Annotated in this window: 38 protein-coding genes and 1 pseudogene; 35 read left to right on the forward strand and 4 right to left on the reverse strand. The window is 39.1% G+C overall.

Going from position 1 to position 45,295, the window contains the following annotated elements; all coding sequences use genetic code 11:
• Positions 1 to 529: 529 nt before the first annotated feature.
• The gene (locus tag ACFSRY_RS10140; protein ID WP_377506395.1) at positions 530 to 1,759 is read right to left on the reverse strand and encodes an HD domain-containing protein; all 1,230 of its coding nucleotides are present in this window, start codon (positions 1,757 to 1,759) and stop codon (positions 530 to 532) included.
• Between the two features lie 288 nt (positions 1,760 to 2,047).
• On the opposite strand from ACFSRY_RS10140, the gene porX reads away from it, so the two are divergent.
• The 35 genes and pseudogenes from porX (at position 2,048) to ACFSRY_RS10315 (ending at position 41,810) form a co-directional block, all read left to right on the forward strand.
• Positions 2,048 to 3,610: a T9SS response regulator signal transducer PorX gene (porX, locus tag ACFSRY_RS10145; RefSeq protein ID WP_377506398.1), complete on the forward strand. Its 1,563-nt coding sequence runs from the start codon at positions 2,048 to 2,050 to the stop codon at positions 3,608 to 3,610.
• Positions 3,603 to 4,049 (forward strand): tRNA (adenosine(37)-N6)-threonylcarbamoyltransferase complex ATPase subunit type 1 TsaE, encoded by a 447-nt coding sequence (gene tsaE, locus ACFSRY_RS10150; protein WP_377506401.1) that lies wholly within the window; start codon positions 3,603 to 3,605, stop codon positions 4,047 to 4,049. The genes porX and tsaE overlap by 8 nt, the downstream gene beginning before the upstream one ends.
• A gap of 1 nt (position 4,050) precedes the next feature.
• Positions 4,051 to 5,277 (forward strand): alanine dehydrogenase, encoded by a 1,227-nt coding sequence (locus ACFSRY_RS10155; protein WP_377506405.1) that lies wholly within the window; start codon positions 4,051 to 4,053, stop codon positions 5,275 to 5,277.
• 647 nt (positions 5,278 to 5,924) lie between these two features.
• The gene (locus ACFSRY_RS10160; RefSeq protein WP_377506408.1) at positions 5,925 to 6,716 is read left to right on the forward strand and encodes a polysaccharide biosynthesis/export family protein; all 792 of its coding nucleotides are present in this window, start codon (positions 5,925 to 5,927) and stop codon (positions 6,714 to 6,716) included.
• A 26-nt stretch (positions 6,717 to 6,742) separates the two neighbouring features.
• On the forward strand, positions 6,743 to 9,076 hold the full coding sequence (locus tag ACFSRY_RS10165) for a GumC family protein (RefSeq protein WP_377506411.1): 2,334 nt from the start codon (positions 6,743 to 6,745) through the stop codon (positions 9,074 to 9,076).
• 90 nt (positions 9,077 to 9,166) lie between these two features.
• On the forward strand, positions 9,167 to 10,453 hold the full coding sequence (gene tviB / locus ACFSRY_RS10170) for a Vi polysaccharide biosynthesis UDP-N-acetylglucosamine C-6 dehydrogenase TviB (protein WP_377506414.1): 1,287 nt from the start codon (positions 9,167 to 9,169) through the stop codon (positions 10,451 to 10,453).
• Between the two features lie 108 nt (positions 10,454 to 10,561).
• Positions 10,562 to 11,554, forward strand: a complete 993-nt coding sequence (locus tag ACFSRY_RS10175; protein WP_377506417.1) for an SDR family oxidoreductase — start codon at positions 10,562 to 10,564, stop codon at positions 11,552 to 11,554.
• 44 nt (positions 11,555 to 11,598) lie between these two features.
• Positions 11,599 to 12,080, forward strand: a pseudogene (locus ACFSRY_RS10180) (GDP-mannose 4,6-dehydratase).
• A 54-nt stretch (positions 12,081 to 12,134) separates the two neighbouring features.
• Positions 12,135 to 13,016: a glucose-1-phosphate thymidylyltransferase RfbA gene (rfbA, locus tag ACFSRY_RS10185; RefSeq protein WP_377506420.1), complete on the forward strand. Its 882-nt coding sequence runs from the start codon at positions 12,135 to 12,137 to the stop codon at positions 13,014 to 13,016.
• A 59-nt stretch (positions 13,017 to 13,075) separates the two neighbouring features.
• Positions 13,076 to 13,996, forward strand: coding sequence for an NAD-dependent epimerase/dehydratase family protein (locus ACFSRY_RS10190; protein WP_377506423.1), 921 nt, complete (start codon positions 13,076 to 13,078; stop codon positions 13,994 to 13,996).
• A gap of 50 nt (positions 13,997 to 14,046) precedes the next feature.
• Positions 14,047 to 15,234, forward strand: a complete 1,188-nt coding sequence (locus ACFSRY_RS10195) for a UDP-N-acetylglucosamine 4,6-dehydratase (RefSeq protein WP_377506426.1) — start codon at positions 14,047 to 14,049, stop codon at positions 15,232 to 15,234.
• Positions 15,234 to 16,376: a LegC family aminotransferase gene (locus ACFSRY_RS10200; RefSeq protein WP_377506429.1), complete on the forward strand. Its 1,143-nt coding sequence runs from the start codon at positions 15,234 to 15,236 to the stop codon at positions 16,374 to 16,376. Before ACFSRY_RS10195 ends, ACFSRY_RS10200 begins: the two co-directional genes overlap by 1 nt.
• A gap of 37 nt (positions 16,377 to 16,413) precedes the next feature.
• Positions 16,414 to 16,929 carry a GNAT family N-acetyltransferase gene (locus ACFSRY_RS10205; RefSeq protein WP_377506432.1) on the forward strand — a complete coding sequence of 172 codons (516 nt, stop codon included), beginning with the start codon at positions 16,414 to 16,416 and terminating at the stop codon, positions 16,927 to 16,929.
• Entirely contained in the window at positions 16,922 to 18,001 is a 1,080-nt protein-coding gene (locus ACFSRY_RS10210; protein ID WP_377506435.1) for a GNAT family N-acetyltransferase, read from the forward strand. The genes ACFSRY_RS10205 and ACFSRY_RS10210 overlap by 8 nt, the downstream gene beginning before the upstream one ends.
• Positions 18,001 to 19,008 carry an N-acetylneuraminate synthase gene (gene neuB / locus ACFSRY_RS10215; protein ID WP_377506438.1) on the forward strand — a complete coding sequence of 336 codons (1,008 nt, stop codon included), beginning with the start codon at positions 18,001 to 18,003 and terminating at the stop codon, positions 19,006 to 19,008. The genes ACFSRY_RS10210 and neuB overlap by 1 nt, the downstream gene beginning before the upstream one ends.
• A 58-nt stretch (positions 19,009 to 19,066) precedes the next feature.
• Positions 19,067 to 20,191, forward strand: a complete 1,125-nt coding sequence (neuC, locus tag ACFSRY_RS10220; RefSeq protein ID WP_377506441.1) for a UDP-N-acetylglucosamine 2-epimerase — start codon at positions 19,067 to 19,069, stop codon at positions 20,189 to 20,191.
• A 37-nt stretch (positions 20,192 to 20,228) separates the two neighbouring features.
• Entirely contained in the window at positions 20,229 to 21,275 is a 1,047-nt protein-coding gene (locus ACFSRY_RS10225) for a nucleotidyltransferase family protein (RefSeq protein ID WP_377506444.1), read from the forward strand.
• Between the two features lie 20 nt (positions 21,276 to 21,295).
• Positions 21,296 to 22,027 (forward strand): acylneuraminate cytidylyltransferase family protein, encoded by a 732-nt coding sequence (locus ACFSRY_RS10230; protein ID WP_377506447.1) that lies wholly within the window; start codon positions 21,296 to 21,298, stop codon positions 22,025 to 22,027.
• Positions 22,024 to 22,938, forward strand: a complete 915-nt coding sequence (locus tag ACFSRY_RS10235) for a Gfo/Idh/MocA family protein (protein WP_377506450.1) — start codon at positions 22,024 to 22,026, stop codon at positions 22,936 to 22,938. Before ACFSRY_RS10230 ends, ACFSRY_RS10235 begins: the two co-directional genes overlap by 4 nt.
• Entirely contained in the window at positions 22,923 to 23,669 is a 747-nt protein-coding gene (locus ACFSRY_RS10240) for an SDR family oxidoreductase (RefSeq protein ID WP_377506453.1), read from the forward strand. The genes ACFSRY_RS10235 and ACFSRY_RS10240 overlap by 16 nt, the downstream gene beginning before the upstream one ends.
• A gap of 264 nt (positions 23,670 to 23,933) precedes the next feature.
• Positions 23,934 to 25,400 carry a capsular polysaccharide export protein, LipB/KpsS family gene (locus ACFSRY_RS10245; protein ID WP_377506456.1) on the forward strand — a complete coding sequence of 489 codons (1,467 nt, stop codon included), beginning with the start codon at positions 23,934 to 23,936 and terminating at the stop codon, positions 25,398 to 25,400.
• 99 nt (positions 25,401 to 25,499) lie between these two features.
• Positions 25,500 to 26,189 (forward strand): acylneuraminate cytidylyltransferase family protein, encoded by a 690-nt coding sequence (locus ACFSRY_RS10250; protein WP_377506459.1) that lies wholly within the window; start codon positions 25,500 to 25,502, stop codon positions 26,187 to 26,189.
• 173 nt (positions 26,190 to 26,362) lie between these two features.
• Positions 26,363 to 28,171: an ABC transporter ATP-binding protein gene (locus ACFSRY_RS10255; RefSeq protein ID WP_377506462.1), complete on the forward strand. Its 1,809-nt coding sequence runs from the start codon at positions 26,363 to 26,365 to the stop codon at positions 28,169 to 28,171.
• On the forward strand, positions 28,171 to 29,256 hold the full coding sequence (locus ACFSRY_RS10260; protein WP_377506465.1) for a glycosyltransferase: 1,086 nt from the start codon (positions 28,171 to 28,173) through the stop codon (positions 29,254 to 29,256). Before ACFSRY_RS10255 ends, ACFSRY_RS10260 begins: the two co-directional genes overlap by 1 nt.
• Positions 29,232 to 30,809, forward strand: coding sequence for an aldolase catalytic domain-containing protein (locus ACFSRY_RS10265; protein ID WP_377506468.1), 1,578 nt, complete (start codon positions 29,232 to 29,234; stop codon positions 30,807 to 30,809). The genes ACFSRY_RS10260 and ACFSRY_RS10265 overlap by 25 nt, the downstream gene beginning before the upstream one ends.
• Complete coding sequence (locus ACFSRY_RS10270; RefSeq protein ID WP_377506471.1) at positions 30,806 to 31,522, forward strand: HpcH/HpaI aldolase family protein; 717 nt, start codon at positions 30,806 to 30,808, stop codon at positions 31,520 to 31,522. Before ACFSRY_RS10265 ends, ACFSRY_RS10270 begins: the two co-directional genes overlap by 4 nt.
• A 3-nt stretch (positions 31,523 to 31,525) precedes the next feature.
• Positions 31,526 to 32,185, forward strand: coding sequence for an acylneuraminate cytidylyltransferase family protein (locus tag ACFSRY_RS10275; RefSeq protein WP_377506474.1), 660 nt, complete (start codon positions 31,526 to 31,528; stop codon positions 32,183 to 32,185).
• 5 nt (positions 32,186 to 32,190) lie between these two features.
• Entirely contained in the window at positions 32,191 to 32,820 is a 630-nt protein-coding gene (locus tag ACFSRY_RS10280) for an HAD family hydrolase (protein ID WP_377506477.1), read from the forward strand.
• Between the two features lie 2 nt (positions 32,821 to 32,822).
• Positions 32,823 to 33,572, forward strand: coding sequence for a glycosyltransferase family 29 protein (locus ACFSRY_RS10285; protein ID WP_377506480.1), 750 nt, complete (start codon positions 32,823 to 32,825; stop codon positions 33,570 to 33,572).
• Complete coding sequence (locus ACFSRY_RS10290) at positions 33,562 to 34,794, forward strand: glycosyltransferase (protein ID WP_377506483.1); 1,233 nt, start codon at positions 33,562 to 33,564, stop codon at positions 34,792 to 34,794. Before ACFSRY_RS10285 ends, ACFSRY_RS10290 begins: the two co-directional genes overlap by 11 nt.
• A gap of 1 nt (position 34,795) precedes the next feature.
• A complete protein-coding gene (locus ACFSRY_RS10295) occupies positions 34,796 to 35,917 on the forward strand; it encodes a glycosyltransferase family 4 protein (protein WP_377506486.1) in 1,122 nt (373 codons plus the stop codon).
• Between the two features lie 21 nt (positions 35,918 to 35,938).
• Positions 35,939 to 37,081, forward strand: coding sequence for a glycosyltransferase (locus ACFSRY_RS10300; protein WP_377506489.1), 1,143 nt, complete (start codon positions 35,939 to 35,941; stop codon positions 37,079 to 37,081).
• Positions 37,082 to 37,131: 50 nt separating this feature from the next.
• A complete protein-coding gene (locus ACFSRY_RS10305; protein ID WP_377506492.1) occupies positions 37,132 to 38,346 on the forward strand; it encodes a hypothetical protein in 1,215 nt (404 codons plus the stop codon).
• Between the two features lie 68 nt (positions 38,347 to 38,414).
• A complete protein-coding gene (asnB, locus tag ACFSRY_RS10310; protein ID WP_377506495.1) occupies positions 38,415 to 40,313 on the forward strand; it encodes an asparagine synthase (glutamine-hydrolyzing) in 1,899 nt (632 codons plus the stop codon).
• A 333-nt stretch (positions 40,314 to 40,646) separates the two neighbouring features.
• On the forward strand, positions 40,647 to 41,810 hold the full coding sequence (locus ACFSRY_RS10315; RefSeq protein WP_377506498.1) for a glycosyltransferase family 4 protein: 1,164 nt from the start codon (positions 40,647 to 40,649) through the stop codon (positions 41,808 to 41,810).
• A 525-nt stretch (positions 41,811 to 42,335) separates the two neighbouring features.
• On the opposite strand, the gene ACFSRY_RS10320 is transcribed toward ACFSRY_RS10315, so the two are convergent.
• The 3 genes from ACFSRY_RS10320 to ACFSRY_RS10330 all read right to left on the reverse strand — a co-directional run bounded on the left by ACFSRY_RS10320 (position 42,336) and on the right by ACFSRY_RS10330 (position 44,955).
• Complete coding sequence (locus ACFSRY_RS10320) at positions 42,336 to 43,487, reverse strand: DegT/DnrJ/EryC1/StrS family aminotransferase (RefSeq protein WP_377506501.1); 1,152 nt, start codon at positions 43,485 to 43,487, stop codon at positions 42,336 to 42,338.
• A 15-nt stretch (positions 43,488 to 43,502) separates the two neighbouring features.
• Positions 43,503 to 44,111, reverse strand: coding sequence for an acetyltransferase (locus ACFSRY_RS10325; RefSeq protein WP_377506504.1), 609 nt, complete (start codon positions 44,109 to 44,111; stop codon positions 43,503 to 43,505).
• Positions 44,112 to 44,298: 187 nt separating this feature from the next.
• On the reverse strand, positions 44,299 to 44,955 hold the full coding sequence (locus ACFSRY_RS10330) for a sugar transferase (RefSeq protein WP_377506507.1): 657 nt from the start codon (positions 44,953 to 44,955) through the stop codon (positions 44,299 to 44,301).
• Positions 44,956 to 45,295: the final 340 nt, after the last annotated feature.

Consider the following 45,295-nt stretch of genomic DNA (forward strand, 5'->3'; position numbering starts at 1 on the left):
TACAAAACCAGTAGCTCTTCCCCTAACTTCACTCATCATCTTATCCAAGGTTACCTCGACACGGGGGAGATACCTGTAAGTACTGTTCAGCCTTTTGGGAAGAAGCACTACCGGAAGGATGTCCCTAGATACCGCCATATCACCAGGTGTATGTTGTTCGATTCCAGTTACCTTCCGGCAGCAGGCTTTTTAAGTACGAATTGTATTCTAGTAGATCTTGGTAAAGATATGAGTTCGATAGAATAAGCCTATGCTATGTAAGGGAGTAATAACGCCTTCTTTTATAGCAATAGCTTTGGTCGGGTGCACCAACGACGATTTTCTGTTTAAGCGTTCAGCGAGTGGGGGTAGGGGCCCTCGATAAACAAAATTGTCTTGATTCTTTTGCTTACTTTTCTCATCAAGGAGAAAAGTAAGGCCCAGCCGGCGAGGCGAAAGCTTGTTAAAAGCAGTTAAACTTCATTAATCATGATGCATAGGTAAAGAGAGAATATCCCATTATAAATCTCCGACAGGGGTAATGATAAACTCAATGCGCCGCTTCTTTCGGATAACACACATAGTACTTCTCCACTTTATAGCTCAAAGCCCTGATGTTAGGCAGGTCAGAGGCCTCGGCTACGTCTATGACATAACCGGACTTAGTGAGCATGTCTATGGTTTGTCCCTCCACGTCGTAGGCGTTGTTGCCTATTTTCCCGGAGATCATCAGGTATTTTATGTTTTCTTCTGATACTTTAAACTTGTCCTGCACCAGCTCCTGAATGCCTAGTAGCAGTTCTTTATCAATAGGTTTGTTAGAAATTACAACCTTAAACAGCTTACGGTTCAGGATGCTGTTGGCTAAGAAAGAAAGTATTTTGTCGGAATGGGAAGCCCATTGTTTAATGCCACTCCATATATCATGGTCATCCAAGCTTACGAACCGCTCGAGAATGCTGCTGTCTTGCTGGAAGTTCTGCATCGTGAGGTCAGAAGCGAGGAAGAACTTGAGGCAGGGGCTAGCCGGTACGTCTGTGCCTTGTTGTAGTAGTTGGCGGGCACGCTGTACCACCCGCAGTACCATGTTTTCGGCACTGATCACTGTTTTGTGCAGGTAAACCTGCCAGTACATCAGGCGGCGGCTTACCAGGAAGTTCTCTATACTATAAACCCCCTTTTCCTCTACCACCAGCTTGTCGTTGGCTACGTCCAGCATTTTTATGATACGGTCTGCACCAATCTTGCCTTCGTATACACCAGTGTAGAAGCTGTCGCGGTTCAGGTAATCGAGGCGGTCCACGTCCAGCTGACTCGAAACTAACTGGTGGAAAAACTTACGCTCGTAATTTCCGGTAAATATATCTATGGCCAAACTCAATCTGCCGTCGAATTGTTCGTTAAGCAGGTGCATGATATGGAGCGACAGGTGCTCGTGGTGCACATTCTTAAAAATAGCAGTTTCGAGGGCGTGCGAGAAAGGGCCGTGGCCAATGTCGTGCAGTAAAATGGCAATAAGGGAGGCCTCGAATTCTTTATCAGAAATTTCGTTATTTTTACTTCTTAAAGTATTCAAGGCTGTATTCATCAGGTGCATCGCACCCAGTGCATGATGAAAACGCGTATGCAAGGCCCCTGGGTACACCATCTCTGTCAGACCCAGCTGTTTTATGCGGCGGAGGCGCTGAAAATAGGGATGATCGATGATATCGAAAATAAGATCAGTGGGAACGGTGATAAAACCGTAAACAGGGTCGTTGAATATTTTTTTCTTGTTCATTAGAACCAGAGATTTAGGTTTGATGGTTTTATTGTTGTACAGTTAATAATCTCCTATGGCGCGAGCGTCCTCGCTCGTGACGTACTATAGCGGGGCCTCCGGCCCTCTGTACGTAAGGAGAATGATTTCTGTACCTGAGTGAATGTCAAGTTCCTCCGGGAATGAAGACTTTACAGTAAAATAAGCCTGGCCAGAGGCCCAAACTATAACAGACACGAGCGAGGACGCTCGCGCCATATGATGCTAATATAAACCAGCAACTATAAGAACTACCAAACAGATAAAACTATGCAAAGATATAATATTTTATGGGCTGATGATGAGATCGATCTTCTCAAGCCACACATTCTTTTCCTGGAAGATCGCGGCTACGATATCACGCCTGTAAACAGTGGAACCGATGCGATTGAAGAGTTCAAGGAAAAGAGCTTCGATATTGTGTTCCTCGATGAGAACATGCCCGGTATCAGCGGTCTGGAGACCCTGAACGAGTTAAAGGCCATGCGTCCTTCGGTGCCGGTAATCATGATTACCAAGAGCGAGGAGGAGCATATCATGGAGGAGGCCATTGGTTCCAAGATATCAGACTACCTTATCAAGCCACTTAACCCAAACCAGATCCTGCTTTCCGTTAAAAAGATCCTGGAAAACAAGCGCCTGGTGTCCGAGAAGACAAACATGAGCTATCAGCGCGATTTCAGACAACTGGGAATGGCCTTTGGGGAGCGCCTGAGCCAGCAGGAGTGGGCGGATATTTACAAGAAGCTTGTTTTCTGGGAGTTGGAGATTGACGAGACGGAAAACAAAAGTATGGCCGACGTGATCAACATGCAGAAGGATGAGGCGAACTCAAACTTTGCCAAGTTTATCATGGACAACTACGAAGACTGGATCAATAAGGAAAGTGACGATGCCCCGTTGATGTCGCACCAGTTGTTTAAAGAGCGGGTGTTCCCGATCATGAAGGAGACGGAGCGCCCGGTGTATTTTGTGCTTATAGACAACCTGCGCTACGACCAGTGGAAGGTACTGGAGCCGCTTATCTCGGAGTATTTCACCGTGGATTCGGAGGAGATGTTCTATTCTATACTTCCTACCACCACGGCCTACGCCCGTAATGCCATCTTCTCGGGAATGCTGCCAACAGAAATTGCTAAGAAATACCCGAATATGTGGGTGTATGATGACGAGGACGAGGGAAAGAACCTGAATGAATCAGACTTCCTGGATATACAGTTTCAGCAGAATAAGGTACCCGACAAGCACAGTTACCATAAGATCACCAACGTGCAGGCAGGGCGCGACCTGCTGAACAAGTTCAGTAACCTGGATAATAACAAGCTGAACGTGATTGTGTATAACTTTGTGGATATGCTCTCGCATGCCCGTACCGATAGCAACATGGTGCGCGAACTGGCGCCGGATGAGTCCGCTTACCGCTCTATCACCAAATCCTGGTTCCTGCACTCACCGCTATATGATACTTTAAAAGCTATTGCTGATAAAAAAGGAAAGCTGATCATCACGACAGACCACGGCACTATCCGGGTAAAAAGGCCATTTAAGATCATCGGTGACAGAAATACGAACACCAACCTGCGCTACAAGCATGGTAAGAACCTGGGCTACACGGATAAAGATGTTTTTACGGTGCGTAAGCCGGAGCGATTTTACTTGCCAAAAGCCAATGTTTCTACTACGTTTGTATTTGCAATAGAGGATTACTTCTTTGCGTACCCTAACAACTATAATTACTACGTGAATTATTACAAAGACACTTTCCAGCATGGAGGCGTCTCGTTAGAGGAGGTTATCATACCGTTTATAACGCTTACACCTAAAAATGCATAGTACAGGAGTAGAAAGAGCACAAATTACGATGTCGTCGTTGGCTGACCTGCCGGCGGCGGCTTCTGTGCTTATAGAGGAGGCGGCGCAGGAGCCTATCATACTTTTCGAAGGACCGATGGGGGCTGGCAAAACCACGCTGATCAAAGAATTCTGTCGCCAGCTGGGTGTGAAGGACAATGTGAGCAGTCCTACTTTCTCGCTGGTGAACGAGTATGAAGGGGTAAACGGGAAACTAATTTACCATTTTGACTTTTATAGGATAAATACAGAGCGCGAGGCAGTGGATATCGGGGCGCTGGAGTACTTTGATTCAGGCAAGATATGCCTGATTGAATGGCCTTCTATGATCCCAAATTTACTGCCCGAGCACTATTTGCTTGTAACACTGCAGCCTGATGCCGAGGGCAGGGTGCGCACCATGACCGTAAACCAGGTATAGTATGGCCGAAAGATATGCTGTTGATTTAGGGAAACTGGCTACCAGTCCCGCTCTTTACCCGAAAGAGTCGATGATGGCCGTTGAAGAACGTCGCCGTAGCCTTTCTATCGGAATACCTAAAGAGTCCTCCTTTCAGGAGAACCGCATCGGGTTAACTCCTGATGCAGTAAAACAGCTCACGGATCACGGGCACCGCATCCGCATTGAAGCAGGAGCAGGTGGTCCGTCTAAATACTCCGATAACGAATATTCCGAGGCAGGCGCCAAGATCGTTTATTCCCCGGAAGAAGTATATGAGGCCGATATTATTCTAAAGATAGCCCCACCTACCTACGACGAAATAGACTACCTTCGTCCGGGCCAGACGCTTATCTCCGCTCTGCACTTTGGGAATTTAACAGCAGACTACATCAACGCCCTGCTCCGCAAGAAGATCAATGCCATGTCTTTTGAGCTTCTTCGTGATAAATCGGAAGCCAAACCGGTAGTAAGAGCCATGAGTGAGATAGCTGGTAGTACGGTAATGCTTATTGCAGCGGAATACCTGAGCAGTAGTGCGGATGGCAAAGGTGTTATTTTAGGTGGTATCACAGGGGTGCCACCAAGCAAAGTGGTGATACTTGGTGCGGGTACCGTGGCAGAATATGCCGCCAGGGCTGCCTTGGGGCTAGGTGCGGAAGTGAAGGTTTTTGATAATCACATCTACAAGCTCCGCCGCCTGAAGCACAACATCGGTTCCCAGATATTTACATCTACGCTTGATAAAGCCGTTTTATACCCCGAGATAAAGCAGTCGGATGTAGTGATTGGTGCGCTCGTCTCTGATGAAGGACAGGTGCCATGTATGGTAGAGGAAAGCGTAGTGGCGCAGATGAATCCCGGTTCCATCATCATCGACGTTTGCATCGACCAGGGCGGCTGCTTCGAAACCTCCGAAATGACCTCCCATTCACGGCCTATCTTTCGCAAGTATGATATTATTCACTACTGTGTGCCGAATATTCCTTCGCGTGTTCCTCGTACTGCTACACAGGCGCTAAGCAACATCTTTATGCCTATCTTCAATGAGTTTTCGAAGTATGGCGGGATAAATGAAGTTCTTTTTATGAATGAGCATTACCGTAGCGGGGTGTATATTTATAAGGGTAGCCTAACTAATTCGCATGTTGCCAGGAAATTTGGGATGCGGTATAAGGAGTTGGGGTTGATGATTGCTGTGAGGAATTAAGTTTATTTTCTTTCATCTCGACGAAAGGAGAGATCTTATTAGAACTCTTAAAGATCTGCTATTCTTCTTAGTTGCTGTTTCATCCTGCTATTCATACTAGCTGCAGCTGTATCCTCAGTCTTACTAGCCTTTCTGTTTCATCTTTTGCTTTGGTTCGCTCCAAGCCCGCGAGGGCTCGTCTTCCCGCATCGCGCTGTGTTCCCTTCCTTTGCTACCCTTCGGTCGCAATGCCTTACGGCACCGGAATCTCACAAGGCGCTCAACGGAAAGACTGGGATCAGTTCGATAGCTTCTGCCTTTGCTATAGGTCTGCTATGTAAAGAGAATAAGTCCCCCTTTGAAGTCGCAGATCCCGTACTTGATTCGGGAGTGGGTAGGGGGGATGATTACACCTGTGCCATGAAACTCCTGCTGCCACAGTGGCAATAGCAGGCTCCCCTCCTTGGCTAAGGAGGGGTAGGGGTGGTTGGACCCGGTGCTGCAATTCAAGTCCTTTCCCCTTCACTAAACCACCTGTTAATCTTGTGTTTTTTGACTCCCAAACTGATTTTCTTGTATTCAAACCATTTGTTCAGACATTTTTTGTAATTTTGAAAAATGGATGCGGCTAGCGATAGCTGTGTTTGATGATATCACCCTTGAATAGAATGAAAATAAAAATCGTATACCTGTTGGGTATAGTGCTTCTTTCCTCCTGTGCTTCTTTAAAGCCAAGAGATATTGTGTACTTCAGTAATTTGCCGCAACAGGAGCTGCTTACGGAGCAGATTGAAAATGCAAAAGAACCTGTTATCAAGCCAGGAGATTTGCTGACCATTACTGTAACAAGCCTGGATCAGAAATCAAATGTACTTTTCAACCAGGGTTTCATAATGACAGGTGAAGGCGGAGCTGGTATGATGAGACAGGGAACAGGAGACTCTAACGAAGGATATTTAGTAGATGAAGAAGGGAATATAGAATTTCCGGTTTTAGGGAGAATAAATCTTACTGGTTTAACTAAGGAACAGGCTATGGCGAAAATTAAGGCTGATTTGCATAGCTATGTGGAAAATCCTATCGTTAAAGTGCGGCAGGCTAACTTTCGCTTTACAGTTTTAGGTGAAGTAGGAAGCCCATCCATCATAACAGTGCCTACTGACAAAGACAATGTGACCATACTGGAAGCTATGGGTATGGTAGGAGACATGACGATCTACGGGAAAAGAGAAAACGTGCTGGTAATAAGGGAAGAGGATGGTGTGAGAACAATGGCCCGGCTGAATCTGAATAAAGTAGATGTTTTTAGTTCACCTTACTTCTATCTGAAGCAGAACGATGTGGTGTATGTGGAGCCTGATAAAGCGAAAATAGCCGGTACAAGCATTATTCGCCGTAACTGGGGCTTTGCTGTTGGGTTAGTGTCTACGGCCATTCTACTGGTTTCTCTATTTAAATAATATTTCACTCTCAGGAGATAGTATAAATGACAGAGTTAGAGTTTCAAGACTCCGAATCGGAATCAATTGATGTAAAAGGCCTGCTGCAAAAGTACCTGCGTTACTGGTATCTTTTTGTAGTTGGTGTTGTTTTAAGTTTAACTGTAGCTTACTTATATCTGCGTTATGCTACACCACTTTATAGTGTGAGCAGTACTCTCTTGGTGAAGGATGACCAGCAGGGAGCTAATATACTTTTCAGTGATTTAGCTATGCTACAAAACACAAAGAGCATGGAGAATGAGATCATTGTTTTAAAGTCAAGGACCTTAATGCAACGGGTTTTAAACGAACTATCTTTGAACACAAGTTACTTTGTTGATGGTCGTGTAAAAAGTATTGAACTATACGGACAAAACCTGCCAATCCAGATTATTACTAGGAAACTGGATTCTACAGCCTTAAGCAAGACTTTAACTTTTCATATCAAAGATGAAAACTCCTTTGAGTTGGATGATAATGTGGAGAGTGCAACATACCAGTTCGGTAAACAAATAAATAAGCCTTATGGTAGCTTTACTGTAGTTGCTACGCCTGGTGCCTCTGTTAGAGGAAAAACAATAACAGTTATATTTCAGGACAACAGAAAGCTGTCAGATTACTATAATAGCAAGTTAACTATAGCACCTTATAACAAGAGTGCTAGCGTATTGGTGTTAGCTTTGGTAGATCCGGTACCGGAAAAGGCAAAAGACATCATCAACAAATTGATAGAAGTCTACATGGAGGAAGGAGTAGAAGACAAAAAACAATTAGCCTCCAGTACTATTCAATTTGTCGATGAAAGACTTGAATATCTTACAGAAGAGTTGACAGCTGTTGAAAAAGATGTGGAGCAATATAAGAAGGAAAATCAACTTACGGATGTTACGGCAGCAGCTGGTTTAGCTGTTTCAAATGAGGATGCGTATAGAAAACAGTTAGCAGATCTTGCTATTCAAATAGATGTATTAGAGTCAATAGAAAACTACTTAAGTAAAAAAGGTGGCAAATATGAGTTGATTCCAACGAGTCTTAGTATAGCTGATCCTACCTTAGGAGGCCTTATTGAAAATTTTAACCAGCTGCAGTTAGAACGGCAGCGACTTTTACAAACAGCCAAACCTGAAAACCCACTAGTAAAAAATATTAACGAGCAGTTGGCCAACCTTCAGGAAAACATACTAGAAAATCTTCGCAGTGTGAGGAAGGGCTTGACCATATCCCAAAATAATTTGCTTGCAAGCGCTTCTCAATTCAAGTCAAAGATACAGCAGGTGCCTACACTTGAGCGCGAGATGCTTGAGATCAGCAGGCAGCAGGGCATAAAATCAGAGCTTTATTTGTACCTGTTACAAAAAAGAGAAGAAGCTGCAATTTCTTTGGCAGCTACTGTGTCTAATTCACGTGTCATAGATCCTGCCACAACTGGTGATGGACCTGTTGAGCCAAAGCCGCAAATGATCTACTTGATCGCTTTACTTGTAGGCCTGGCGGTCCCTTTTGCAGGTATAACCATTACAGATCTGCTAAATGATAAGGTACAGTTGGTAAAAGATGTAGAGAAGTTAACACCTACGCCTATACTTGGTGAATTAAACTATAGTGCCACTACAGAGACCATAGTTGTAAAGAAAGACAGCAGAACCCCTATTGCTGAGCAGTTCCGGCTTATTCGTTCTAACCTGCAGTTTGCCACTATTGGTAAAGAGAATAGGGTGATATTGGTTACATCCAGCATGACAGGTGAGGGAAAGACCTTCTTTAGTATTAACCTTGCCACCAGCCTAGCTCTTACAGGAAAGAAAGTAGTGGTAGTAGGTTTCGACCTTCGTAAGCCTAAGCTAACACAGGGGCTTAATCTTCCAAATGATATTGGTATTACGAATTACCTGATTTCTGATAATACAGCTGTAGAGGAAATACTAAAGGAAGTACCTGGAGCTTCTGGTATGTATGTGGTTGGTGTAGGTCCGATTCCTCCTAATCCGGGTGAGTTGATGGTGATGCCAAAAATTGGTGTGCTGATTGATCAGCTGAAAGAGACCTTTGATCATGTGGTCATCGATACGGCTCCAGTTGGCCAAGTGGCAGATGCTTTTGCCCTGGCACCTTACATTGATTCCAGTATTTACCTGGTACGTTATAATTATACCAGCAAATCTCAATTGGCTATTGTAGATGATATATACAGGAGTAGGAAATTAAAGCACCCGATGATCGTATTAAATGGAGCCCAAAAGAATAATACCTACGGCTATGGTTATGGCTATGGTTACGGCTATGGTGAAGATGAGAAGAAAAGCGGTTGGAGTAACTTGAAGAAGAAGGTAAGCGTATGATGCCTTTGGTTTAGGCTTAGTGATTTAATCTCTAAGTCTTCTGAAGCTCCTCTTAATTTAAAATATACAGAAATACTAGATTCAAAAGAAATGGGAAATGCTAAAATTGCCGTAATTGGACTAGGATATGTTGGGCTACCGCTTGCCGTGGAGTTTGCCAAGAAGTACAAGACCTTCGGATTTGATATAAATGCCCAGAGAATCGGTGAGCTCCAGGAAGGGAGGGACCTGACGCTGGAAGTGTCGGAAGACGACTTGAATGCGGTGCTGACAAATGACTGCAGCACTCCAGTTGGCTTGTACTGCACGAACCAACTGGAACGCATCGAAGGCTGTAACTTCTACATCATCACCGTGCCCACCCCTGTTGATAAATACAACCGCCCGGACCTCACACCGCTTTACAAGGCCAGCGAGACAGTTGGTAAGGTGCTGAAGCAGGGAGATATCGTGGTATACGAGTCTACGGTATATCCAGGCGTGACAGAGGAGGAGTGCGTGCCTGTGCTGGAGAGGGTTTCGGGGTTGAAATTCAACGTAGACTTCTTCGCCGGCTACTCACCGGAGCGGATCAATCCGGGCGACAAAGAACACACCGTTGCTAAGATACTGAAGATCACCTCCGGCTCCACACCAGAGGCGGCAGAGAGAGTGGACCAGCTGTACAAGTCGGTGATCATTGCCGGCACCCATAAAGCCACCACCATTAAAGTAGCGGAAGCTGCAAAGGTCATTGAGAATGCGCAGCGCGACATTAACATTGCCTTTGTGAACGAACTAGCCAAGATCTTCAACCGGCTGGGCATCGATACAGAGGAGGTGCTGCAGGCGGCTGGCACGAAGTGGAACTTCCTCAAGTTCAAGCCGGGCCTGGTGGGCGGGCACTGCATTGGCGTGGATCCTTATTACCTGGCGCAAAAGGCGCAGGAGGTGGGGTATCACCCGGAGATCATCCTGGCCGGACGCCGCCTGAATGACGGCATGGGGGAGTATGTGGCCCATGAGGTAGTGAAGCTCATGGTCAAGAAGGATATCCCGGTGAAAGGGGCAAACATCCTGGTGCTGGGCATCACCTTCAAAGAGAACTGCCCGGACGTGCGCAACACCAAAGTGGTGGATATTCTGCACACCCTGAAGGACTACAACACCAACATCACCATCTGCGACCCATGGGCGGAGCCGGCGGAGGTGAAACACGAGTACGGCTGGGACTCTGTGAAAGAGCTTGAGAGCGCGAAGGAGTATGACGCCGTTATCCTCGCCGTGTCTCATGATGAATTCAAGGAGCTTGACCTGAGCAGGCTTTGCAAAGAGAACGCGGTGATCTACGATGTGAAGGGTGTCCTTCCAAAAGAACTCGCCGACGCAAGGCTGTAACTACCAATTCAAACTCACCTCCTTGGTTAAGTCTAAGATTCCGGACGTGCTTCGGAAGAGGGATAGAAGAGGTTTTGCCCGCTCCTAAGCTACTCAACAAAATAAACTATGTACAATACCCCCTACCATACTGAAGACCTCAGCCAGTCTAGTTTCCTTATAACCGGAGGAGCCGGCTTTATTGGTTCTAATATCGTAGAATACCTGCTGAAGTATGGAGCAAAGAAGGTACGGATACTAGATGATTTCTCTACAGGGTCTCATGCGAATATAGATGAATTCAAAGCTAATCCAGCTTTTGAACTGCTAGAAGGAGACATTAGAGACCTGGAAACCTGCAGGAAAGCCTTAGAAGGTATAGACTTTGTTTCACATCAGGCAGCCTTAGGCTCTGTACCGCGTTCCATCAACGACCCCATCACCAGTAATGATGTTAACATCAGTGGCTTCCTGAACATGCTGATGGCTGCTCGTGATTCCGGTGTGAAGCGAATGGTGTATGCTGCCAGTTCAAGCACCTATGGAGATCATCTTGGGTTACCTAAAGTGGAAGATCAGATTGGAAAACCACTTTCTCCATATGCTATCACCAAGTATGTAAATGAGTTGTATGGGGATGTATTTTCTAAAACATACGGCTTCCATACAATTGGTCTGCGCTACTTTAACGTGTTCGGGCCAAAGCAAAATCCGAAAGGGCCATATGCTGCTGTTATTCCTTTGTTTATTGAGGCTGCTATAAAAGGAGAAGCACCTTATATTAATGGCGATGGGGAGACAAGCAGGGATTTTACCTTTGTTGAAAATGCAGTGCAGGCGAATGTTAAAGCATTGTTTGCTGGTGAAGTTGCAAAGCATGAAGTTGTAAACATTGCGTTTGCAGAAAGAACTACGCTTAACCAACTGTGGAATAGAATAACAGACATTGCGGGTATAGATCTAGCTCCTGAATATAAGGAAGAGCGAAAAGGTGATGTGAGGCATAGCTTAGCAGATATCAAGAAAGCTTATAGATTATTTGGTTATGCTCCGGCATATTCTGTATTGGATGGATTAGAGATTGCTTTCTATTGGTATAAGCAAAACATCAACAAAAATTAAATCTAAAGTAGGAAGACGAAATTGATTTGTTCAGCAACAGTCGGATGAATATATTAATTACTGGTGGAGCAGGTTTAACTGATTACCATGTGGTGCGTCTGTTTGTAGAAAAAAATCCACACTACCAGATCTTCAACTTAGATAAACTCAACTACGCGAGCAACCCGGAGGACCTAAAGGTTACAGTAGGTAAAAATTATTACACTTTTCTGAAAGAGGATATTGTAGATGCTGAATTCATTAATGGCATCTTCTATGAATTTCAGTTTAATGCTGTATTCACCTGAAAACTGATTCATACGTAGATGGTTCTATCGCTGAACCATTGGGTTTCGTACGAACGAATGTGATCGGAACAGTAAACCTGCTTGACTCTGCAAAGCAGCATTGGCAGGTGCAGATGAAAGATAAACTATTTTGCCACATTGCCTGGTGCCAAAGCATAGCTACGGCTTGCCAATCAAGATATACAATTGCTCCAACAACTACGGCCCAAATTGCTAGCCGGAAACGCAAAGTGACTTGAGCCTGTAATTTTAGAATAATATAAAAGCTATTACAACGGACAACATTCAGATAGATGAAAGGAATTATATTAGCAGGAGGGTCAGGAACACGATTATATCCTATAACGAAAGGTGTATCAAAACAATTACTTAATGTTTATGATAAACCTATGATTTATTACCCGTTGTCAGTACTTATGCTGGCCGGAATCAAAAAAATTCTAATTATCTCAACTCCTGATGATTTACCAAATTTTGAAAAGCTTTTAGGAGATGGAAGAGAGTTGGGAATGGAATTCTGTTACAAGGAACAGCCAAGTCCTGATGGATTAGCCCAAGCGTTTATTCTCGGTGAAGAATTTATAGGAAAAGATGATGTTTGTCTGATACTTGGAGATAATATTTTTTACGGTCATGGATTAAAAGCTATACTCAATGAATCTGTCAAAAATGTACAGGAAACAGGTAAAGCAACTGTTTTTGGATATTATGTTAATGACCCCACCAGTTATGGAGTTGTTGAATTTGATAAGAACGGGAGCGTAATAAGTTTAGAAGAAAAACCTGCAGCGCCCAAAGGCAATCATGCAGTTGTTGGTTTATATTTTTACCCCAATTCAGTAGTTGAGATAGCAAAAGAAGTGAAACCAAGTGATCGTGGGGAACTTGAAATAACGTCTATTAATGAAGCTTTTTTAAGGGAAGGAAAACTTAAAGTGGAATTGATGCACAGAGGCTTTGCCTGGTTGGACACAGGAACACATGAATCAATGCTGGAAGCTTCTAATTTTATCCATACAATTGAGAAGCGCCAGGGATTAAAGGTTGCCTGTCTTGAAGAGATTGCTTATGATAAGGGGTATATATCACGAGAAGAACTTGTTGAACTGGCGAAACCATTATTAAAAAATGAATATGGCCAATACTTATTAAAGCGAGCAGAGAATAAGTATTGATAAGTTAAGTTGAATCAATAAAAGGATTATCCTCTAATAATTCTAGAAAAATCAAGTCAATGAACATTTTAATTTTAGGCGGGAATGGTTTTATAGGTTCTCATCTTACAGAAGCTTTAAGAACTGAGCATAACGTAACCGTTTTTGATAGATCTCCCAACAGGTTTGTGCAGGAGTGTGAAGGCGTGGAATATATTTATGGTGACTTCAATAATGCTTCGGAACTTAAAAGATGTTTAAAGGGAAAGGACATAGTTTATCATTTACTTAGCACAACTGTTCCGTTAACAGCAAACAATGATCCTGTACATGATGTTCAGTCAAACTTGATAGGAACAATCAATCTTCTTGATGCTGTAAGTGAAAGTAATGTTAGCCGTTTTATTTATACCTCTTCAGGAGGAACAGTATATGGTAATCCTGAATATGTACCTATAGATGAAAAGCATCCATGTAACCCAATAGGATCTTATGGTATTATAAAACTTACTATAGAGAAGTACATAAAAATGTATTCTCAAAAAAATAATTTTACTTATCTGATAGCCCGCCCTTCAAATCCCTACGGACCCAGACAAAATTTTAAAGGTGACCAAGGTCTTATTTCAAACTATTTGTATAAAGGGTTGATTAAGGGAGAATTTGTAATTTGGGGAGATGGATCAGCTATCCGGGATTATATTTACATAAATGACTTAGTTGATTTTCTAAAAATAGCAGGCCTTAGCAGCAAATCAGGAATTTTTAATGTTGGAAGTGGAAAAGGGAGAAGCATTAAGGAAATTATTGAATTTCTAAACGAAATTATCGAAGAACACCCAGTTTTAAAATATGCTGAAAAGAATAGGTATTTCGTAGAAGAGGTTGTGCTTAATATTGAATTTGTAGAAGAAGAATTTCAATGGAGTCCAAAAATATCTATGAAAGAAGGGCTTAAATTACATAGTACGTGGATGAAGTCGCTAGATATTAAAGAGTAGAAGGATTAGCTTCAAGAGGAAACAATTGAATATTTTGTAAATGTAATTATATGGATGTACTACAACTGATTGGCAGAAATGAAAGATTATTCGAGCACGATATTAAAAACCACGAAGAAATATTAGCCAATAAAATTTCAAGTTCTTCTTTTCTTATTTTAGGTGGAGCTGGATCAATAGGCCAGGCAGTAACAAAAGAAATTTTTAAAAGAAGACCACTGAAGCTTCATGTTGTAGATATAAGTGAAAACAATATGGTGGAGCTGGTAAGAGATATACGTAGTTCATTTGGATATATTGACGGAGAGTTCAAAACTTTTGCTTTGGACATAGGATCCATCGAATATGAAGCCTTTATTGAAAAGGATGAGCAGTACGATTATGTCCTTAATCTTTCGGCTTTGAAACATGTAAGGAGTGAGAAGGATCCTTATACTTTAATGAGGATGATTGATGTGAATGTTTTTAATACTGATAAAACTCTTTTACAGGCTATTAAAAATAATACTAAAAAATATTTTTGTGTTTCCACAGATAAAGCGGCTAATCCTGTAAATATGATGGGAGCCTCAAAACGCATTATGGAGATGTTCCTGATGCGAAGAAGCAAAGAAATAAATATTTCAACTGCGCGATTTGCCAATGTTGCATTTTCAGACGGATCTTTATTACATGGCTTCAACCAAAGAATTCAAAAGAAGCAGCCAATTGTTGCTCCTACCGATGTTAAAAGATATTTCGTTACTCCTCAGGAAAGTGGGGAGCTGTGCCTTATGTCTTGTATATTTGGGGAAAATAGAGATGTTTTTTTTCCTAAATTAAGCGAGGCTCTACATCTTATTTCTTTTGCAGATATAGCAGTTAAATACTTAGAACAGCTAGGATATGTGCCACACCTGTGCGAAACTGAGAAGGAGGCCCGGGAATTGATAAAAACACTTCCAACGCAAATGAAGTGGCCCTGCTTTTTTACAAAAAGTGACACTACAGGCGAAAAGGATTTCGAAGAATTCTATACCTATAATGAGGTATTGGATATGGAGAGATTTGAAAATTTGGGAGTTATAAAAAATAATCTAAATGTTGAAGAAGACAAGCTCATTTTGTTTGAAGAGCGCATTAAAGAATTAAGAGAATCCAGGAGTTGGAATAAGGAGGAAATTGTAGAATTGTTCCATTTAATGATCCCCAATTTTGGACACAAAGAAACAGGTAAATACTTAGACTCCAAAATGTAATGCAAAAAGCAGAAGAAACTATTTCCTTCATAAGAGATCATTTTAAAAGCAAAGGATTTATTCCCCTCCACGAACCAAGTTTCACGGGTAATGAAAAGGATTATGTGCTTCAAACAATAGAATCCACTTTTGTTTCTTCGGTTGGTGCGTTTGTAGATCGCTTTGAAGAGATGATGCAGACTCTCACCCAGACCCGTAGAGCTGTAGCAGTTGTTAATGGTACCTCTGGGCTTCAGGTAGCATTACGATTAGCAGGAGTTAAGGCAGGGGATGAAGTATTGACTCAGGCTCTTACATTTGTTGCTACTGCTAATGCAATAGCATACAATGGTGCAAGGCCTGTATTTTTAGATGTTGATCTGGAAACAATGGGTTTATCTCCAGAAGCCGTTAAAGATTTTCTAATTGAATTTGGTGAGGTAAGGGAACAGGGGTGTTATAATAAAAAAACAGGAAATCGTATCTCCGCCTGCTTACCCATGCATACTTTTGGCTTCCCTGTGAAAATAAGGGAACTGGTAGAGTTATGTGATGAATGGAAAATTCCTATAGTAGAGGACGCTGCAGAGTCTTTAGGTAGTACAGCAGAGGGAATACCCACGGGTAAATTTGGGAAATTGGGAGTTTTCTCCTTCAACGGAAACAAGATTGTTACCAGCGGTGGTGGAGGTGCAATAGTTACAGATGATCTTATCATAGGTGAGAAAGCCAAATTTCTTACCACCACCGCAAAGCAGCCTCATACCTATGAATATGTCCATACCGAACTAGGCTACAATTACCGAATGCCAAACATAAATGCTGCTTTAGCATGCGCTCAATTAGAAAGCCTGGAGCATTTCCTCAAGAAGAAAAGAGAGTTAGCAACGAGTTATCAAATTTTTTTTAATTCCATTAACTATAAATTTCGGACTGAGACGGAAGGTACAAGAGTTAATTATTGGTTAATGTGCCTGGAATTGGAAAACCGAAAAGAGAGGGATGCGTTCCTTAAATTCACTAATGATAGCAAAGTTATGACACGGCCTATCTGGCAATTAATGTATAAATTACCTATGTATGAGAATTGTTTGCGGGATAGGCAGGAAAACGCAAAGTACCTGGAAGATAGAATCGTAAATATTCCCAGTAGTGTAAATTAAATCCTCCCTCTGAGGTACTAATAAAGTATTCCATTTTATGGACATATATTTAAGAGCGCTAGAAATCACAGATTACAAAGTAACTTCTTCTTGGCGAAATGATCCTGAAGTAACAGATATGTTGGCCGGCAATGTATATCCGACATCGCCTGATAGGGAGAAAAATTGGATTGAGGAAGTTATCATGAACGACAGAGTAAATATCAGGCTTGGTGTAGTTCTAAAGGAAAGTAATAAATTAATTGGTATGGTTAATCTGGTCAATATAGAATGGATCAACAGGAATGCAGAATTTTCTATACTGATAGGAGATAAATTAGAGTGGGGTAAAGGCTACGGAAAACAAGCTACAGCAGAGATGTTGAAATTTGGTTTTTGGGAACGTAATCTGGAGAGGATCTACTTATTAGTCGATGTTGAACATCAGAATGCAATATCAATTTACGAGAAATTAGGTTTTAAAAAAGAAGGCCTATTGAGGAGACATCATTTTAGGAAAGGAAAGTATAGAGATGTTTTTATTTATTCAATATTAAAAGAAGAATATGTATAAGAGTATTGAATTGGATTTAAGTAATTCTAAGGAATGGCAGGAACATTTAGATCGAATTCCAGAATCTAATAAAGATATTTATTACTCTCCAAATTACTACAGGCTGTACGAAGATTTAGGTGATGGAACAGCTAAATGTTTCGTTGTTACAAATGGAGATGAAGTGGCGCTTTATCCATTTTTAATGAATTCTGTTGAAGGTTATAATTTAAAGGAGGATTATGTAGATATACAGGGTGCATATGGTTATAATGGGACCATTTACACTTCCTTAAATGAAGAATTGATCAAGGAATTTGATAAAGCATTTGCCATATACTGTTCAGATAAAAAAGTTCTTGCCGAATTTACCAGGTTTCATCCGATCTTAGAAAATAAAGAATTTTCCAAAACAAGGATGAAGGTAACAGATGACAGGGAAACAGTTTATCTCAATTTAGAACAGGAAATTGATGAATTATGGCAGGATCAATTTTCTTCACAAATAAGAAATAAGATAAGAAAAGCTATTAAAAAGAATTATTCATCGGAGGTTTTAACCAATCCTTCTCCGGATGATATTGAAATTTTCATTGCAATTTACAATGAAAACATGCGTATGGTTGGTGCTGATGAGTATTTCTTTTTTAATGAACAGTATTTCCGGGATACCTTTAAATATCTTAGTTCTAACTCTTATCTGTTGAACATTAAAGATGAAGAGGGGAACATTATAAGTTCAACCATCCTATTTAAATATGGTAAATTTTTTCACTATCATCTCTCTGGCAGAACAGAAGACGCAATAAGCTGGGCGAGTAATTATTTGTATAGTGAATCTATAAATCTTGCCAAGAAATTGGGGGCAGAAGTTTACCATTTTGGAGGGGGGAGAACCCCTGCACCTGATGATTCTTTACTGAGATTTAAAAAAGGTTTTTCAAAAACCTCTTCAATTTTCTCCCTAGGTAAAAAAATTTATTTTCCTGAGATATATAGTTCTATTGAAAAGAAATGGAACGAGGAAAATCCGAACCTGGAAGAAAAGTACAGAAAATTTCTTCTAAAGTACAGAATTAAAAAAGACTTATAATGGAGAAAGTTTTGATTATTGCAGAAGCAGGAGTTAACCATAATGGGGACTTGAACCAAGCTAAAAGGTTGATTGATGCGGCCAAGGATGCAGGTGCTGATTACGTTAAGTTTCAAACTTTTAAAACTGAATTAAGTGTTTCCAGAAATGCAAAAAAAGCAGAATACCAGATTCTAAATTCTGGTGATAATGTAGAAAGTCAGTTCGAAATGCTAAAGAAACTGGAGCTTTCTGAAGAAGCGCATCATGAATTAATAAGCTATTGCAAAGCAAAGGGAATAAAATTTTTTTCAACAGGATTTGATTTTAAAAGCCTTCATTTTTTAAAATCTTTAGGATTAGAAGTTGCAAAAGTCCCTTCAGGAGAACTAGTGAACCTTCCCTATTTAAGAATTGTTGCAAAAAATTTTCCTCAAATAATTCTTTCCACCGGCATGGGAGACATGGAAGAAGTAAGAGCCGCCTACAACATTTTGATCGAAAATGGAACGAAGCATGAAAATATTACCATTTTGCATTGCAATACAGAATACCCCACTCCTATGGAGGATGTGAATTTAAGAGCTATGAATGCTATAAAGGAGGAACTAGGTGTTAAGGTTGGATATTCTGATCACACATTAGGAATTGAGGTTCCTATTGCCGCAGTAGCGCTGGGGGCAACCGTGATTGAAAAACATTTCACTTTGGATAGAAACCTTCCCGGTCCAGACCACAGGGCATCTCTTGAACCGGAAGAACTAAAAGCAATGGTGACCGCTATACGGAATGTAGAAAAGGCAATTTCAGGGTCAGGAAGAAAAGAGCCATCCTCCTCAGAAAAGAAGAACAAAGCCATAGTTAGAAAAAGCATAGTTGCGGCAGAGGATATCAAAGAAGGGGAATTGTTTTCAGAAGAAAATCTAACTATCAAACGTCCCGCTGGAGGGATAAGCCCCAGAAAATGGGATGAGGTAATTGGTACGGAAGCAAAAAGAGATTATAAAAAAGATGATCAGATATGTTAAAGGGTTTGTGTCATCACCGGTACCCAAGCAAAATACTTGATAATCTTTCAACAAAGAAATGATAAAAATTGGTGTATTAACTAGTTCACGGTCAGATTTTGGGGTATACCTACCTTTGTTAAATAGAATGAAAGCTGATGAGGAGATTAGCTTCTCTATTATTGCCTTTGGTACACATATATCAAAATTTCACGGTAACACAGTTGATGAAATACTTGAACAGGGATTTGAAGTGCAGTATAAACTGCCTACACTTCTAACAGATGACAGTGAAGAAGGAATTTCTTCTTCAACTGCATTATGTGCTCTCAAATTTTCTTCTTTTTGGGCGACTTATAAAGATAGGTTTGATTTTGTTTTTTGCCTTGGGGATAGATTTGAAATGTTTGCAGCTGTATCGGCAGGTGTACCTTTTGGAATAAAGTTCGTCCATTTTTGTGGAGGAGATGTTAGCCTTGGAGCTATCGATAATGTTTATAGAGACTGCTTAACAAGGTTTTCTTCCATTCACTTCCCAACCACAACCACATGTGCTGAAAGAGTCAATAAATTAAAAAATGAAGATGAACCTGTAAAAGCAGTTGGTTTATTGAGCTTAGATGATATTGACAACCTCGAGCTTTTAACTTTAGAAGAATTCAAAGATAAGTGGGGAATAGATTTGGCTATTCCTTCTATCTTAGTCACTTTTCATCCTGAAACAATAGGGTCTGAAAAAAATATAAAATATTCGCAAGTTATTTATGAAACATTGTTAGAGTTGGGTGAAGATTACCAGCTGATAGTAACAATGCCCAATGCTGATACAGAAGGATATTTATTTAGAGAAATATTCTACCAGATAAAAAGTTTACTGCCGGAGAAAGTGATTCTCATCGAGAATTTTGGAAGAACTTCCTATTTTACTTGTATGAAGTATAGCAGGTTATTGATAGGAAATTCTTCAAGTGGAATTTCTGAGGCTGCATCTTTTAATAAATATGCAATCAATATAGGATCTCGGCAGAAAGGAAGGGAAACAGGTCCAAACACTTTCAATGTAGATTTTGATACAGCAGAAATTTTAGCATTGGCTGTCAAGGTACTCAGAGATCCAGTCTTTGAAGGAGAAAATATCTATAGAAAAGCTGGAGGAGTAGATGAAATCATAAAAACGATAAAACATCTAATATTAAACGGCTAGCATTAATGTACTGCAGCTCTTATTTCAAAAATATAATATGCTAAAAGAAAATGTTCTTATCTACAAAGAGAAATCCCTTTTGGAGGCTCTGCAAAGACTTAATAATGTAAGGGATGTAAGTAGATTGATTCTATTTGTTACAGATGAGAATGGTGCAGTGATAGGATCTCTAACAGACGGTGATATCCGCCGATCCCTTACTAAAAATGCAGATTTAGCTAAGAATGTATTTGATGTTTGTAACAAGAATTTTCTTTTTGAACATGAGCAAAATGAATTTTTAGATCTGCAGTCTTACCGGAAGAAAGATATTAAAATGCTTCCGATACTGGATAAAGATAGGAAAATGGTAAAATTGATTGACCTTGAAAAAACCAAGTCTTTATTACCGCTGGAATGTATGATCATGGCAGGAGGAAGAGGGAAGCGGCTAAGTCCTTTAACCGATTCCATTCCTAAACCTATGTTACCTCTAGGAGATAAACCCATTATAGAACATAACATAGATCGTTTAATTTCTTATGGGATAACTAAAATATATATATCTGTAAAATACCTGGGAGAACAACTAAAAGATTATTTTGGAGATGGAAGTAAGAAAGGAATAAGCATAGAATATATATGTGAAGATGAACCTTTAGGTACTGCAGGAGCTCTTGCTTTGGTGGAAGAATTCAAAACAGAAAAGGTGCTGTTAATGAACAGTGACTTATTCACTAATGTCGATTTTGAAGACCTGTATCTGGATATGGTGAAAAATGGATCAGACATGATTGTGGCTTCTACAGAATATAAAGTTGACGTGCCATATGCTGTTTTTGAGACTGATGGGGAGCGCGTAATTAATTTCCAGGAAAAACCATCCTATATCTACCAGTCTAATGCAGGGATATATATTCTTAATAAAAGCCTCATTGCAAAGATTCCCCGAAATAACTTCTATGACATTACGGATCTAATGGAGAACCTTGTAAAGGAGGGGGGCAAATTAAGTTTTAGTCCTATAAGAGGCTACTGGATAGACATAGGCAAGCCAATGGATTATAAGCAGGCGCAGGAATTTGTCAAACATATCAAAGGATAATATTAATCTAAAGAATGTAAATGAGATCACTTTTAACTGTTTGTGCCAGAGGCGGCTCAAAAGGAATACCAGGTAAAAATATAAAGCCACTTAACAATAAACCGTTAATATATTATACACTCAAAACTGCAGTAGCATATGCTTCCCTTAGAGATGATGTTGATATTTATCTATCAACAGATTCGGACGAAATAAGAAGTGAAGTTGATAAATTTAGTTTTGATTCTGTTAAGACTGATTACGACAGGCCAAAAGAATTGGCTACAGATTCATCTGGCAAACTAGGCGTAATTAAAGATGTTCTGGAATTTGCCGAAAATAAAACGGGAAAAAAATATGATTATATTATTGATCTAGATGTTACATCGCCGCTACGAACTGTTGATGATCTTCAACTTGCATTTCGAAAGCTAAAGGATTCCGATGCTATCAATATCTTTTCTGTAAACCCTGCAAGCAGAAATCCATATTTTAATATGGTGGAGCATCGGGAGAATAGTATTTATGTAAAGTTGGTTAAGGATGGTGAATTCTTAACCCGCCAGTCTTCACCCGAAGTTTATGACATGAATGCATCTTTTTACATATGGAAAAGAGAATTTTTTGAAATTGATCAAAAGAATAATATAACTGATAAAACGATTATCTACTCCATGCCTCATTTGTGCTTCGATCTTGATCATCCTTTGGATTTTGAATTTATGTCTTTTTTAATTGAAACAAATAAACTGGATTTTACACTTTTAAAATGAAGGTATTGATAGTCGGTTTAGGTTCTATTGCCAAAAAACATATAAAAGCTTTACATGGTCAAGGGATAAAAGATATCTATGCGTTACGTTCATCAAGAGATTCTTTGCCAAATGAGAACGTAATTGATATTTACTCTTTAAAAGAAATCGAGAATCATGATTTCGATTTTTTTCTGATTTCTAATATCACATCTAAACATTCTGAAATTATAGAGCAACTTTTATTTTTTGATAGGCCGTTATTTATTGAAAAACCTGTTTTTGGCGAGGTTAATTCGATGAATTCCGCATTGGTTAAAAGAATATCAAATTTGAATGTTCCTACATACGTTGGGTGTAGTTTAAGATTTCTTGATTGCCTTATTGAAATTAAAAATCTCACTAAGGGCTCAATAATAAACGAAGTGAACGTGTACAGTGGCTCATATTTACCAGACTGGAGACCCAATTCAGATTTCAGGAAATCTTACAGTGCGAATAAAGAACTTGGAGGGGGGGTGCATATAGATCTGATCCATGAATTAGATTATGTGTATTGGATTTTTGGAGAACCCGAGGCCACAAAATCTGCTTTTTCAGCTAAGTCTTCCTTAGGAATAGATGCTTATGATTATGCACATTATCTCTGGGAATATAAAAGTTTTAATGCGAGTGTGATTCTCAATTACTATAGAAGGGATAGTAAAAGAACCCTTGAAGTAGTAACATCCGAGCGTACTTATTTAGTTGATTTATTGCATAATAAAATATTTCAGGACAGCAAAGAAATATATTCATCACAGCAAAGAATAATTGACACCCTCGATGCACAGATGGAGTTCTTTTTAAATAATGTATTAACTAATAAAATTACTAGCTTTAACTCAATAGATGAAGCTTATAAGATTTTAGAACTATGTTTACAGGATTAAAAGATAAAGTTATTATCGTAACAGGCTCCGGAGGTCTTATTGGAGCGGAAGTGGTATCGTGTCTTATAGAACATGGTTCCAAAGTAATTGGGCTTGATGTTCATAACGAGAACGAAAATACAGATTTTTATAATTGTGATATAACAAATTATGACCAGCTGGATGAGGTGCTGGATAAAATAGGTTCAAAATATGGCCGAATAGACGGGCTAGTTAATCTTGCTTATCCAAGAACCAAAGACTGGGGCGTAAAATTTGAAGCCGAACCTTTATCATCTTGGCAAACAAATGTTGAAATTCAACTTAATAGTGTGTTTTATATTTGCCAAAAGGTGTTGAAGGTAATGAAAGAACAAAAGTCCGGATCAATAGTTAATACAGGTTCCATTTACGGGGTGGTGGGAAATGATTTTACTATTTATGAAGATTTTGGTGGAACATCCCCGGCTGCTTATAGCGCTATTAAAGGGGGGGTTATTAACTTTTCCAAGTATTTAGCCTCGTACTATGGTAAATACAATATAAGAGTAAATTGTATTTCTCCTGGAGGTGTATTGGATGAGAGTAAACAGCATCCTTCATTTATAAAAAAATATAGTGATAAATCACCTATGAAACGACTAGCCAACCCGGAAGAAATGGCTCCTCCTGTGGCTTTTCTTTTGTCTGAAAGCGCCTCATACATTACTGGCCATAATTTGATGGTTGACGGAGGTTGGACAGCCATTTAAATTTAAATCTCTTAGCTCTAAGGGTCTACTTGTTTCGGTGTGTGAACTATGGAAATTTAAATTAAAAAAGCGAAGAAATCTCTTTATATTTTTAAAGTCCTTGGTTTTACCACAGTACTAAAGTTTCAGTAACATATTACAAACTATATAAACTATCAGACCCAAAAAAAGGTCGAAAGATTCCAAAGCAAAACCTTGTTCTTCAAGAGGAAACTTGATTATTAGGTGATGTTTAGCTCCAAATGAACTTGGAAGAAATACTTTATGAAAAATATTTTAGTCGCACAAATTCACGGTTTGGGTACCTTTGCCAGAGGCGTGATGCTGGAAACCCTCCAGGATTTAATAGATGAAAATCCTGAAGCAAATATTTACTACCTAACCTGTTCAAACACCTTTAACGTTTGCTATATCAATACAGATAAAAAACCTGAGGTTTGTTATATCTGCAAAAAAGGGATAAAGAAAGGAATGGATTTGATAAATGGAAAATTCATTCATCTAAAAATAGAGGATATTTTAAACGAAGAAGATCGTAGTATAGGTGAGAAATTCAAAGAAGAAAATCCTTTCATAAACAAAGAAGTTTGGTTTGAAGATTATGAGGTAGGAGAAGCAGCCGTCTCATCATATATTTCCAAGACGCGGGATAAAAGCCTAACGAATATCCAAAATAGCTTTGCTCAAGATCTGGCGGGAAATGATGTGATTTTATATCGTGCCCTTGACAGATTGTTTAATAAAATACAATTTAACATTATTTATAACTTCAATGGGCGCAATTCTTATCAAAGAGCAGTTCTAAACATTTCTCGGAGATACGGTGTGGAATGTATAAATAAGGAAATTGCACGTTCCGGTGGTATTGTTGAGACTTTTAAAAATGCCCTTCCACATCATATTGAAACTAAGAATGCACTCATTGAAGAGGCTTGGGAAAAACCTGGATTAGATTTAAAAGAGAAGGAAGACATAGGGCGAAGTTTTTTCGAAAGGAAAGTGAAAGGTATCTATACCAATGATAAGGTGTACACCAAAGATCAGCAAGCAAATAAACTCCCTGATGGTATTGATTATTCTAAAAAAACCTTTGTCTTATTTACTAGTTCAGACGATGAATTTGCGGCTGTAGGAAAAGATTTTATAAATCCTTATTTCAAAGATCAAAATGAAGGCATAGCGTACGTGGCCGAACTTTTTGCAAATAAATTCCCAAACTGGAATCTTTTGGTAAGAATGCACCCTAATCTTAAGGGGATAAAATATGATTATGCCAATGAATTAAGAGCAATGGATGGTATTGGTCCAAATATTACAGTAATCACCCCAGAAAGTACTGTTGATAGTTACGCTCTTCTAAAAGTTGCTGAAAAGGTTATTGTCTTTGGGTCTACAATTGGTTTGGAGGCTAATTTCTGGGGAAAAACGGTAATCCTACTTGGTAAATGTTTCTGGTATTATCGGGACGTGGCGTACGTTCCAGAATACAAGGAACAAATTGAGGATTTACTAAAAAAGGATTTGCCACCAAAGGAAAAATTAGATGCCATTAAGTTTGGATATTATTTTCTGAAAGGAGGAGAAAAAGCTAAATATTTTTATGATGATGAACAAAGAGGTGCTTCCTACAAAGGTACTCCATTGTATAAGTTGTCTTTAGCAGATCGTTCAATGGCAAAATTAGTGCAGTTGGCTCACCGGTATTTCAAGTTGCGTTTATTGGTAAAGTAGTGCTTTTGCATGAGCAAATATCCTCATTCAAAAATAGACAGGATTTAAGCCAACTCTTATGTTTAAATTTGAGCCGGGTGAATTCATTATACTCAATTTATGCTAGTTATAATACCTGCAAGGGGAGGATCTAGAGGTGTTCCTGGAAAGAACCTGAAAAAGTTAAAAGGAAAGCCGCTAATTCAATACACCATTGAAGCTGCACAAGAAGTTTTTAAAAACGAGAACATTCTTGTGTCTACAGACGATACAGAAATCAAAAGTTTAGCAGAAGAGCTTGGTTTGGAAGTGCCATTTTTGCGTCCTGCACATCTCGCAAGTGACAAAAGTGGAATGTATGAAGTGTTACTACATTCTTTAGATTTTGTAGAATCACATGGGTTAAAATATGAAACCATAGTGCTATTGCAACCAACTTCACCATTTAGAACCTCAGAGCATATTTTGGAAGCAATAGAACTGTTTAACAATAGTGGGGAGGTTGATATGGTTACTTCAGTAAAAGAAACAAAATCAAATCCTTACTACCTTTTAAAGGAGGAGAATAGGGAGGGATTCCTTGAAAGCTCAAAAGCAGGTTTTTTTGTAAGGAGGCAAGATTGTCCAAAGGTGTGGGAGTTGAATGGGGCTATTTACGTCATAAATGTAAATAGTTTAAAAAGTTCTCCAATGCACCAGTTTAAAAAGGTAAAGAAATATGTGATGGATTTTATTCCCTCTCATGACATAGACGATTATGTGGATTGGAAGCTAGCAGAGATTTTTTGTCAAGATTCCAGAGACCACTGATATCCCAGCAGGAAGAATTTTGTCGAAGATTAACAAGCGGATAGGTGAAATTTCTTTGCATTCAAAAGCAATCTTTTTCTGGCTCTATTTTAAAAAGAGCATATATTCTTGTAGAAATATTGTTGACCGGCATTTAAATTTTAATTTTTAGTAATTAATTCCATTAGGTTTCAATGAATATCAAGCAAGCACTTAAAAATAGTTTTTCTTATTTTTTCTACTTCTACGGTTATCTAAGGCACAGGGTGTTCATTGCTTTAACCCTTAGTCTCTTCGTTGGTCTTTTGGATGGGTTTGGACTTGCTATGTTTATTCCGCTTCTGCAAATGCTTGATGGAAGTAACGCAAAGGGTGGAGGAGATTTGGGTAATTTGGATTTTATTCCTCAATTGATGGGAACATTAGGAGTGGAATTTAATATTACCAGTGTTTTAATCTTAATCCTAATTTTCTTTACTCTTAAAGGAGTTGCGCAATTCATACAGGGCTATGTTGCCGTAATTTATCAGCAATATTTTATGCGTGAAATAAGAGTTACCAACATTAAGCTATTAAATGTCTTCAAATTTTCAGAGTTTGTCAAAGCTGATTCTGGAAGAATTCAAAATACTTTCAGCGGAGAAGTAGAGAAAATAAACATGGCTTTTAAGAGCTATCTTGCCGTTCTGCAGTATGCCTCTCTTATTTCTGTTTACCTAATTCTAGCTTTTGCTACTAACATAAGCTTTGCAACTATGGTAACCATAGGTGGAGCAGCTACTAATTTTATTTTTAAATTTTTATACAGTAAAACAAAAGAACACTCAAGGAAAGTAACAGTAGAAGCCCATTATTTCCAGGGCCTTTTAATTCAATATGTAGCCTTTTTTAAATATTTGAAAGCGACTGGCCTCAACTTGATGTTTGGGAAAAAGTTGACTGATAATATCAATAGAATAGAATACTTTCAGCGCAAAATCGGATTTTTGGGTTCTTTGTTAACGGGACTAAGAGAACCTTTAACTATTCTTGTAGTGGTTGTTGTAATTTTGATTCAGGTACGTTTCTTAGACGCACAACTTGGGACGGTAATTTTAAGTTTATTATTTCTTTATAGAGCGTTAACTTTCTTAATGGCACTGCAAGAACATTGGAATAAATTCCTTGCTGTTTCAGGTTCACTAGAAAATATGACAAACTTTATTGAGGAGTTAAAAAGTGGACACGAAACCAACGGAACTATTAAGTTTAAAGAATTCAAAGATCGTATTTCACTTAGAGATGTCAGCTTTAGTTATGGGAAAACCAAGATTCTTGATTCTCTCAATCTGACTATTCATAAGAATGAAACAGTTGCAATCATTGGAGAAAGCGGATCCGGAAAATCCACATTAGTAAATATGCTTTCGGGCCTTCTTCCTCCTACTGCCGGGGAATTTGTAGTTGATGGAATACCCCTGTCACAAATTGATCATTATACCTTCAAAAACAGAATAGGATACATAGCACAGGAAGCCCCAATATTTAGTGACTCGGTATATAATAACGTTACATTTTGGGCAGAAAAGACACCGGAAAATTATAAAAATTTTATTGAGGCTTTGAAGAAAGCATCCATCTATGATTTTGTGATGCGGCTTCCTAAAAAGGAAGAAGAGGAACTGGGGAATAATGGTATTAACGTTAGCGGAGGACAGAAGCAGCGGCTTTCTATCGCAAGAGAACTCTATAAAGAGGTAGACTTCCTATTTATGGATGAAGCTACTTCTGCTCTTGATGCAGAAACTGAAGTGGCCATTCAAAACAATATTGACGAATTAAAAGGAGCTTACACAATTGTAATAATAGCTCATAAGTTGTCTACAGTTAAAAATGCAGATCGTATTATTTTAATGGGTAAGGGCAGGATAAAGGCTGAAGGTTCTTTTCAGGAATTGCTTAATAACTCAAAGGTCTTTCAGAATATGATAAGACTCCAAGGATTGGAAACATCAATATCTTAATGAGTAAAAAAACTTTGTTTTTCTTTGTAGGTTCCTTGAAAGTGGGAGGCACAGAGAAGGTCGCTTCTGTAATGAGTGAAAATTTAATAAAATCCGGTTACGATGTGAAACTGGTTCTCTTACGGAATGTTATAGATTTTCCAGTTAATCACTTAAGGGAGCATATTTTATTTCTTAATACTGAAAAGTACAAGAGTAAATCTTTAAAAATAGTTCATGCTTTTTATAACCTTTGGAAATTTTATTTTAGATATAGACCCCATAGGATAATTTCATTTTCTTCGGAATTAAATGTATTCCTTTTGTTAACCCTATTGCCTAATCAAGTTTTAACAATTGATACAAACTTATTTTGGGTACGAAGTAAGTTATATAGACGACGGATTATAAAATATATCGGATTTCTTCCTAATGTGAAAAAGGCTATTGTACCTTCCCATGAGCTTCGTCTGAGATTCAAGGATTATGTGCCTAAATCTAGTTTCGAAAAGTTAGTCACTGTTCATAATCCTGTGAGCTTTAGGCGTAAAAAAAGTTTAAATTTGCCCGAAGTAATTGAAAAACCTTACATGGTTAGTGTGGGAAGATTGGATATTAATAAAGGCTTTGAGCAATTGATGGAGTGTTTTGCTGAAGCCAATTTTAAGACAGATTATTCTCTTTATATACTTGGCTCCGGGCCCATGGAGGAGAGGCTAAATAAAAAAATAAGCGAGTTAGGATTGGAGAAGAAGGTGAAATTATTGGGCTTCGTAAAGTACCCTCAAACAATCATAAAAAATGCTGAGGTACTAATTTTGAATTCGAACTTCGAAAGTTTCGGAAATGTACTGGTAGAGGCCTTAGCACTAGGCGTTCCGGTTATTAGCAATGATTGCGATTATGGACCCAGGGAAATAATAGAACATGGAACAAATGGTTTACTTTACGACAAGAGAAAAGAGGGTGATCTAACAAGGGTTCTGGAGGAATTTGTTAATACAGATAACTTACGATGCCACCTCAAACAAAACACACCTTACCGGATTGATCGATTTAACTCAAAAAAAATAACAAAAGAATGGATAGAAAAGGTTTTGACGTAAAGATTCTTGACTGCACTTTACGAGATGGTGGGTACTATACGAACTGGGATTTTGATATAAATTTAGTGCAAAACTATTTTGAATCTTTCAATAAACTTCCTGTTGAGTATCTTGAAATAGGATATCGCTCTAATCCTATGAAATCTTATTTGGGCGAATATTTTTATTGTCCGCCTCACGTACTTCAAAGGTGCAAAAAGAGCAGTAATAAAAAACTAGTTATCATTCTCAATGAAAAGGATGTAAGAGCTAAAGATGCTGAGGCTCTTTTAAAACCTTGCATAGGTTACATTGATATGGTGAGGCTTGCAATTGACCCACAAAATTTTAAAAGGGCGCTAAGTCTTGCAGAGGCTGTTAAAAAGTTAGGCTTTGAGGTAGGATTTAATGTTATGTATATGTCTGCTTGGGAAAATCAAAAGGAATTCCTTGGGCAGATAAGAGAGGTAAATGGAATAGCAGATTATTTTTACATGGTTGATTCTTTTGGAGGTGTTTATCCTGAAGAAGTAAAAAAGACTTATGACATAGTACGAAATCAAACTGATGTAAAAATTGGATTTCACGGCCATAATAATTTACAGTTGGGTCTTATCAATACTTTAACAGCCATAGATTGTGGAGTTTCTATCGTAGATGCAACTGTTACAGGAATGGGACGGGGAGCCGGAAATTTAAGTACTGAGTTGCTTCTCACTGCTTTAAATGCAAAAGGTAAACTGGAGGAGAATCTGGATTTTAATGCTTTGAGCAAAGTGGTAGACCCTTTTGCCAAATTACAAACCTCCTATGGATGGGGATCTAATCTATCCTATATGGTTTCCGGGGCTCATTCTCTTCCTCAAAAAGAAGTAATGGAATGGGTTACTAAGCGCTACTATTCTTTAAACAGTATCATTAGAGCCTTGTCCAACCAATCCAAAGGAATAAAAGATAATCAGGAATTAAAGAAGTTGGATTTTGAAGATGTAAAGAAACATGATTCTGTTCTCTTAATAGGAGGAGGACCAAATGCTGTTCGACATTCCATAGCTATAAAGGAATTTTTAGTTAAACACCCTGAAATCGCTGTTGTTCATGCAAGTTCTAAAAATGCTAAAAGTTTTGAAGAGATTTCTAATGAGCAGTTTTTCTGCTTAGTGGGCAATGAGGGACATCGGTTAGAAGAGGTCTTTAATTTTAAATCTAAAATTTCAGGTAAGTGTATACTGCCTCCATACCCGCGTAAAATGGGTACTTATATACCCAATGCACTAAATGATTGCTCTTACGAACTAAGTAAAGTAGATTTCACAGATAGATTTGCAGATTCTCACACTGCCATTGCCCTTCAAACGGCTATTGAACTGGGAGCAAAGCAAATATTTTTGACCGGTTATGACGGATATTCTGGGGATACTATAGGTAAAAAGGAGCAGGACCTTTTTCTTGAAAATGAAATGCTTTTTGATCAGTTCACAAGGACTTACGATGTACCCCTTATTAGCATTACCTCTACTCTTTACGAAGGGCTTAAAGAAGATTCAATTTATAGCAAAATAGAGGAAGAATGATAGGAGTATTTTCGAAGACTACGGACAGCAATTTCGTTGAAGCATTAGGTCTGGCCGGTATGGATTTTATTATTCTGGATCAGGAACATGGACCCATTCATAACGAAACTTTACATAATCATGTAAGGGCTGCTAGGGTAAGTAATATGACGGCTGTGGTAAGGGTTAAGGGAGTAGATGCCAACGCAATAGGAGCTGCCTTAGATGCCGGAGCAGACGGTGTGCAGGTACCCAACATAGGAACAGCAGAAGAAGCTTCCAGGGCCGTAGATGCTGCCCGTTTTTTTCCAACAGGGAACAGGGGAGTGTGCAGGTTTGTGAAAGCGGCAAAGTTTGGTTCAGCGCCAAAAGCTGAGTATTTTCAGAATGCTAATGAGAAGCTGCTGATTCTTCAGGTAGAAGGAAAAGAGGGAATTGTAAATCTCGATGAAATTCTAAAGGTGGATGGTTATGATATCTTATTTATTGGTCCCTATGACCTTTCGCAATCTTTGGGAATTCCTGGCCAAATAGATCACCCAAAAATGGAGGAACTAATGAATGAGGTGGCAGAAAAGGCGAAAAAACAGGGGAAAAAATTGGGTACTTTTGCAGACTCAATTACTACAGCAAGAAAATTAAGAAATAGAGGATTTCAATATTTGGCCTACTCTGTAGATATAAATATCTTTTTGGAGGCAGCATTGAAAATCAAAGAAGAAATTACTGAATAAATTATGAAGAAACTGGTAGCAGTGATTCCTGTAAGGGCGGGTTCCCAACGGGTAAAAGACAAAAATTTTAAACCCTTTGCGGGTAAATCCTTATTGGAACACAAATTAGATATTGTTAAACAGCTTCCGGTAGATGACATAATTATCAATACAGATAGTGAGGAGGCAATAAGGATAGCCAAAGCTGTGGGTGTCTCCTATCATAAGAGAGAACCATATTATGCGAGCTCGGAATGCAGAAATAGTGACTTCCACCATTATCTTGCTAAGGTTACAGATTCTGAAAACATCCTTATAGCACAGGTAACTGCACCTTTGTTAAATAAAGAAAGCTATCTACGTGCTATTGAAGCTTTCAACGAAAAGGACTGTGACAGTCTTATGTCTGTAAAAGTGTTAAAGGAATTCATTTGGCATGATGGGAAACCCTTAAATTATTCTCTGGATAACATGCCTAATTCACAAGACCTTCCTGAGTATCTTGTACCTACCTTTGGCTTGGTTATAGTTAAAAGAGATGCGATGTTGGAAGCACGCAGCTACATTGGGAAAAGACCTTATTTCCATAAAGTCTCCCAAATAGAGGCAATTGATATAGATACAGAACTTGACTTTGATTTTGCAGAGTTTGTATTTAACAGGACATTGAAAAGCTCAAAATAGTTATAATGATTCCTTTCTCTTCTGAAATAAAAAACATCCTGTGGGATTTTGATGGAGTTATAATGGATTCCATGGCCGTTAGGGATAAGGGTTTTGAAATTGTTTTAAAAGAGTATACGGCCAAAGAAGTTGAGAAATTGATGGACTTTCACCGTGCTAACGGCGGACTTTCCCGCTACGTTAAGTTCAGGTACTTTTTTGAAGAAATTAAAAAAGAATCAATTAGCGAGGAAGAAGTAAATGCTTATGCAGAAAAATTTTCTGAGATCATGTTACAGAATCTCGTTAATCCGAGTTTGCTAATAAAAGATTCTATAAATTTTATAAAGGCATCTTTTGCGCAGTATAAGATGCATGTTGTTTCCGGTTCAGATCAAAAAGAACTACGACTAATTTGTAAAAACATAGATATAGATAAATATTTTCTTTCTATACACGGTTCCCCTACTCCCAAGAAGCAGCTAGTTAGAAATCTCCTTAAGGAGTATAGTTATAAGGCTAGTGAGACTATATTGATTGGAGATTCTATTAATGACTACGAGGCTGCAGTAGAAAACGGAATCAGGTTCTTTGGATATAATAACTTAAAGCTGAAGGAAGAAGGAAAGAAGTATATAGAGAAATTTGTGAAATGAGAGTGGTTAACACCTTTGAGGGGTTAATAATGATGATCCAAAATACAAGGATCTTCAATCCTGAGAAAGAATTTAAGGATAAAAGAATTGCCGTTATAGGAGCCGCAGACTCTGCTTTCGAAAAGGAAAATGGAAACTTTATAGATGGCTTTGACTATGTCATTAGGGTTAATAAGGCGCCACACTCTTTAACTGAAGATAAGTATAATTTTATAGGAAGCAGGACTGATATACTATTTCACTCCTTCTTTGAACTTACCGAAGGAGGAGGTGGTGTTATTGACTGGAGTCTATACCAGCAACAGGGTATTAAATATGTCGTGAATCCTAATCATGATCTTAAAGGCTTAAAAGCTCACCTTAACTATTACAAAAGACATCTAAATCCCAATAAAACTTATTTACTTCCATGGAACTTTTACAAAGAAGTTAAAAAGAATTTTGGCGTATGGGTTCCCACGGTGGGCTTTAGTGCTTTATATAGTGCTGTAAGTTCCGGTTGTAAGGAAGTTTATGTAACGGGATTTACTTTTTTTAAAACTCCTTATGCAAATGATTACCGGGATGACTTGAAGGATGTTCAAAAAAATTCAGATTTTCTTAAAAAGCAGGGTTTCCACAACCCGGACCTTGAACTTCAGGAGTTTATAAAGCAGGCAGACAAGCAGCAAAGGAAAGGTACTCAGATTATAATGGATAATGCATTGAGAAGTATTGTTAAGAACCACAAAAGGTTGAATAATGAGCAATAACATTAATAAATCGGTCGCTTATTTCATTATGCCACGCTCAAGTAGTGACTGGAAAGGTGCAGAAGGATTATGGATTACTACTGCGGGTTGGGCAGCTGCCGGTGAAAGAAGATTTGGCGAAGCTTATGTACTAACAACAGACAGGGCTGCAAAACCCGCTGAGGTTGTAAAGTATCCTATTGTAAGGGAGGGAGGGAGCCATAGATCTTTTTTTAAAAGGTTAACTAAATTTTTTCCCCAAGCATTTATAACCTTAGTAAATGATATCCTTCTCTGGCGGACATCAAAAGAAGATAAGAACTATGAATTTTCATATCCCGGTGATGGAAAAAGAGTTGCTTTGGTGTGGGAACAACATGACTTTTTTCCTGGGAATGGTTATAGATTGGCTAAAAGGAACAATGCACCTTTTGTAATTTACGTACATGCTCCTCAAGTTTGGGAAGCTAAAAAATGGGGTGTTAAAAGACCAATCTGGGGTAAACTACTGGAAAAGATGGAGAGTCGCAGCCTTAGAAGAGCAGATGCTGTTGCTTGTGTTTCCTCACTTGTTGCAGAAAAACTTGAGTCGATGGGCGTAGAAAAAGAGAAAATAGTTGTTTCTCCTATGGCTGTAGATCCTTTTCTCTATTTAAAATTAGATACTACAGATATTGAGGAGGAATATAATCTTAAAGACAAATTTGTTATTGGATGGACGGGTTCTTTTAGAAGCTTCCACGGTTTGGAAAGACTCGTAGAAACTTTTCAAAAAGTACATCAGAAATTAGAAAAGGCTCATTTGTTTTTGGTTGGAGATGGAGAAGAGCTAAGTAAAATTAAAAACATGGTTAAAGAACTTGGGTTGGAGAATGCTGTAAGTTTTCCAGGCAGGATGTCCTTTGAAAGAATGACAAAATTTGTACATGTTTTTGATGTGGCTATATTAAGTGCCCGATCCGCCAGTGATTTTCATTATTCGCCTTTAAAATTAAGAGAGTATTTGAAAGCAGGAAAAGCCACTCTTGCACCTAATGCGGGGGAAGTACCACAGATGTTTAAAAATGATGTCCATTTAAAATTATATCAACTTGATGATGTAGAAGGTACCGCCAATATCCTGCTGAACCTTTCTAAAGACCCTGATGAACGGGATAAATTAGGAAAGGAAGGAAGAAAATACATTTTAGAAAACGGTACCTGGGATGTGGAGCTAAAAAAAGTAATGGAAAAGTTAAGTTGATATGAAGATTATTCAGGTGATACAACAGCCTCAATTAAGAGGAGCAGAAATTTTTGCCTGCCAGCTCTCCAACCATTTGATGCAGCAAGGTCATGAAGTACTTATGATCACGATCTTTAAGGGAGATGCAGAGATACCTTTTAACGGTAAGACTATTCACCTAAACCGGCCACTTTCTTTAAGATTGTTTGATTTTGTGGGTTGGAAAAAATTCCATAAAATAATTAAGGAATATAAACCTGATATTATTCAGGCAAACGCATCAGACACACTAAAATTCACTACCAGCTCAAAATTCCTGTTCTCCTGGAAGGTACCAATTGTTTACAGGAATGCTAATAAATCTGGAGATTTTATTGATTCCAGATTAAAGTGGAAAATTAATAAATTCTATTTAGACCAGCTGGATTTTACAATTTCTGTAAGTGAAGAATGTGAAAAGGATTTTAATAAAACCTTTTTTTATCCAGAGAAAAAAGGTAACACTGTAGAAATAGGGATAGAAGATAAAGAGATAGGTGGAATTCCCAGGGATCTTCAGGAAATTTTCGAAAAGGGACCTGTTTTGACAAACATTGCGGGTTTTGTGCCCGAAAAGAATCATAACAGTTTAATAAATATTTTTGGAAAGCTAGTTAAGGATTATCCCAATGCCCAATTGCTCTTAATAGGAAAAGGTCCGTTAAAAGAGACAATCAAATCTAAGGTGAAAGAAACTGGCATTAAAAATCACGTGCATTTCCTTGGGTATAGGAATGATGTACTGGAGATATTGCGTTATTCGAACGTTTTTGTTATGCCTAGCCTTATTGAAGGACTACCTGGAGTGATACTTGAAGCAATGTTCTGCCAAACACCTGTTATTGCAAACAATGTAGGTGGTATAGGAGAAGTGGTAATGACAGGTAAGACTGGTTGGCTTATAGAAAAAGGCAATGAAGAGGAGTTTCTAGCAGCCCTAAGGGAAGTTCTTAAGATGAAGAAAGATGACCTAATTGAAGTTCAAAATGCAAAAACTATGATTCAGGATAAATTTCTTAATGAGAAGATTGCAAAAAGGTTTTTGAATACATATGAGTATGTTTTGAAACTGGAAGGGAAACATGTTACTGCAGCCTCTTAAAAGCTATATCGGCTAAAAAATATGATTAAAATATTACATCTTATCAAAGGCTTAGGAAGAGGAGGAGCAGAGGTTTTACTTCCGGAAACTCTCAAACTTCATACTAGAGAGAAATTTAGTTTTTTTTATGGCTACTTTTTACCTCTTGATGATATGGTGGGAGTTATAGAGAAGGAAGGGGGAAAAGTGATCCACTTCGAGGCTAATGGAAACGTGGACTTGCTTTTTCAGGGAGAGAAAGTTGTAAAGTTCTGTCAGGAAAATCAAATTGATATTATTCATAGCCATTTGCCGCTTGCCGGTTTTGTAGCTCGGTATGTTTATTGCAGAACTAACACCCCAGTAATTTATACAGAGCATAACATTCAAGAGAAATATAATATCGCTACTAAGTTAGTCAATAAACATACCTATAATTTACAGAGTATAGCTTTAGGAGTATCTGAAGACGTTAGCATTTCCATAAAAAGAAATATTAATCCAAATATACCTGTGAGAACATTACTTAATGGAGTAAATACCAGTTATTATAGAAGAGATCTAATTGCAGCTACTCAATTAAAAGCTAGGTTAAATATTCCTTCAGATGCAATAGTCATTGGGAACATAGCTGGTTTTAGAGAGCAAAAAGCCCTTCCAACCTGGCTAAAAGCTTTTGCAGAGGTGAGTAGCAGGCATCCTCACGTATATGGTTTATTGGTAGGAGGAGGTTCTCAACAACATGAGGTTGAGAAGGCAATCAAGGAATTGAACCTAGAAGAAAAGGTAAAGCTTCCAGGTATGATAGAAAATACTCTTCCCTATTTTTCTGCCATGGATATATTCATGCTGAGTTCAGAGTTCGAAGGGCTACCAATTGCATTGTTGGAGGCAATGAGTATGGAGTGTGCAATAGTTTCTACAAAAGCGGGAGGAGTGGTTGAGGCAGTTAGGGATAATCATGAAAGTTTACTTTGTGAGATTGGAGACAAAAATTGTCTTGCTAGTAAATGTTCCTATCTTGTTGAGAACGCTAATGTACGCAGGAAGATGCAGGTTAATGCCCGGAAGAGGGTAGAGGAGTTATTTAGTCTAGATGTTATGGTTTCAAAGTTAGAAGGTCTTTATGAGGAATTAGCTAAAAAAAATATATTAAAAGGGGATTTCCCTGAAGCTGCTAAATAAAATTAATGATAGTGAAAGCTAATGTAGAGGGGAATCTTCATTTGTAGGGTATGGGAGTAGTTGTTTTAATACTTATTTTTTGGGGCATCAACCAATTACTCTTTGGTGCTTATAAAAAGAAGCATTCATTTTTTGATAAAAAGAAAATGAATTTGCTTTACCTCTATCACTTGCTGTTTTTCTTCATTTTCCTCTGGTATTCTTATAATAATCCTGCTGATTCTAACAGGTATTTCGAGGATGTGGAAAACTTTCAAGGATCTTGGTTTGAGTTATTTGGTACAGACACGAGATTTGTAAATTTCGTGTCCTACCCTTTTTATACTTTAGGATTCTCCTACGAGATGCTCATGCTTACCTTTGCATGGTTTGGTTTTCTTGGATTCTTATATGCTTATATGTTTATGAGGGAAAAAATCCCTATAAACATTGCAGTTTTCAAAAAGGTTGATCTACTCACCTTAATATTGTTCTTCCCCAATATGCACTTCTGGACTGCTGCGTTGGGGAAGGATTCTATAATTTTTATGGGATTAATGATGTTTACTTATGCAATTATTAATCCTATTTCCCGAATTTTTCTTCTTGTTCTTTCTTCGCTTATTATTTTCTATATAAGGCCGCACGTATTTATGTTTGTTGCAGTAGGAGCTATTATAGGTTATTTGAGCGGTAAAGAAAAAATTGCATTTTGGAAAAAAGCGAGTATTTCAATTGCCATGGTGGTTGCACTTATATTTGTGATGGAGGATGTTTTAAATGTCATGGGTTTGGGGGAATCAGAAAACTTTGTTGAGGATTTTCAAAGTGAGTCAGGTGAGCGTTCAAAGAGTTTAAGTACCTCAGGATCTGGGGTAGATATGTCCAATTATCCCCTTCCTTTCAAGTTTTTTACCTTTTGGTTTAGGCCCTTATTTATAGATGCTCCTAATGTTTTAGGAATAATTACCTCCTTTGAAAACCTTATTTATCTTTTTCTATTTATGAAAATTATCAGGAAAGACTTTATTAGGTTTATTAAGAACTCACCCTCCCTGATAAAAATGAGTTTTGTTATATTCCTGCTTTCTTCCTTTGCGCTCACTTTTGTGATGTCTAATCTAGGAATAATTATGAGACAGAAGTCTATGGTGATGTATTTTATCTTCTTCGTCATATATTACTACCTGGCTCAAAAGAAGTATAAACATCTTTTGAAGAGGAAAAGACTTGAGGAAATCAAAGAACAGACTATAGCTACTAATCATTCGCTGAATCCATACTAATTAAAAGCATAGAATAGTTATAAATAGCACTAGGGGGCTATCGCTTTTATACTAAATCCAAAAGTTACATGTGCGGAATAAATGGCTTAATTAAAAGGGAAGGGAAATCTAAAGAAGAAGTTTCACGGCTCCTTTCTCAAATGAACCAGGTAATCATTCATAGAGGACCGGACCAGGATGGGTTCTTGATTGAAGAAGCCGAGGAATTTACAATGGGGATGGCTATGCGGCGTCTTTCAATTATAGATCTTTCTACCGGAAAGCAACCTATATTTTCTGATGATGGAAGTAAGGCAATCGTTTTTAATGGAGAAATTTATAATTACCAAAAATTAAAAAAGAGATTACTAGATAAGGGGGTTAAGTTTCATACCACATCAGATACGGAAGTTATTCTTCAACTATATGTAATATTTGGGACTGCTTCCTTTGCGATGCTGGACGGGATGTTTGCCTTCAGCATTTATGACGCTGAACTTAAAAAGATTTTTATTGCCAGAGATTTTTTTGGAGAGAAACCCCTGTACTACTATAATGATAGAAAATGTTTTTATTGGTCCTCAGAATTGAAATCCATTATCAAGGTTTTGGATAAAAAGCCGGAGATCTCACCGGAAGGACTTAACCTCTTTTTTCAGCTTACCTATATTCCTGCGCCCTATACTATTTACAAAGAAATACATAAGCTTGAAGCAAACCATTATATTGAACTTGATCTTACTTCTGCATACTTTGAAATAAAAGAGATCAAGCAGGGTTTTGCAAAAGACGTTGATCCTGACATAAGATTTGAAGAAGCAAAGAAAATAACACATGATAAAGTAAGGGAAAGTGTTGTTTCACGCTCAGTATCAGACGTTCCTATCGGAACCTTTCTTTCTGGGGGGGTAGACTCTTCTATAGTTTCTCTTTCTTTGGCCCACAGTTCAGCTACTCCTATAGACACTTTTTCTATAGGCTTTGAAAAAAAGTCTTTTGATGAATCAGACAAGTCCCGTACTGTTGCAAAAATTATTGGGAGTAGGCATCACGAGTTTATAGTGAACGAGGAGGACCTAAAAATGAATGTAGATGATATCCTCCTTAATTTTGATGAGCCATTTGCAGATTCTTCATCCTTACCCACTTACCTTGTAGCTCTTAAAACAAGGCAGAAAGTAAAAGTTGCCCTTACCGGTGACGGGGGAGACGAAATTTTTGGTGGATATAATAAATATTATGTAGGGGAGTTGAATAGAAAATATACGTCTCTAATTCCACAGGGAGTTCACTGCGGTATTAAAAAAATAGTGTCTCCCCTTTTAGCGACTAAAGATGATAACAGGGGGAAGCGCTTTAAGGCCAGGAAGCTGATAAATGCTATCAATTATAATCATCAGTTTTATTATAATATTATTTCTTTGGGCTTCAACGAAGATGAACTAAAGGAAATACTTAAAAAAGAAAAAATTCACCCGGAAACACTCTCCTACTTCAAGAATCAGGTAGAAAATGACGGGAGCTTAACTAGCTTTAGAAGCATTGATAAAATTATTAGCCTTGAAGGAGATATGCTGGTGAAAGTAGACCGAACCAGTATGTTGACTTCTTTAGAAAGCCGGGCGCCATTTTTAAATAAAGAACTCTGGAATTTTACCAATCAATTACCTGAGAATTATCTTTTGAAAGGTTGGAATAAAAAATACATACTAAAGGAATCGTTTAAACAATATTTTCCTGATAATTTCCTTGAAAAGTCTAAAAAGGGTTTTGGTGTTCCTGTAGGCGACTGGTTGAGAAGTTATTTATCAAAAGAACTATTGTCCTTTGTTGATCATGAATTCTTAAAATCACAAAATATTTTTGAACCTGCTCCGGTTATGAAAATGGTACAAAAACATGTTGAAGGTAAAGAAGATAATACCTTCAGAGTTTGGACATTTTTTTGTTTTCAAAAGTGGTATAAAAGTACCTATTTAAAATCATAGTTTTTTTTAACAATTGAAGCTGTGAAAAATAAGCCGGCAAAGTTTTTTTGTAGTTTTACAGCTTTTACTATTTTGGTACTCTGTCCTCTTTTAATCAAATACAGGATTAGCATTTTAAGATGGTTTTTGGAGCGCTTCTTAAAGTAAAAGGTTAAATCATCTTTATTTTTCCTCCTATAGGTGGCACCCACATAATTTTGGAGATCATCCTGAGCAAAGTATGGAATATCTAGGCTTTATACTAGATCATTATAAGATGCTGGAAAAGCAATATGGTATGGTTAGTATGAGTATGGGAGATTGTTACGACTACCTGAAAAACCAGCAGGCATAATGGCAAAGTTATTTCGTGTTACCACCGTTCCGCTCTCCCTGCAGAAACTAATTACAGGGCAGCTGCCCTTCATGCGCTCGAAAGGCTTTGAACCTCTGATGATCTCGGCTGATGGTCCGGAGGCAGCGGCTGTGGTAGTAGAACAGGAATCCGAGCACGTTATTGTGCCTATGACGCGTAAGGTAACACCGCTGCAGGATCTGCGTTCCCTTTGGGCCTTCTACAGGCTTTGTAAAAAGCATAAACCTGAGATCATCCATTCGCACACCCCAAAAGCTGGTATTGTAGGCATGCTGGGTGGTAAACTAGCAGGAGTACCAGTACGGTTGCATACCGTAGCTGGCTTACCTTTAATGGAAGCGACCGGTGTAAAACGCCGTGTTTTGGATGCAGTAGAAAAGCTTACTTATGCCTGTGCTACAAAGGTGTACCCAAACTCTACTGTACTGAAAGATTTTATTTTGGATAGCAGTTATTGTGGTCCGGATAAGGTAAAGGTAATTGGTAATGGGAGTAGTAACGGGATCAATACAAACTTCTTTAGCAAGGATGCTTTAGATGCCGAAGCTTTACAGAAGTTAAGGCAGGAGTTAGATATAACTGATTCAGATTTCCTTTTTGTATTTATTGGCCGGATCGTAAAAGATAAGGGTATCCAAGAGTTGGTAAAAGCTTTTACCTCCTCACAGCAGAAGTTTCCTTTCATAAAGCTTCTATTAGTAGGCCCACTGGAGCAGGACCTGGATCCGGTGGATAAACAGACTCTTCTGGAGATAGAGCAGAATCCTACCATCCTTTCCGTTGGTTATCAAAATGAGGTTCGTCCTTATTTAGCAATTAGTAATGCACTGGCTTTTCCCTCTTACCGCGAAGGCTTTCCAAATGTGCCCATGCAGGCCGGATGCTTTAATCTGCCCAGTATTGTAACGGATATTAATGGATGTAATGAGATCATTGTTGAAGGGGAGAATGGTTTAATTATTCCTCCTAAATCTGTGGATGCTCTACAAGGTGCTATGGAGAGGTTGATCGTGGATAAGGAGCTGTATGCGCATCTGCAGTCTAATGCCCGGAAGATGATTATAGAGCGCTATGAGCAAAGGTATTTCTGGGAGCTGTTGTTGGAGGAGTATAGGGAAGCGTTGAAGGGTGATAGTAAATAATTTTTTTTATTGCCAGGGGATAAGTTGTTTATAGTACTGCTGATTCTTTCTAGTTGTTGTTGATCTTCCTTTATTCGCAGAACGTAGGTCTGCTGATCTTTTTAGCTGATGGTCATCCTCAGTCTTACCTGCCTATAGTTTCATCATTTGCTTTGGTTCGCTCCAAGCCCGCGGGGGCTCGTCTTCCCGCATCGCGCGGTGTTCCCTTCCTTTGCTACCCTTGCGGTCGCAATGCCTTACGGCACCGGAATCTCACAAGGCGCTCAACGGAAAGACTGGGATCAGTTCGATAGCCCAAGCCTTTGCTACTGGCGAGGAAAGTGAAGGCGTAAAAATAATGTTCTTCTTGGAAGGGGGTAGGGGGATGATTACACCTGCTGAAAACGAAGGAAAACGACTACACCCACGCCATGAAACTTCTGCCTCCACCATAGCAGTAGCAGGCTCCCCGCCTTAGAAAAGTCGCAGATCCCGAACTTGTTCGGGGGAGGGGTAGTTGGACCCGGTACTGCAGAACTATTTCACTTACACCACCTGCTTCACCTTCACATATGCTTCTATCTCCGTCACTACCCTGTTCAGATCTTCATTGGTTAAATTTGAGCCGGATGGTAAGCAAAGGCCTTTTTCAAATAGGCGTTCGCTTGTTCCATCACCATAGAATGGCGAATCAGCGAATACAGGTTGTAAATGCATTGGCTTCCACAGGGGCCGGGATTCGATGTTTTGTTTTTCCAGGGCCAGCCTGATATCTTCCCTGCTAATCCCGTTACCCTCTTCATCTACCAAGATCGTGCTCAACCAACGGTTAGAGTAGAAATCACTGTTTGGCTCGTCTGCAAATTGAATCTGCTTGTAATCTGCCAGCGCTGCCTTATAAAACTCATAATTAGCCCTGCGCTTCTCTACACGTCTTGGCAGCACCTCCATTTGTCCGCGACCAATACCTGCACAAATGTTGCTCATCCGGTAATTGTAGCCGATATGCGTGTGCTGGTAATGAGGAGCGGCATCGCGCGCCTGCGTAGCCAGGAAGCGTGATTTCTTTATCCAGTCTTCATTTGCTGAAACCAGTGCCCCTCCACCAGAGGTGGTGATAATCTTATTGCCATTAAAAGACAAGATACTCATGGCTCCGAAAGTACCCAATGGTTTTCCTTTGTAAGAAGAACCCAGAGCTTCCGCAGCATCTTCTACTACCGGTATCTCATACTGATCCGCAATGGCCATGATTCTATCCATTTCGGCAGGCATACCATACAGATGCACCACAATGATAGCCTTTGGCTTTCTGCCTTTGCTGATACGGTCCTTTATAGCCTCTTCTAAGAACTCAGGGGACATGTTCCAGGTTCGGTCCTCGCTATCCACAAAAACAGGAGTAGCTCCCTGGTAGGCAATGGGGTTAGCAGAAGCTGAAAAGGTCATGGACTGGCAGATCACCTCATCCCCTGCCTGCACACCAAGTATGATCAAGGCAAGATGCAATGCGGCTGTACCGGAACTTAGAGCTGCTACATGCACATCACCACCTAAGTAATTCGCTATGTCCTGTTCAAAACCATCAACATGCGGACCAAGCGGGGCAATCCAATTCGTATCGAAAGCCTCTTTTACATATTTAAACTCGTTCTCCCCCATATGCGGAGAAGAAAGCCAGATCTTATCTTGTATCATCTTATATAGTATTCTTTAGACTGACGGAACATTATACCTTATAACTTTGCCAGGCACTCCTACCACTACGGCATAGTCCGGTACATCTTCAATAATAGCAGCACCTGCTCCTATCGTTGCATACTTGCCAATCCTTACCCCTTGAATCACGCTGCTACCTATACCTACCTGTGTTCCTTCCCCCACATGCACGTTCCCAGCAAGGGCAACATTAGGGGAAATATGCACAAAATCCTCCAGAACACAATCATGATCAATCGAGCAATTAGTATTCAGGATTACATGCTCTCCTATTGTACTGTCTGCATTCACTACCACGCCTGCCATTATTACTGTACCAGCACCTGGAGTGCAACGGTGGCTGATTTGTGCGGAAGGATGTACGGCAACAGTAAATTTCTTATCTATCGACTGTGCTAGTTTACTACGCGTGCGGTTATTCCCGACCGCTATAACTAAATCCTGATCATCCAGTTCCGGAAGCTTCGACGTGTGATGAAGCGGGTAATCAAGAAATGAATCCCCAACCGGCTTATCATCCACGAAAATAATATTCGTAAACCCGTTCTTCTCCAGGATCTCTGCAATCACTTTCCCATGTCCACTAGCACCGTAAATGATCATCTTCTATTTGATTCCTATTTCTTTGTCTAAATGCCCAAATGTAGGACCGTTTCATCCTTATAAACTCGACTGTTATGGCGCGAGCGTCCACGCTCGTGTCGAGCTATAGTTGGGCCTCTGGCCCAGTCGGATTACAAATCCGAAGTTTAATCAGACACGGGTTACAAACCCGCGCCAGCAAGTATCTTTACTCTTGCTCGAAACTCCCCTCCTTGTTTAAGGAGGGGCAGGGGTGGTTTGTCTTCGTACCAGTAAACTTCGGCATCGTTACATTTCCTTCCTGTGAAATCCCTTCACTCTTAAAAACTTTGGCAAAGGTCATCATCAGTATCTTAAGATCCAGCTTAAAGCTCACATGCTCAACATACCACACATCATAATCAAACTTCTGCTCCCATGATATTGCATTTCGCCCGTTCACCTGCGCCCACCCTGTAATTCCCGGCCGCACCTCATGCCGTCTTGCCTGGTGGGGTGAATACAAAGGCAAATATTCCGGCAACAAAGGACGCGGTCCTATCAGGCTCATGTCCCCTTGTATCACGTTCAAGAGTTGTGGTATCTCATCCAGGGAAGTTTTCCGCACAAAACTGCCAACAGCAGTCAAACGCTCTGCATCAGGAAGTAGATTACCGGTAGCATCCCTCCTGTCGTTCATTGTCTTGAATTTGATTATCCTGAAGATGCGACCATGCGATCCAGGACGAAGCTGAAAAAAGAAAGGCTTTCCCTCGTTAGCAACAGCTAACAGAATCGTGCAGCAAAGAAACACAGGAAACAGAATGACGAAACCAGTGACACTGAGAACAAGGTCAATAAAGCGCTTGAAAAAATTCCTGTACAAAATATTGCTTTTATTAATTACCTGAGCAAAGTTAATAAAATTCCATCCACCTACTCTTCTATTCAATGGAGAAGTGAGTTTTGCCTGAATCAGGATTTTTAGGATTAGCAGGATTTCTGCTCTTCCAGGTACAGCCCCCTCAATGGGATATTTTCTCTTTGCCTATGTATTCAGTTTGCACGAACTTAACTACTGTTAGCTTGCTTTCGCCTCACCGGCTGGGCCTTACTTTTCTCCTTGATGAGAAAAGTAAGCAAAAGAATCAAGACAATTTTGTTTATCGAGGGCCCCTACCCCCACTCGCTGAACGCTTAAACAGAAAATCGTCGTTGGTGCACCC

The organism is Pontibacter locisalis (assembly GCF_042684605.1).
Taxonomy (GTDB): Bacteria; Bacteroidota; Bacteroidia; order Cytophagales; family Hymenobacteraceae; genus Pontibacter; species Pontibacter locisalis.

Coding starts and splice junctions, on each gene's coding strand:
- ACFSRY_RS10140 (WP_377506395.1), bottom strand. CDS start 1,759: ATGAACAAGAAAAAAATATTCAACGACCCTGTTTACGGTTTTATCACC.
- porX (WP_377506398.1), top strand. CDS start 2,048: ATGCAAAGATATAATATTTTATGGGCTGATGATGAGATCGATCTTCTC.
- tsaE (WP_377506401.1), top strand. CDS start 3,603: ATGCATAGTACAGGAGTAGAAAGAGCACAAATTACGATGTCGTCGTTG.
- ACFSRY_RS10155 (WP_377506405.1), top strand. CDS start 4,051: ATGGCCGAAAGATATGCTGTTGATTTAGGGAAACTGGCTACCAGTCCC.
- ACFSRY_RS10160 (WP_377506408.1), top strand. CDS start 5,925: ATGAAAATAAAAATCGTATACCTGTTGGGTATAGTGCTTCTTTCCTCC.
- ACFSRY_RS10165 (WP_377506411.1), top strand. CDS start 6,743: ATGACAGAGTTAGAGTTTCAAGACTCCGAATCGGAATCAATTGATGTA.
- tviB (WP_377506414.1), top strand. CDS start 9,167: ATGGGAAATGCTAAAATTGCCGTAATTGGACTAGGATATGTTGGGCTA.
- ACFSRY_RS10175 (WP_377506417.1), top strand. CDS start 10,562: ATGTACAATACCCCCTACCATACTGAAGACCTCAGCCAGTCTAGTTTC.
- rfbA (WP_377506420.1), top strand. CDS start 12,135: ATGAAAGGAATTATATTAGCAGGAGGGTCAGGAACACGATTATATCCT.
- ACFSRY_RS10190 (WP_377506423.1), top strand. CDS start 13,076: ATGAACATTTTAATTTTAGGCGGGAATGGTTTTATAGGTTCTCATCTT.
- ACFSRY_RS10195 (WP_377506426.1), top strand. CDS start 14,047: ATGGATGTACTACAACTGATTGGCAGAAATGAAAGATTATTCGAGCAC.
- ACFSRY_RS10200 (WP_377506429.1), top strand. CDS start 15,234: ATGCAAAAAGCAGAAGAAACTATTTCCTTCATAAGAGATCATTTTAAA.
- ACFSRY_RS10205 (WP_377506432.1), top strand. CDS start 16,414: ATGGACATATATTTAAGAGCGCTAGAAATCACAGATTACAAAGTAACT.
- ACFSRY_RS10210 (WP_377506435.1), top strand. CDS start 16,922: ATGTATAAGAGTATTGAATTGGATTTAAGTAATTCTAAGGAATGGCAG.
- neuB (WP_377506438.1), top strand. CDS start 18,001: ATGGAGAAAGTTTTGATTATTGCAGAAGCAGGAGTTAACCATAATGGG.
- neuC (WP_377506441.1), top strand. CDS start 19,067: ATGATAAAAATTGGTGTATTAACTAGTTCACGGTCAGATTTTGGGGTA.
- ACFSRY_RS10225 (WP_377506444.1), top strand. CDS start 20,229: ATGCTAAAAGAAAATGTTCTTATCTACAAAGAGAAATCCCTTTTGGAG.
- ACFSRY_RS10230 (WP_377506447.1), top strand. CDS start 21,296: ATGAGATCACTTTTAACTGTTTGTGCCAGAGGCGGCTCAAAAGGAATA.
- ACFSRY_RS10235 (WP_377506450.1), top strand. CDS start 22,024: ATGAAGGTATTGATAGTCGGTTTAGGTTCTATTGCCAAAAAACATATA.
- ACFSRY_RS10240 (WP_377506453.1), top strand. CDS start 22,923: ATGTTTACAGGATTAAAAGATAAAGTTATTATCGTAACAGGCTCCGGA.
- ACFSRY_RS10245 (WP_377506456.1), top strand. CDS start 23,934: ATGAAAAATATTTTAGTCGCACAAATTCACGGTTTGGGTACCTTTGCC.
- ACFSRY_RS10250 (WP_377506459.1), top strand. CDS start 25,500: ATGCTAGTTATAATACCTGCAAGGGGAGGATCTAGAGGTGTTCCTGGA.
- ACFSRY_RS10255 (WP_377506462.1), top strand. CDS start 26,363: ATGAATATCAAGCAAGCACTTAAAAATAGTTTTTCTTATTTTTTCTAC.
- ACFSRY_RS10260 (WP_377506465.1), top strand. CDS start 28,171: ATGAGTAAAAAAACTTTGTTTTTCTTTGTAGGTTCCTTGAAAGTGGGA.
- ACFSRY_RS10265 (WP_377506468.1), top strand. CDS start 29,232: ATGGATAGAAAAGGTTTTGACGTAAAGATTCTTGACTGCACTTTACGA.
- ACFSRY_RS10270 (WP_377506471.1), top strand. CDS start 30,806: ATGATAGGAGTATTTTCGAAGACTACGGACAGCAATTTCGTTGAAGCA.
- ACFSRY_RS10275 (WP_377506474.1), top strand. CDS start 31,526: ATGAAGAAACTGGTAGCAGTGATTCCTGTAAGGGCGGGTTCCCAACGG.
- ACFSRY_RS10280 (WP_377506477.1), top strand. CDS start 32,191: ATGATTCCTTTCTCTTCTGAAATAAAAAACATCCTGTGGGATTTTGAT.
- ACFSRY_RS10290 (WP_377506483.1), top strand. CDS start 33,562: ATGAGCAATAACATTAATAAATCGGTCGCTTATTTCATTATGCCACGC.
- ACFSRY_RS10295 (WP_377506486.1), top strand. CDS start 34,796: ATGAAGATTATTCAGGTGATACAACAGCCTCAATTAAGAGGAGCAGAA.
- ACFSRY_RS10300 (WP_377506489.1), top strand. CDS start 35,939: ATGATTAAAATATTACATCTTATCAAAGGCTTAGGAAGAGGAGGAGCA.
- ACFSRY_RS10305 (WP_377506492.1), top strand. CDS start 37,132: ATGGGAGTAGTTGTTTTAATACTTATTTTTTGGGGCATCAACCAATTA.
- asnB (WP_377506495.1), top strand. CDS start 38,415: ATGTGCGGAATAAATGGCTTAATTAAAAGGGAAGGGAAATCTAAAGAA.
- ACFSRY_RS10315 (WP_377506498.1), top strand. CDS start 40,647: ATGGCAAAGTTATTTCGTGTTACCACCGTTCCGCTCTCCCTGCAGAAA.
- ACFSRY_RS10320 (WP_377506501.1), bottom strand. CDS start 43,487: ATGATACAAGATAAGATCTGGCTTTCTTCTCCGCATATGGGGGAGAAC.
- ACFSRY_RS10325 (WP_377506504.1), bottom strand. CDS start 44,111: ATGATCATTTACGGTGCTAGTGGACATGGGAAAGTGATTGCAGAGATC.